General features: G+C 48.2%; 38 protein-coding genes, 2 pseudogenes and 1 riboswitch (1 of these 41 cut by a window edge). Of the genes and pseudogenes, 14 read left to right on the top strand and 26 right to left on the bottom strand.

Translation table 11 applies throughout. The annotated features are described in order from the left end of the window. The 3 genes and pseudogenes from GCU44_RS11710 to GCU44_RS11700 all read right to left on the bottom strand — a co-directional run. A protein-coding gene (locus tag GCU44_RS11710) for a FecR family protein (RefSeq protein WP_154856561.1) crosses the window boundary here: on the bottom strand, positions 1 to 782 show its 5' portion. Its footprint begins 256 nt before the window's first position; only the first 782 of its 1,038 coding nucleotides appear in the window; its start codon is at positions 780 to 782; the stop codon falls past the left edge of the window. A 295-nt stretch (positions 783 to 1,077) separates the two neighbouring features. Further along, positions 1,078 to 1,686, bottom strand: a complete 609-nt coding sequence (locus GCU44_RS11705) for an RNA polymerase sigma factor (protein ID WP_154856560.1) — start codon at positions 1,684 to 1,686, stop codon at positions 1,078 to 1,080. Between the two features lie 324 nt (positions 1,687 to 2,010). Continuing rightward, positions 2,011 to 3,142 (bottom strand): annotated as a pseudogene (locus tag GCU44_RS11700) (IS630 family transposase). A 277-nt stretch (positions 3,143 to 3,419) separates the two neighbouring features. Here GCU44_RS11700 and GCU44_RS11695 point away from each other — a divergent pair. From GCU44_RS11695 to GCU44_RS11685, 3 genes and pseudogenes are all read left to right on the top strand, one after another. Continuing rightward, entirely contained in the window at positions 3,420 to 4,706 is a 1,287-nt protein-coding gene (locus GCU44_RS11695; protein WP_154856559.1) for an IS4 family transposase, read from the top strand. Positions 4,707 to 4,812: 106 nt separating this feature from the next. Then, positions 4,813 to 5,235, top strand: a pseudogene (locus tag GCU44_RS11690) (outer membrane protein assembly factor BamB family protein); the annotation flags it as partial. A gap of 30 nt (positions 5,236 to 5,265) precedes the next feature. Continuing rightward, positions 5,266 to 5,832, top strand: a complete 567-nt coding sequence (locus tag GCU44_RS11685; RefSeq protein ID WP_154856557.1) for an outer membrane beta-barrel protein — start codon at positions 5,266 to 5,268, stop codon at positions 5,830 to 5,832. Between the two features lie 155 nt (positions 5,833 to 5,987). On the opposite strand, the gene GCU44_RS11680 is transcribed toward GCU44_RS11685, so the two are convergent. From GCU44_RS11680 to GCU44_RS11625, 12 genes are all read right to left on the bottom strand, one after another. Next, positions 5,988 to 7,325 (bottom strand): ADP-ribosylglycohydrolase family protein, encoded by a 1,338-nt coding sequence (locus GCU44_RS11680; protein ID WP_241684921.1) that lies wholly within the window; start codon positions 7,323 to 7,325, stop codon positions 5,988 to 5,990. Positions 7,326 to 7,461: 136 nt separating this feature from the next. Then, complete coding sequence (locus tag GCU44_RS11675; RefSeq protein WP_161993930.1) at positions 7,462 to 9,504, bottom strand: sialate O-acetylesterase; 2,043 nt, start codon at positions 9,502 to 9,504, stop codon at positions 7,462 to 7,464. A 12-nt stretch (positions 9,505 to 9,516) separates the two neighbouring features. Beyond that, on the bottom strand, positions 9,517 to 10,410 hold the full coding sequence (locus GCU44_RS11670; protein ID WP_154856555.1) for a beta-xylosidase family glycoside hydrolase: 894 nt from the start codon (positions 10,408 to 10,410) through the stop codon (positions 9,517 to 9,519). Further along, positions 10,380 to 11,288, bottom strand: a complete 909-nt coding sequence (locus GCU44_RS11665) for a glycoside hydrolase family 43 protein (protein WP_154856554.1) — start codon at positions 11,286 to 11,288, stop codon at positions 10,380 to 10,382. Before GCU44_RS11665 ends, GCU44_RS11670 begins: the two co-directional genes overlap by 31 nt. A gap of 9 nt (positions 11,289 to 11,297) precedes the next feature. Then, the gene (locus tag GCU44_RS11660; protein ID WP_154856553.1) at positions 11,298 to 13,139 is read right to left on the bottom strand and encodes a glycoside hydrolase family 13 protein; all 1,842 of its coding nucleotides are present in this window, start codon (positions 13,137 to 13,139) and stop codon (positions 11,298 to 11,300) included. A gap of 281 nt (positions 13,140 to 13,420) precedes the next feature. Further along, positions 13,421 to 14,779 (bottom strand): RagB/SusD family nutrient uptake outer membrane protein, encoded by a 1,359-nt coding sequence (locus tag GCU44_RS11655; RefSeq protein WP_154856552.1) that lies wholly within the window; start codon positions 14,777 to 14,779, stop codon positions 13,421 to 13,423. A gap of 27 nt (positions 14,780 to 14,806) precedes the next feature. Beyond that, complete coding sequence (locus GCU44_RS11650) at positions 14,807 to 18,193, bottom strand: SusC/RagA family TonB-linked outer membrane protein (protein ID WP_154856551.1); 3,387 nt, start codon at positions 18,191 to 18,193, stop codon at positions 14,807 to 14,809. A gap of 154 nt (positions 18,194 to 18,347) precedes the next feature. Continuing rightward, on the bottom strand, positions 18,348 to 19,394 hold the full coding sequence (locus GCU44_RS11645; protein WP_241684920.1) for a FecR family protein: 1,047 nt from the start codon (positions 19,392 to 19,394) through the stop codon (positions 18,348 to 18,350). A 75-nt stretch (positions 19,395 to 19,469) separates the two neighbouring features. After that, positions 19,470 to 20,081, bottom strand: a complete 612-nt coding sequence (locus GCU44_RS11640; RefSeq protein ID WP_154856549.1) for an RNA polymerase sigma factor — start codon at positions 20,079 to 20,081, stop codon at positions 19,470 to 19,472. Positions 20,082 to 20,669: 588 nt separating this feature from the next. Continuing rightward, complete coding sequence (locus GCU44_RS11635) at positions 20,670 to 23,381, bottom strand: glycoside hydrolase family 78 protein (RefSeq protein WP_154856548.1); 2,712 nt, start codon at positions 23,379 to 23,381, stop codon at positions 20,670 to 20,672. Then, on the bottom strand, positions 23,378 to 25,594 hold the full coding sequence (locus tag GCU44_RS11630; protein WP_154856547.1) for a metallophosphoesterase family protein: 2,217 nt from the start codon (positions 25,592 to 25,594) through the stop codon (positions 23,378 to 23,380). Before GCU44_RS11630 ends, GCU44_RS11635 begins: the two co-directional genes overlap by 4 nt. 3 nt (positions 25,595 to 25,597) lie before the next feature. After that, complete coding sequence (locus tag GCU44_RS11625) at positions 25,598 to 27,472, bottom strand: sulfatase-like hydrolase/transferase (protein ID WP_154856546.1); 1,875 nt, start codon at positions 27,470 to 27,472, stop codon at positions 25,598 to 25,600. Positions 27,473 to 27,723: 251 nt separating this feature from the next. On the opposite strand from GCU44_RS11625, the gene GCU44_RS11620 reads away from it, so the two are divergent. From GCU44_RS11620 to GCU44_RS11610, 3 genes are read left to right on the top strand one after another with little or no spacing between them, the layout of a single operon-like run. Beyond that, complete coding sequence (locus tag GCU44_RS11620; RefSeq protein ID WP_154856545.1) at positions 27,724 to 29,043, top strand: peroxidase; 1,320 nt, start codon at positions 27,724 to 27,726, stop codon at positions 29,041 to 29,043. Next, entirely contained in the window at positions 29,043 to 30,458 is a 1,416-nt protein-coding gene (locus tag GCU44_RS11615) for a Dyp-type peroxidase (protein WP_241684919.1), read from the top strand. Before GCU44_RS11620 ends, GCU44_RS11615 begins: the two co-directional genes overlap by 1 nt. Then, positions 30,451 to 31,407 (top strand): catalase family protein, encoded by a 957-nt coding sequence (locus GCU44_RS11610; RefSeq protein ID WP_154856544.1) that lies wholly within the window; start codon positions 30,451 to 30,453, stop codon positions 31,405 to 31,407. The genes GCU44_RS11615 and GCU44_RS11610 overlap by 8 nt, the downstream gene beginning before the upstream one ends. A 1,020-nt stretch (positions 31,408 to 32,427) precedes the next feature. On the opposite strand, the gene GCU44_RS11605 is transcribed toward GCU44_RS11610, so the two are convergent. Further along, the gene (locus tag GCU44_RS11605) at positions 32,428 to 34,347 is read right to left on the bottom strand and encodes a D-arabinono-1,4-lactone oxidase (RefSeq protein WP_154856543.1); all 1,920 of its coding nucleotides are present in this window, start codon (positions 34,345 to 34,347) and stop codon (positions 32,428 to 32,430) included. Positions 34,348 to 34,500: 153 nt separating this feature from the next. Then, a riboswitch (TPP riboswitch) is annotated at positions 34,501 to 34,596 on the top strand. Positions 34,597 to 34,673: 77 nt separating this feature from the next. Between GCU44_RS11605 and GCU44_RS11600 the strand changes: the two genes are divergently transcribed. The 5 genes from GCU44_RS11600 to GCU44_RS11580 all read left to right on the top strand — a co-directional run bounded on the left by GCU44_RS11600 (position 34,674) and on the right by GCU44_RS11580 (position 39,672). Further along, a complete protein-coding gene (locus tag GCU44_RS11600; RefSeq protein ID WP_394366491.1) occupies positions 34,674 to 35,399 on the top strand; it encodes a class I SAM-dependent methyltransferase in 726 nt (241 codons plus the stop codon). Further along, the gene (locus GCU44_RS11595) at positions 35,400 to 36,452 is read left to right on the top strand and encodes an AIR synthase-related protein (RefSeq protein WP_154856541.1); all 1,053 of its coding nucleotides are present in this window, start codon (positions 35,400 to 35,402) and stop codon (positions 36,450 to 36,452) included. Further along, a complete protein-coding gene (locus GCU44_RS11590) occupies positions 36,449 to 37,114 on the top strand; it encodes a thiamine phosphate synthase (protein ID WP_154856540.1) in 666 nt (221 codons plus the stop codon). Before GCU44_RS11595 ends, GCU44_RS11590 begins: the two co-directional genes overlap by 4 nt. Beyond that, positions 37,095 to 37,382, top strand: coding sequence for a Trm112 family protein (locus GCU44_RS11585; protein ID WP_154856539.1), 288 nt, complete (start codon positions 37,095 to 37,097; stop codon positions 37,380 to 37,382). Before GCU44_RS11590 ends, GCU44_RS11585 begins: the two co-directional genes overlap by 20 nt. A gap of 322 nt (positions 37,383 to 37,704) precedes the next feature. Next, positions 37,705 to 39,672 (top strand): CASTOR/POLLUX-related putative ion channel, encoded by a 1,968-nt coding sequence (locus GCU44_RS11580; RefSeq protein WP_154856538.1) that lies wholly within the window; start codon positions 37,705 to 37,707, stop codon positions 39,670 to 39,672. Here the strand turns inward: GCU44_RS11580 and GCU44_RS11575 are convergent. The 5 genes from GCU44_RS11575 to GCU44_RS11555 all read right to left on the bottom strand — a co-directional run bounded on the left by GCU44_RS11575 (position 39,655) and on the right by GCU44_RS11555 (position 46,364). Continuing rightward, on the bottom strand, positions 39,655 to 39,894 hold the full coding sequence (locus GCU44_RS11575) for a hypothetical protein (RefSeq protein WP_154856537.1): 240 nt from the start codon (positions 39,892 to 39,894) through the stop codon (positions 39,655 to 39,657). The two genes, GCU44_RS11580 and GCU44_RS11575, sit on opposite strands and share 18 nt — an antisense overlap. Before the next feature lie 582 nt (positions 39,895 to 40,476). Then, entirely contained in the window at positions 40,477 to 41,193 is a 717-nt protein-coding gene (locus GCU44_RS11570; RefSeq protein ID WP_154856536.1) for an enoyl-CoA hydratase/isomerase family protein, read from the bottom strand. Beyond that, on the bottom strand, positions 41,190 to 42,749 hold the full coding sequence (locus GCU44_RS11565) for an acyl CoA:acetate/3-ketoacid CoA transferase (protein ID WP_154856535.1): 1,560 nt from the start codon (positions 42,747 to 42,749) through the stop codon (positions 41,190 to 41,192). The genes GCU44_RS11570 and GCU44_RS11565 overlap by 4 nt, the downstream gene beginning before the upstream one ends. 117 nt (positions 42,750 to 42,866) lie before the next feature. Next, positions 42,867 to 44,261 carry an MATE family efflux transporter gene (locus GCU44_RS11560; RefSeq protein WP_154856534.1) on the bottom strand — a complete coding sequence of 465 codons (1,395 nt, stop codon included), beginning with the start codon at positions 44,259 to 44,261 and terminating at the stop codon, positions 42,867 to 42,869. Between the two features lie 33 nt (positions 44,262 to 44,294). Then, the gene (locus GCU44_RS11555; protein ID WP_317175336.1) at positions 44,295 to 46,364 is read right to left on the bottom strand and encodes a heparinase II/III domain-containing protein; all 2,070 of its coding nucleotides are present in this window, start codon (positions 46,362 to 46,364) and stop codon (positions 44,295 to 44,297) included. A gap of 136 nt (positions 46,365 to 46,500) precedes the next feature. Here GCU44_RS11555 and GCU44_RS11550 point away from each other — a divergent pair, with 136 nt between their 5' ends. Both GCU44_RS11550 and GCU44_RS11545 read left to right on the top strand, forming a co-directional pair. Next, positions 46,501 to 47,556, top strand: a complete 1,056-nt coding sequence (locus GCU44_RS11550; RefSeq protein ID WP_206670832.1) for a c-type cytochrome — start codon at positions 46,501 to 46,503, stop codon at positions 47,554 to 47,556. Next, positions 47,553 to 48,914, top strand: a complete 1,362-nt coding sequence (locus GCU44_RS11545) for a hypothetical protein (RefSeq protein ID WP_154856533.1) — start codon at positions 47,553 to 47,555, stop codon at positions 48,912 to 48,914. Before GCU44_RS11550 ends, GCU44_RS11545 begins: the two co-directional genes overlap by 4 nt. Before the next feature lie 232 nt (positions 48,915 to 49,146). On the opposite strand, the gene cysQ is transcribed toward GCU44_RS11545, so the two are convergent. The 5 genes from cysQ to GCU44_RS11520 form a co-directional block, all read right to left on the bottom strand. Beyond that, positions 49,147 to 49,905, bottom strand: coding sequence for a 3'(2'),5'-bisphosphate nucleotidase CysQ (gene cysQ / locus GCU44_RS11540; RefSeq protein WP_174238250.1), 759 nt, complete (start codon positions 49,903 to 49,905; stop codon positions 49,147 to 49,149). An 86-nt stretch (positions 49,906 to 49,991) separates the two neighbouring features. Further along, positions 49,992 to 51,251, bottom strand: a complete 1,260-nt coding sequence (cysN, locus tag GCU44_RS11535; RefSeq protein WP_092175862.1) for a sulfate adenylyltransferase subunit CysN — start codon at positions 51,249 to 51,251, stop codon at positions 49,992 to 49,994. A gap of 308 nt (positions 51,252 to 51,559) precedes the next feature. Further along, positions 51,560 to 52,465, bottom strand: a complete 906-nt coding sequence (gene cysD / locus GCU44_RS11530) for a sulfate adenylyltransferase subunit CysD (protein ID WP_154856532.1) — start codon at positions 52,463 to 52,465, stop codon at positions 51,560 to 51,562. A 2-nt stretch (positions 52,466 to 52,467) separates the two neighbouring features. Then, complete coding sequence (gene cysC / locus GCU44_RS11525) at positions 52,468 to 53,061, bottom strand: adenylyl-sulfate kinase (protein ID WP_092175856.1); 594 nt, start codon at positions 53,059 to 53,061, stop codon at positions 52,468 to 52,470. Positions 53,062 to 53,095: 34 nt separating this feature from the next. Further along, complete coding sequence (locus tag GCU44_RS11520; RefSeq protein ID WP_154856531.1) at positions 53,096 to 54,853, bottom strand: SLC13 family permease; 1,758 nt, start codon at positions 54,851 to 54,853, stop codon at positions 53,096 to 53,098. Between the two features lie 605 nt (positions 54,854 to 55,458). Here GCU44_RS11520 and GCU44_RS11515 point away from each other — a divergent pair. Beyond that, complete coding sequence (locus tag GCU44_RS11515) at positions 55,459 to 56,577, top strand: metallophosphoesterase (RefSeq protein ID WP_241684918.1); 1,119 nt, start codon at positions 55,459 to 55,461, stop codon at positions 56,575 to 56,577. Positions 56,578 to 57,671 lie beyond the last annotated feature (1,094 nt).

Genomic DNA, 57,671 nt, shown 5'->3' with positions numbered 1-57,671 from the left:
CTTACGCGTTGCTTTCCTGAAACGGCGTCGTGGTGCAGGGCCTCTCCCGGCTTGAGCCAAACCGGGTCGGTTGCGGTTTTCTCCCTTACCTTCACGGCACCGGACACCAGAGAAATAGCGATTGCCGATCCTTCCCGGTTGGCGATATTGAAGGTAGTGCCCAATACCGTGGTCACCAACCCATTGGTTTCTACATGAAAGGGCCGTAAACTGTCTTTTTCTACCTCAAAGTAGGCCTCACCTTCCAGCCGTACGCTGCGCTCCAATGAGTCAAACTTCTCCGGAAAGTAGAGTTTGCTGTTGGCATTCAACCAAATCCGACTGCCGTCCCCTAGGGTCAACAGCAATTTCTCGCCCGGTTGGGTAACCTTTTCGATCCAGGAAATCTCCTCTGCCAGCGTACCCGAAGAAATGGGCGCAGATGGGGGCGAAAGCCACCAGCCCAAACCAAAAGATAGGAGCAGAATCGCGGCAATGCGGTAAACTTGCCCGACAGCTTTCCAACCAAACGTTAGGACCCTTTTTCCCGCAGCTTTTTCAGGTTGCTCCTGGGGCTCCGGTTCCCGAAGCAATTGCTGCAGGATGTCCTCCCGGACTCTTTTGGGTGCCGGGTATTCTGAATACCGAACCCGGAGTAGGATTTCCCTGGCTAGTTTCAACTCCCCCACCTGACCGGGATTGGCCGCCATCCAGTTGGACCAATAGCGATCCAACTGCTCGTTGGGATGCTTTACCCAAGCAATAAATTCTGGATCAGCCAGAAAATCCTCTTTGGTCTTCATGCGAGTTGTCTTCCTTCTTTCCAGTAAATGCGGACTGTATGCAAAACAACACCCAAAAAATTTACTTTTTTTTATAAAAAATGCTGGTAAAAAAAAATCTGCCGTATTCCAAAAAATTTTGATATAAAGATTTAGAGACTGGGGACTTAGGGACTGGGAGAGGAGGTGATGGGGATTGAAAGAGATTGATTGAGATTGAAGCAGGTTGAGGGAGATTGATGGGGATTGATGGGGATTGGTTGATGTTGTGAATGTGGGCGAAGATATGGGAGCTGGGAGGCTTGGTCCATACGGATCACCCCAGGGCTTTTCGCAAAAAGGCCAGCGCCTTGTACATCAGGTTGCGGGTGGTATGGTCACTATCCAATCCCATTAATTCCCGAATCTCCGCATAGGAAAGGTCCTCGTAAAAAAAATAATAAATGATTTCCTTCTTCCTGGGACTTAGTTCGGCAATGGCCCGGTTCAGCTGCTCGATACGCTCCCCATCCAGCTGCTGGTCTATCAGGATTTGTTCGTGGGATAACTCAAACCCAAAACCCTCCCGCTCCGCCAGGTCCACGCGACGCTGTTCCCATCCGTCCCTTAGTCGAAACAACTTTCGTTTCAGGCATTTTAGCAAATAAAACCGGATATGGTTCGTAGGCCCCAGCTTCTTGCGGAGTCGTTTTAAATCGAAAAAAACCTCCTGTATCCCATCCTGGGTCAGGGATTCATCCCGGGTCAACCGCATCCCATACGCATACAGCCGGTCAAAATTCTGTTCGTATACCTGTATAAGCGCCGCATCACTTCCACTCCGGAACTGATCCCAAAGGGCTGCATCCGGGATTTTATCCACCGACCGGGCGTTCTTTTTTTCGATAAGAAACCGTTTCGAAACGGTAAAATGAGAAACAGGCATGTAGGGTTTTGTTGGTATTTATTAGATAAATTTACCAACAAATCGGACATATCCTACTCTTTACAAACGAATATATCTAATTTCCCAAATTCTAAACTGCCGAATTTTGTCGTCGGGTAGGTCGGCTTGTATGCAAACAGCTTCCGCTTCCCCGAAAATTCCCAAAAAAATCTCCTTTCCTACCGTAGCCAGACAAACCGTCCCTTTTTCTGCGACTTTTAGTTGCTTCCTCAAGCAGCCTTTCCCCAATACCATCCCATCGCAAAACCGCACCCGGGAAGGCAGCCATCAAAACTCCAGCACATGCCCGCCACTGGTGTCATGTCACACATTGATTGACGGATAAAGTTTTAGAAGTTTTATCCTTGCGTCTTGGCAGGTAAATTGCCATTTTATTTTACTTTCTTTATTGTTTTGATGTATCTGCCATGCTTTTACTTCCCTCTTCATTGTTTCAATGTTATCTATCCTCCGGTTCAGGCACTGCGCGGTCAAAACATTTAATTCTATTTCTGCCATGTTCAGCCAGCTGCCATGTTTAGGGGTATAAATAAAATCAAACCGGTCCCATATCCTTTTTGCCTCCTCTGGCTCAAACAACTCATATAAAGCCCCCGGTTTATGGGTCCCCAAATTATCCATTACTAGGGTTATTTTTGTTGCGTCTCTATACCATTCATCCGCTATTTGTTTTATAAACCTTGCCCAGTCAACTTTCGTCTTTCTTTCGGTTATTTCCACAAACCTTTTGCCCGTTAATGGCTCCGATGCCAAAAATACATTGGCTACACCGCAACGTTCATATTAAAAATCCTCCCTGGCCTCCTGGCCAGGTCTCATTGCGATTGCCAACCGGGTCTCTTTGATAAGCTGTTTCGGGGATTCATCCATACAAATCACAGGAAAATCTTTGTTAAATGGCCTTTTATAGACATCCAGCACACACTCCATATTGGCCACAAATTCACCGTTCTGTTTTGGGGGGATTATCCAGCCCGTTACTTTCCAGGGTTTAAGTTCGTTTTTTTTAAAACCCGCCTTACGGTTTCATAGGAAATTTCGTCCACATAATTCAACTCCACCATTTTGTCGGCCAAGAGCCGCAAAGACCATCTGGAATAGCCTTCCGGAGCCTCGCTGCAACTCAGGGCAATTAAATGGGCTTCCACTTCTCCGTCTGCTTTCCGGTCATAGACCCTGCTGGTGGGCCTGTTCTCCAATGCTGCCTCAAAGCCCTCTTCCACAAATCTTTTTTTTACCCTGTCTATAGTCCTCACTCCGATCTTTAGGACTTTGGCCACTTCTTCGTTTTTTACCTTATCTGAAAATTCCCCTTCATCACAATTAAGGAGAATCAACGCATGAATTACTTTTTTGGATGAATGCTGCCTCCTTTGGTCAGGGAAATCAGTTCATCTCTCTCTTCTTGACTTAATGTTACCTTGTATTTTACCATTTCTATCTTTGGGTTTTTCCAAAGATAGTGAATTTATACGTCAAAGTATATATGACATGACACTAGTCACCTTTAGTCCGGTGTAAGCTCCGGTGGTATTGACCAGGTCCGATGCAGCTACCGGCCTTCCATTTAGTCGGAGGTCATCTACTACCCAATGCTATTAAGTTAAGAAAAAAATGGCCTCAGGAGACAAAATAAGCCGGTTTTCCTTATGAAAACCGGCCTACTTTAGGTAAATTGTGTTGTCTTAAACATATAGCTACGAAGGTACAAAATACCAACCAAAACACGATGGATATATCTTGCGATTGTCCGAAAAAAAATCTTTGAAAAAATACAATCACCTGAAAATCAGGTTACTTACTGCTCGGACCCCGCTCATTTTTCCAGGTCTTCCCCTCTCGACTTCCAAACTGTAGTACTTTCAGTGCTCCAACTGTTCAAAGAATCCGCCAATTCTGATACTGAAGGCGTCCTTTCCAAGCTGGGGAAGCGAGAAGTCACCGGAAGTGCTTTCTCACAGGGGCGCTATAAAATTGAATGGCAATTTTTCTCTGATCTCTGTGCTATTAGTTCAGAAGATTATGACAGGTTCACTACGGCCAGATGGAAGGGGTACAGGGTTTTTGGTGGTGATGGAAGTACCCTAAATCTACCAGCATCCAAACAGATAAGGGGATATTTTGGAGTTCAATCCAGTAGTTCAAAGACCTCACTAGCCAGGATACTTCTTGTCTATGAGGTACTTACCGGCCTTACGCTACAGGCAAGACTCGGAAGAATGAGTACGGGCGAATCCGCCTTACTCGGTGACTGCCTGTTTGAAATTCCACCCAAGCCGGATGACCTGCTGGTGCTGGACAGGAACTTTGGCCACTTCCACATGGCGCACAGAATGACTAGTGAAGGAAGACCCTTCTGCATCCGGATGTCTACCGGGATATCCAATTTTGCAAAAGAGGTAATGGCTGACAGCAGGATGGATTTTATCACCGAATGGGTACCCAGCAAATCAGAGAGGGGAACGGCCAAAACCTCGGATCCTGTACGGGTTAGGGTAACCAAAGCCGTTCTGGAAACGGGTGAAACGGAACTCCTGGTAAGCAGCCTACAGGATATGGAATCATTTAAAATTGAAGATCTTGTGGAACTTTATGACATGAGATGGGGCGTTGAGGAAGGCATCAAAAACCTTAAGCCAAAAATAAAAGTGGAGCAGTTCGGATGTAGAAAGCCGCAGGGAATCTATCAGGAATTTTATGCCCATATCCTGGCCATGAACATGGTAGCACTTGCTGGAGTAGCTGCTACTGAGCAGATTGAAAAGAAAAGTAGGTCCAGGAAAAAGAAACGGAAATTGACGTACAAATACAACTGGAAAAATGCTTTTCTACAACTCAGAAAAAGAATTGTGGAGTTGTTCAGCCGCGAAAGTGTGGAAAAAATACTGGAAACCCTGGTCAACAAGATAGCCCGAAAGCTGGTAGCAGTAAAAAAGGGAAGAAAATTTTCCAGAAAGGGTCTGGGAAAACCGGCAAGGACCAACCAATACTATAAATAGCAAAAAAGGAAAAGAAAGAGAAGAAAATACAACATATCGCACCAAAAATTGACACCTGCTTCAGGAGTAAAGAACCCTATGCCCTAAACCTGATAAAAAGCTAGCCTGCCATGACCTACGCACCGGGCAGCAGTACTGGCGAAAGAAGTTTAGCAGGGAGATCTTCTTCTCCAACTTCCTGATCGAAGAAGATATGGTTATCGTGAACAATGAGGATCAATACGTCTATGCCCTTGACCCCATGACCGGCAATCAGCTCTGGAAGGTCCGGGACTCAGGTACAAGCAGCAAAATGAGGTATATGAATGGGGTGGTCTATTTCAACGGGGGAGCAAGCGGCAGGCTCCATGCAATAGATATCCGAGAGGGAAAGACCGTATGGAAGATCGACCCCCAACTGATAGGGGAATTTCCCGATGAAGCCTTTAGGGGAACGGCCATCTATACCCTCGCCGGAGAAAATGGAAAGAAGGGAAAAGTGATATCCCTGACGGGTAATAATGCGTATTGCTTTGAAGCGTATAGGTAGGTAGATGATCAAAACTTAATTAATTACAAAATGAAGAAAATTTGGATTATACTTCTTCTTAACCTTTTTGCTTTTGGAGCAATGGCCCAAACAGAAAAAGGTACTAAGCTGTTGGGAGTTAGGACTACTCTCGGAATGGGTCAGAGTGATGGACTGATGGGATTAGCTTTCAATCGCTCCACCTTGGAGCTAGCTGATGGAAGTGAACTGGAAGACCGCATGACTTCTTTCTTTATTTCCTCCAAGGGAGGGTATTTTTTTGCGGATGGCTTTGCAGCCGGATTGGAGGTGGCTATATCTACGAGTAGTGGCACTACAGAGACAGATGGAATAGAATTGGAGTCCAACTTCTCCTTTCTGGGCGTTGGACCTTTTGCCCGGTATTATTTTCCATCGGGAAAGCTCCTGCCTTTTGCAGAAATCAACTCTCTTTTTGGAACGAGAAGCCAAGAAACCTTAGGTTCAGGACTTATTGCAGATACTAAATTTTCAGTAGCCAATTTTGGTTGGGGATTTGGACTAGCCTTTCTTTTGGGTGAAAGAAGTTCGCTTGATCTGATGGCCAGTTATTTCAGGGTAAGACAACTTCAGGATTAGTTGGAAATCCTGCAGGTCAGGCATTTCCAAAAGAGGTACGAGATACAATCTCGCGTCAGCGGGGGAACATATATATACTGCTAACAATTAATAAATTATATAACATCTTTAAAAGATAACGCATCCCTGCTAATGCCAATCATACATTTAAAAAATTATATATCGCTATTAATTAAATAATATATCTGGCCATTCTGAGTAATCTTTTGTCCGCCGTTTTTCAAAATAGCATTCTCTGTAATAACCATAATTCTATTTACTATATCGCTTATTTTTGTGACATTAGGCAACCCATCTCGCGTAAAATTTAGGTAAGTATCATTGAAGGGTTGTTTCCAGATTGGCTCATCTGATAATCCCAAAGTTAATCTGGAAGGAATTACAGATGCACCATGCATTACTCCAATCAAACCAGCACAAGTTGCAGCTTGATTATCACAGTCTAATCCGGCTGAAACAGCAATTCCGGTAGTTTTTTCAAAATCTCCCTCTCCATATAAAATAGCCATAATTCCAAATAGTCCGTTAGATAAGGAAGATACAATAGAAACAGGTGCTTCATAAGATCCTCTTTTGTATCTGTGATATTTATTAAAAATCATTTTTCTGGTTATGCGCCAATCCTCATTTTGCTTATGCCATGCAATTACATCGTTCATTCCTTCATAAAATGGGCTGCTTTCAGGAATAAATTTTAATGCCAAATCAACAAGGTTATTCACATCTTTTTCAAAAAATGCAGCACTATACATAACTGAATAGGCAATTGTGGGGTGAGTACCCCAGTCATCGTTTGTTATTCTAGCTCCCCAGTCAGCTCTTTCAACACTTTTCTGAATCATTCCGGGGTAAAAGACTCTCCATATTTCATTAACCAATTGGGCATCAATTTGAAACCAATCATTATTATTTTCTTTACTGCCAGTATCCGGTGGGATGAATCCTTCCGACATTAGGTCTCTGGCTGTACGGTTAGCTACCCATATTTTACGGTTGATATGTTTTTTCCACATTTCTGTTATTTCCGCATAATTAATATCTAATCCGTATTTTTCAACTGCATGTAAGGTCACAAATTCAATATCGGTATCATCATCAGAAAATGCACCTTCTATCCAACTTGTAACAATCGCACTATATCCCCTCATATCATTTCTATTGATAATCAAGGAACTATCGTCATCAAATTGATAATATCGATCAATCAAAATAGGAATAGGTTCTTCTATGTAACAATTTTCAAAGGGAAATCCCATGAAGTTCCCTACCAGTTGTCCAATCCAATAACCAGATATTTTCTCTCTTAAATCCTTCTGAGATATTTTATTTTGGCTTTGTGAATACCCATTTAGACTATAAAATAGGCAAAACGATATAATTACCAAAAGCACTTTCAAGTTGAAGCCTATTCGTAAAAAAATATTTTTTTTAGACGTAATTCCTCTCATATAATTCATTATAATTTTGTTTGTATTTTTTTTAAATTTCGACATAATGGATTTATTTAATAATTAATAAATTGTTGTAATAAAAATCGACTCATATATTTTAAACTTCATAGTTAAGAGTAAATAACATAGGTAGTCAATTTTTATAAATATCGATTTTTAAAGGCTTCCTGTAATTAAGTCATTCGATCCCGGTTCCGGTTTCTTTACCAGTCCTGAAAGGCGAAGCAGGCAATCCCACTTTATTGAACAGGTTGGGCATGGCAATATCACTCCATGCAAACCGCACAAATTTGGGAGCAGGCACTATCTCTGATTTTACAACCACATTGTTACCTTCAACAACTGCATGAGCGTTATAAAAAACCAAATCCTTACCGGCTATTTCAAAATCACGTACGTTCTCATCCGGACAATACAATCCGCTGCCAACATGGTCGAAAGAAACAACGGCCTTCCCATCACTAAACTCCACACTTTTGTATAACGGACCGGAATAAACCAGACTGTCTTTCCCATAATCCTTTGCCAAGGCCCACAAAGCCAATCTTTTACCCACACCCTGTTTATTGGGGGGATGTATGGTGATAGGACTACCAATATCCATGGTAACAGCCATACCCACGTTTTTTTCATTGAGTATTTCTAGTTGTGCTTCACGCAATTCTGCCACTTTATCGCTACCATAGTCAAAAGAAGCCAACTGCACATAATAAAACGGAAAATCGCCAATGTCCCACTCATTGCGCCAACTGTTAATTACAGCCGGGAATAATGTCCGATACTGTTTTGACTTGCTAATATTGGATTCTCCCTGATACCAGATAACACCCTTAATCGAGTAAGGAATTAAAGGCGCAATCATGGCATTGTAGAGCGCGGTAGGTGTATGCGAATTCAGGGATAAAAGATCGGATTCGGGTTTTACCCTATTTTCAAATCCATGTTTTAAAACAAAGAAATATTCATTCAAAAGAATGGCTGATGGTAAATATCTCCAGCTATTGCTCAAAGCTTGAACTTCCTTCCCTCCTTTAGTTTGAATAGAGGGTTGACTTAACAGCCCCCCTCTTCCCCATACATCGATAACACGGACGGCAAGGATGTTTTTTCCTTTATTTAACAAGCTTACCGGAATCGGGTAGATTTGGTCACCATCTTTTCCTCCCCAATTCTCCTTACGACCTACCATTGTCCCATTTATAAAAACAGTATTCAAATCATCAACTATTCCAACGTTAATTTGCAGATTATCAGTGTGGACATCCTCATTCCAGGTAAAATTTTGGCGAAACCATACCATTCCATTAAAATCATTAAGTTGAAACACCTTATCCATTGATGAAGTGCTTACTGTATCCCAAGCTGAATCATCGAAGTCAGTTTTCATTATGCCGTGAAAACTATTATCAACCAGGTTAAATTTTTCGTTCTGAATAAACTCATATTGTGACTTTCGTTTCATCGAAAATAGCCATTGGTTGTAGGGGGAGGATTTATCAGTGGCTCTGGCAATTTGTTGCTTAATACCTTGATAGCCGTCAACATGTTCTATAAAATCGGCTTCCACCCAACTTTCTGCAGGAGAGCCGCTCCAACTGGAATGAATGAGTCCAACAGGTACATTCAATTCTTTGTGTAATTCCCTTCCGAAGAAATAAGCGGTTGCGGAAAATTCCGGGACATTTTCAGGATTGCAAACACGCCAGGTACCTTCGCATGTTTCCAGTGGAGTAAACGATTTATTACGCTTTACGGTAAACATACGAATAGCCGGATAATTTGCTTCATTAATCTCCTTTTCAGAATTATAAAGCGTGTCGTTGGGTAGCCAGCCACTAACCGGCATTTCCATATTCGATTGCCCGGAACACAGCCAGACTTCGCCAAGCAATACATTGTTTAAAATAATGCTGGTATCTGATGAAGAAACAATCAAAGATTGAATATTTCCATCAGTTTCCGGAGTTTGTAGATTCAGTTTCCACTTCCCCTCAGATGAAGTAATGGCGGAAGCATTAGCTCCCCAGGAGGTTTTGACTTTGATTTCGCTTCCTGGTGAAGCCCAGCCCCAAATTGGTGTAGTGCTGTTGTGCTGAAGAACCATATTGTTGGAAAACAGCTCAGGCAGTGTAATATTTGATTCTTGGGCACTACAAGATGTGACTACTAGAATCATAGCCCCAAGGATTAATCCCAAAATATGTAATAACTGTTTCTTCATAACCCACATATTTTAATAGCGGGGATACCCTTTGTAACTTACCCAGTCAAAATCAGCATATTCTTTTGTAGGTTTGCCATTACTTGTGGCATATATACCGACATAGGTTCCTATGTATCCTTTGCATAAAACAATATTGCTTTGAGTTTCAGCAAAAAGTCTGAAGGTATTTCCCCCATCAAGAGAATATAAGTATTGATAAGTATTGTTTTTAGCACTCAGTTTGAATATTATTTCGCCCTGGTATTTATCAATAATTTCTTCTTTTAACACTTCCAATTCTTTTTCACGCTCTTTTACCGTCAGCTTTAAGTTCACTCCCTTTCCTTTTTTCACAACTGTGAAATTCACATAGTTATCATCTTGCTGAAAGATGCTGATACCAGCTTCTTCATTTTCTTTGTTAGGTTCAAAGTGCATCTTTGCGCTATAATCAAAATCGCTCTCCTTTTGGCGGATGCCCATTAAACTGTAGCGGCCAAGTAACTTGAAGGTTTCAGGCTTCAGGTGTAGCCTTAAAAATCCTTTGAAAGCAGATAAAGAATATGTTCCAGGCAGAGGTACACGTCTGAAATTCCATTCATGGCCCAATTCTTCTGCATCAAAATTGTCAGTAAAAGCATCATTAAAATATTGCGGATTTTCAGGAAATGGAAGTGAAGTGTAACGTTCAACTTTCCCTGTTTCCGGTGAAGCAACCGGCCATAAATATTCCACTGGCTGCCAGTTTCCTTTGCTTACTTCTTCCCATCGAACAGTTGACGGTTCCCAGGCTACCGGCACCAAATGAGTTTCCCTTCCCATATTTGAAGTTCCCTCTTCATCATTCCGGATACCCAAAAAAACCATATACCACCTTCCGTCTTTCAATTCAACTAAATCGGCATGTCCGGTACATGTACCCAATTATTCTTTGTCAAATGCCGGGAAGTAAGAATCGGATTACGTGGATTTGAATCAAAAGGGCCGAAAACACTATCACTGGCAGAAATCATAACTGCATGATTATAACTGGTCCCTCCTTCAGCTACCATAAGGTAATACTTGCCATTTATTTTATACATATGTGGACCTTCAACGCAACAACCATCACATGCCCCACGCCATACCGAGTAACGTTCTCCCACAAGTTCCCATTGATTCAGATCCAGTTCTTGAACCCATATTTCGCCAATACCGTTTTCATTTGGCTTTCCAACAGCATGAGTTCCCACAAAATATACCTTTCCGTCATCATCGAAAAACAAATCAGGATCAATGCCTGGTGCACCTTCTATCACATGAGGTTCTGACCATGGACCTGCAGGATTTTCAGCAGTGATGATAAAATTAACCATTTGTCCAGGGCCTCCTGCTGGTGGAGAATATACATTGGTTACAATAATGTAAAATGTACCGTTATTATAACGTATAGTTGGCGCATGTATGCCTCCGTTTTGCTGCACATCAACTAAATTTACTGCACCCGTACACTGATCCTCCCGATGCAGTCCATAACCAATTAATTCCCAATTAACCAAATCCTTACTGTGATGAATAGGCAATCCTGGGAAATATTCAAAACTGGAGTTAACAATATAATAATCATCCCCTACCCTGCAAATTGATGGATCTGGATGACCACCCGGAATGATGGGATTAATAAACCCGGTTTTTTGAGCAACGACATGAGATGAGATAATCAACATCAAATAAATTAATCTAATTTTCATTTCTATATAATTTTTAAAGATTGACCGTTGTTTTTTGAAACTATAAACAAGTTTCTTTATATTTTTATTCATTAACCCTATTTACTGGAAAACAAATATTAAGGGCTGTCTGGCTTTTATATTTAAAACATCATTTAAAAAATACTTATCTTCAGTTATAATATCTCTTGCAACAGTTCCAGAGACAGCCATCTCTGAAAATTGTGACAAGTCTATATGCTTATCTTTATCTGTTTTATTTATTACCACCATAATCTTCTGGTCGGCATTATACCTGAAATAAACATATACTCCATCGTTTGGAACAAAATGCATCAGTTTCCCCGTATGAATGGCTGGTGCTGTTTTTCGCCAGTTAAGTAGTTTTTTTACAAAATCCTGGGCTTCCTTTTGCTCGCTGGATAGGCCTTCTCCTGAAAAAGCATTAACCTCATCACCTTTCCACCCTCCCGGGAAATCGCTGCGAATATTCCCATGGCTGTCATCTCCAGTATTCGACATCAAAATCTCGGTTCCGTAATAAAACTGTGGTGTACCCCTCATTGTGGCAAAATATACCATGGCCAGTTTAAATAGACGATAGTCTTCGTTAAGTTGTGAATAAATACGGCTCATATCATGGTTGTCCGGAAAAATGACATGCACAAAAGGATCGGCATACAGAAAGTCATTAGAAAGCATTTCGTACAAATCAATCATACCTGCATCCCATTTTTCATTATTAGTCAATGCTTCAACCAACGCATTCTGCATAGGAAAATCTAATAGTCCGGGAAGACAGGAAGTATATCCATCGGAATTAACCTTTCCCCTTTGCCAATAAGCTAATACAGCAGGATTCAAGCTCCATTCTTCACCACTGATATTAAAATTAGGGTATTCTCTCATAATGGAGCATGTCCAGTCGCTCATGAAATCTTTATCGGAATAGGAATAGGTGTCCATCCGTATTCCAGCCAGATTAAGATATTCAATCCACCAGATTGTATTTTGAATTAGGTAATCGATAACCAGCGGATTTCTTTGATTCAAATCAGGCATAGTAGGTACAAACCATCCATCTGTAAACTGTTCTAAATCATAATACGAAGCATACGGATCCCGTAGAGTAGTTCTGCGATGGGTGGTCATAAAATAATTATTTGTATTATTTAGCCAATCAGTTGAGGGCAAATCGTTCATCCACCAATGACCTGAACCACAATGATTCATTATCATATCCATGATAATTTTTATGCCTTTTTGATTGGCAGTTTCAGAGAGTTTTTTATACTCCGCATTGCTTCCGAACCGTGGGTCTACTTTGTAATAATCGGTGGTAGAATAACCATGGTATGAATACTGTTCCTGGTTATTTTCAAGGACCGGATTAAGCCAGATTGAAGTGAACCCCATCTCATGCAGATATTCCAAACTATTTATGATTCCTTCTATATCTCCGCCGTGTCTTCCTCCTTTGTTTTCACGATCAGGCAATTCAAGCATTCCTTCCACAGCATCATTATCTGGATTCCCATTGGCAAATCGATCGGGGGTAATCAGGTACATGACATCTGAATTGTCATATCCTTTCCGTTGACTGGAACCATCCTCACGCTTAAGCAATTCGTAGTTATAAAGACAACGAACTTTCCCTTCTTCATTTTTAAGTATTAAGTCAAAATTACCGGGTTTTGTATCTTTAGAGATATCCATATAAACAAACAAGTAGTTGCTATTTTCTACGGCTACAGTTCTTTTTATTGCTACTCCTTCATAATCAATTTCCGGTTTTAAGAAACCAATATTTTCACCATATAACATCAACTGAAGTTCCGTACTTTCCATCGAAATCCACCAGAATGGTGGTTCGGCACGGTCAATGTTTTGAGAGAAAGCATAAAACGGAACCAAGAAGGCTAATAAAGCTTTGATTGTTTTCATAAAGAAATAGAAAGGAAATTTAATTAGCGATAATAAAATATAAATACAGAAAAATATGATATATTGAAGCATAAATTATTTAATAATATTTTACTTAAAATATTATTAATCCTATAATTTAAACCAAATAATATGTAGTATATATACCATTTTTCAATTAATATACCTATTCATTCTTGACTAATTTAAATTAAGAAGCAAGAAGGAAAAAATCATAAATATTCAGATTAATTCCTTTCTTGCTTCCAACATAAAAAAGGGGAATAAGTATATATTTAAGATTACGGCTTTCGGTTTAATCCATGAATCTGAATCTCATTCAACGGAAAAGGGAAAGCTAGTAAATCAGCATACTCACTATATGGTTTTATTCCGACCCCTTCTTGATCAGTCTTAATTATTCCTTTTTGAAGTCGTCTAGTGTTTAGGTAATGATCTCCAAGCTCAATAGCTAACTCCTTCGTCCTATCGTTATATAAGGTATCGAGAGCTGCATTTTTTTCAGGAATAAAAGTAAGGATTGTTGAAGGATTAGCCCTAAACCTTAATATATTTATATCATCAACATCCTGTTGGCTAACACTATTGTTATTCATTATATTGGACTCTGCACGGATCAAATACATTTCAGCCAATCTTATATAAATCATGTCCATTTGATCACTGGAATATTTACCGTCTATATAAGTAATATTAGGTTGGACAGTGTAAAAACTCCAACGGTTATCCTGGAGATCAGCATTCATTAATCTGGACAAAACACCATTCGGATTTAGACTGAGACTGCCTGTTGTCTCATTTGGCTGGTAGGCATTTCGTAAACTTGTCGTGGGCCGTGGGTTGGCATTGTCACCTGGATTAAATTTGAATGAAAAAATATTTTCACGAGAAGTCCCGAGTGGATTGAATGGTGCCTTTACATCTGATTCAATGATAAAATCACCCGTTTTGATTACCTCGTCCGCCATTTCATAAGCTTTGTCATATTTTTTATGAAAAAAGTAAATTCTGGCAGCCAAGGCAGTGGCAGCTTGGTAATTTGCAACCCCACTGAGATTATTCTGAAAATTGAACCTCGCCTGCTCAATATCTTCTTCTATAGCGTTTCTTACCTCTCCAGTCTTACTGCTGCTAATCGTTTCATCCACACCAAGTGGTTTGAGCAATAGGGGAACGGAATACCCTGTAGAAGAAAGCTCGAAATAATTGTTCAAATCAAAATAAATCAGTGCCCTCAAGAAATGCATGTCGCCTAAAATAGCTTTCTTTTGGTCGTCGGTTCCCTCCATGATGGACAAATCCTTAACTGCTATGGTATTTAGCGTGTTTAATATTCGATATCCCCTTACAAAATAACCTAAATCATTTGCTAGAAGATGATCGAAAAATTGAGGATAATTGTTATTATTCCTTACCACCACATCACGAACCATTGTCGTTCCATACAAAGAGGATTCTCCGCAAAAAGGTACTCCTTGGTTTCCTCTTGTAAGACTATAGGCACCATTGATTAAGGCTCTCATTGCAGTAAGATCTACCAATTTATCGTCAGTGAGACCGGTTGCCGGTGGAATATCAAGGAAGTCATCACTGCACGAAATAAATGTTAGAATTAGTAAACTTAATATTATATTTTTCATAAAACTTAATTTAAAGATAAGATTTAGTTAAAAGTCCCAGGACACACTCAACATATAAGTTTTCGCCTGGGGCGCGCCTTTATCTGCACCCAAAGCAGAACTATTGTTAAAATTTACACCGGTAAATTCGGGATCCCAAAAGAAATCAGGTGCCTTGGTAAAGGTTAAAAGATTTGAAAATCTCATGGACATCCTTAACCCATTCAAAATAGAATTCTGACTCCCGCTAAAAGTGTAGCCAATATTAACGTCTTTTAAGCGCAAAAAATCAGTTCGAAATAAATGCTCTGTAGTATTACCCCATTGTATATTTTGAGTAGTTACCTGAGAAACATTGGTTATATCGCCTGGATTTTGCCATCTGTCCAACAAATGGGTTGGTGGATTAACTTTGTAACCCCCAAATGGATCCAAGTATCTCTTAACATCACCAAAAACATATTCCTGCCCCACTGCCCAAGTAAACAGAAAGCTTAAATCCCAGTTTTTCCGGCTAAATCCATTCCAAAGCCCTCCTGTGTTCCTAGGCCAAGGATTACCTGTGAAAATGAAGTTTTCATTCCAAAAATTATTGAAATTTCCATAATTGGTATTTATTTCACCTGTGGTTAAAATATTACCTGTCTCTTGTTCAAGATATGTATCCTGACCTGTTGCCGAATCAACACCTTTCCATACGACCATTTGTGAAATACCCACTGGTAAACCTGGTTGGAGTGTAGTGGATCCTAACCAAGTATTAAGTGTCACACCTTCTGCTCGGCCTGGCAAAACCTCTACAATATTATTTTCGTTGAAATTTATGTTGAATTTTGTTTCCCATGCAAAATTCGCCTTTCTGACGTTGACCGAATTTAGTGAGATATCAACACCCCTATTAGTAAGTATACCTACATTTGTCGTGATATTATCCACTCCAGTTAAAGCTGAAACAGGATAACCTAATAGTAGATCGTCGGTACGTTTGTAATAGTAATCAATCTCTCCTGTGATTCTATCATTTAAAGCCCCCCAAGTAAGCCCAATATCCAATTGCGCGGTCTTTTCCCATCCCAGTCTATTATCTCCCAGATTACTCATAAAAATTCCAACATTACCATTATAAGTGGCTGTATTATAATTGGTGGTAAATGTATTGTTTCCAATCCCGGCATTTCCAACAACGCCGTAACTAGCCCTTAATTTTAAAAAATTTAAGGTGTTCCCTAAAGACCTGAAATACTCCTCCTCACTAATAATATATCCAATAGATGCGGCGGGGAAATAACCCCATCGGCTATTTACCGCAAAGCGGGACGAACCATCAGTCCTCAAGCTCGTAGAAAAAAGATACTTACCTTTAAAGTCATAATTTATCCGGCTTACATAGGAATTGAAGGAGTATCCACTTTGCGAATAGCCGAGTATTTTAATAGCAGCATCCTGTGGATAAATAGTTGCAGAATTGAAGAAACCTTCTCCTAATGCTGTATTTTCTGTCCGAATGGATTTCTGAGCTTCGGTAGCTAATAAAATATCTAAATTATGACCTTTAAATTGCTTCTGATAATTCAGGCTATTATTCCAGTTCCAGGAAACATTGTTTCCAATAAGTGTTGCGGCCGAAGATCTTCCAGTCCATAGAGTAATTCCGTCTCTAAAATGATAATCGTCATTATTCAGGAAATTAAGACCATACTCTGATCGAAACATAAGACCTTCTGCGATTCTAGCCCTTACATACCAAGTTCCATAAAATTGGTTACTTTTGAAATTCATATCCCGAAGGTTGATTTGGGCTACAGGATTATTTCGTGGCCGGAAATAGGAGCCATCGCTATTATAAACTGGCCAAATGGGTAACAACTCGTTAACATGACCGACACCACCTGCCCAACTTGTTGGAACCTGGTTGTTATTAACGTGACCCATAGACATATTTGCCCCAAATGAGAAAATATTATTTGCCGTGTGTTCAAGGTTTAAACGAAATCCATAACTCCTATAATCATTTCCTTGGAGAATAGATTTTTGATTTTTTAAATTAGCACTGATGAAATAGATGGTTTTTTCTGTGCCACCGGACATTGAAAAATTGTGATCCAGGAGATAACCTGTCCTTAATGTTTCATCGACCCAATTTGTATTGGTTTCCTTTGCCTCAGCTTCCGTTAAACCATTCTGTAACACCCCACTTCGAGACCAAAAGTCCACTAGATTATTCCCTGAATTTACCCAAGCCTCCTGTGCCAATTCTATATATTGCTGACTGTTTAAAAGTGGGATTTTACGTGTTGGTTCAGAAATAGCGAAAGTTGAAGAAACATTGATCTTGGGTTTTCCGACAGTCCCTTTTTTTGTTGTAATTAAAACCACACCATTTGAGCCCCTTGAGCCATAAATAGCAGCAGAAGCTGCATCTTTGAGTATTTCAATTGATTCGATATCGTTTGGATTTAAACTTGCCAATACGTTAGTATTTGCGGCTGTTTGAAGATTCCAGTTATTTGCGGCCTGCCCCGGGTTTGAACCACCTATCGCTCCAGCTTCTACCGGTATTCCATCTATAACATACAATGGCTCACTACTTGCTACTACCGAAGAACTACCACGAATCCTAATATTTACAGCTGAACCCGCCAATGCGCTACTTTGTGTGACCTGAACCCCAGCTGCCATTCCTTGTAGTGCCGCTTCAAAAGAATTGACACCCAAGAAATTAACATTTTCAACATCCACTTTAGAAGTAGAGCTGGAAAGGTTCTTTCTAAGTTGAGTCCCATATCCAATAACAACATATTCATCCAACGAGGTCTGATCTTCGATCAACATGACATTAACCGTACTTTGTGCGCCTACCATAACGGTTTTGGACGCATACCCTATATAGGAAAATACTAAAGTGGAACCCTCTGGAATAGTAATTGAATAATTACCATCAATGTCAGTTACTGTACCACTGCTACTACCCAATACTGTTATAGTAGTGCCCGGCAAAGGTTCTCTTTTTTCATCAAACACCTTTCCACTTATGGTAATTGGATCGATCACTGTCACCCCCACATCACTTTCCTTCTTTTTCACCACATCAATCCCATGATTTACCTGCCGAAAAGACAGTTGGCTTTGCTGTGCGGCCTCCCTTAAAAAATCAATAACAGGGCCTTCCTTTTTAGCAAAGGTTACAGATTGCTGTCTATCCACATCCCGGTACTCATAGGAAAACTTAAAGGGGGTCTGCCGCTGCACCTCCCTAAAAAACTGATTCAGACTTAACTGTTCTGCCGATAATGTGACCCTGACCTCCTCTATATTTTTATATTGCCCATTCGCATTCAGGGCAAACACCAAATTTAGCATCAGGGTCTGCAAAACTAACCCGTATAGAAAGCATTTGGACAACATAATGATTGTCTTTTGTAATTTATTTTTCATATTTACATACGTTTATTGAATTATCGATTTCGGTAAACCAAACCTGCCATGGTGCCATTCCCCAATGATTGCCATGCACAGGTTTCCTCAAAAGCCGGCTGGGAGATTTCTCCTCTCCGGCTTTTTCTATGATGTGTCTCTATTGTTCATGATCTTAGAAAGTTAGCGTTACTGTCTTGTCATTTATTTGGTAGTCAAAATCCTTGATATAGGACATACTCTCAAGCACCTCTTCCAGCATCTGCTGCGGATATTCCCCCGAGAACTGCCAATGTATGCCCCGTGCATTTTTTAGATTGATTTCTACCCCATACCAGTCCTCAAGCCCTTCCTTCACGTCCCGGAGAGAAGCCCTATGAAAACGAAGTACCCCATCTTTCCAACCCAACACCTGCGAAACATCAAATCCGCTGACATAAAAGGAGGCGCTGATATTGTCATAGTTCAGCATTTCGCCTGGTGCCAAAGAAACTTGGCCACTTCTGGATGATACGTTGACTTTTCCGCTTACAAGAGAAATTTTGGTTCTCCCGGACTCCTTGGTATTGACATTAAAGCTGGTACCCAAAACTGTAGTCATCAAATCATCGGTCTGGACGATAAAGGGCCGTAAGCTGTCATGCACCACATCGAAATACGCCTCCCCCTTAAGCTTGACCAGGCGCCGTTCCCCTGCAAATTTCTCAGGAAAATACACTTCGCTGGAGGAGTTAAGCCATACCTTGGTGCCATCGCCTAAGGTTAACTGCATTTTCTCTCCTCTTTCCGTGTTTTTCTGAACGTTTATTTCTTCAACCTGGACCAGTTGGAGCTCTCGGTTTACCTGAAAAACTGGTACTAAAATCCATCCAAAAACCAAACTCACTGTCAGAATCGCCGCAACACGGGTCATTTGCCCCAAGCCATACCAAAAAAAGCCTGTCCGGTTTGAACCTTCTATTTCTGCTAGTTTTAGCCCCCCGCGCCTTCCTTTCCTCCTTTCCTTCAAAATTTCCTGCAGCACCTCCTCTTTTGTATCCGCTGGTGGTTCTTCGTGATCAAACGCTGCACGCAGCAAAATCTCCCTGGCAAGTAGCATGTGGGGGAGTTGTTTGGGATTAGCCTTTCGCCATTGATCCCAATAGGCCTCCAGTTCCTTATCCGGCTGCTTTACCCATCGGATAAACTCCGGATGGATCAAAAAATCTTCTATTTTTTTCATTTCTTTCACAGGCAAGCTGATAATATTGATGATGCATTTATATTCATTTTTCCGAAAGCGAGTATCTTGATCTGATTAAATCATTTTCCGTAAATATCGGATGGCTTTATACATTAGATTTCTCGTAGTTTGTTGATTTTCCAACCCCATAATCTCCTGAATTTGTGCATACGTAAGCCCCTCATAAAAGCTGTAGTAGATTATTTCTCTTTTGCGTGGACTTAATCGGGCAATGGCTGCGTTCAGCTTGACTATCTTTTCCTTGGTAAGTTGCTGATCTATCAATTGAGTTTCATGGGAAAGAGAAAAATGGATCCCTTCCGGAATCGCCTCCAAACCTTCCTTTTTTCCCTGCCAGGCAGAAAAATCCCTGATCAGACGTCTTTTGAGGCATTTAAATAGGTAAAACTTTATATCTTCCGTATCTCCAAGATACCGCCTCCGCTCCCGTAGGTCGATAAACATGTCCTGAAGAGCATCCTTGACCACCGAAGAATCCGCGACGATCCTAAAGCCATAGGCATACAACACCCGGAAATATCGCTCATAAATATAGATAAAGGCGGACTCATTGCCCTGCCGAAAGGCTTTCCAGGCCGATGCATCCGCGGAGAATGCAACGGGTTCTTCGCCAGGTGGGGACTTATCCGGTTTAAAATCAGAGGGTAAAGGTTTATTCACAGGCATTTTGGGCTTTTGCTTCTTTTTCCTTGGCCATTTGGTCACGAGGGAGCTTTATTTAAACTGTCTATTTCGTGATTCTACCCATCAGACAAATAAGAATTGGTATTCACTTTGAAAAGCAAATTCTTTTGGAAATGTAACCCATACTATTTAAAAAACTTCATTGTATATTAGTAATATTCTTATATTCAGCTAGTTAATTTTTTTGAACGATCTCAAATTCACCATTATCGGCTCCAGGATTAAAAAAATGTAACCTCATCCGTTCATAGTAGCATCCGAAATCCCCACTCCTACCGACAAAAATTTAATTGAACTCCTAAAATTAGAAACTCCCTCACCTTCTTTCGATGATTCCTTTGATGATAATTTCCAATTAGCGAATCTTGCCGGTAACACCCGGTAGCCGTACAAATCTTAATTCGTGCAAAGGAATAAATGGCTATCCTACCGTTCGTTCGCCCGAAAAAAGATCGCCTTTCTTACGCTGACTCGGCAATCCGTCCCCTTCTCGCAATTTTTTGCTGCTTCAGGAAAGCCATCCCTCCCAAATCAACTTCCAAAGCGAGCATGATCGGTCGCAGGTACCGATCAAAACTCTAGGACTTGCATGCCGTTACCAACAACCATCCCCGTATAGGGGCCGGCGGCATCGGTATTCCGGAACAATTCGGCAGCAGGTACCTGCTTTCCATTCAACCGCAAATACTCTCCCAGGCCCTCAGGCAAACGGATTTCGGCCGATGAATTGCCCGGCACCTCTACTTCCCAACGGATGCGCTCCCCTTCTCGCTTCCAATGGGATCGGATCCAGCCATAGGGCGAACGATGACCGGCCTCTACCCAGTCCAGGTCATCGGGAAAAGATGGCTTTAATAGTATCTGCTTGAATCCTGCTGCTTCCTCCACCGGCTGAATGCCTCCAAGCCCCTGAAAAAAGAAATCCCCAATGGACCCAAACATGATGTGATTTCTGGATTGGGATCCGTCCCAATTCTGAAAAAGCGTGGTGGCTCCCAATTCGTCTACCCAGTATCCCCAACCGGGAAAGGTTCGCTTATTGGCCAAGGCATAGAGGACCTCCTGCTGCCCGTACCGCATCAACACCTGTAGCAGGGCCTTGGTACCCACTACCCCGGCATCGATATGCCCTCCCTTTTCCTGAATGGCTTCCAACAGCTTTGCCAGAACCTCCGTTTTCTGATCGTCTTCCACCAGGCCCACAAACAAGGGCACGGCCTGAGCGGCCTGCCCGCCGTGATCGTAGGTACCACCCTGCGGATCAAAATACCGGTCATTGAACGCCTCCCGGATCCTGTCGGCAAGATTGGCATAGGTTTGCTGGTCCTGGGTCTCTCCTACAATTGCTGCCATTCGGGAGAGCCTATCGCTGAAATAATAGAAAAAGGCGGATGCCAGGAAAGGCCCCTGGGTCTTGTTTTCCAGCTGCTTGTGGTCGTCAATGCCGAAATTCAGGAGGTACCCATCGGCATGTGCTTCAAGGTAATCCACGTAGCGCTTCAGGGCCGGATAATACTTGCGGACAAGGGAGGTATCTCCCGTAAACCGGTACAGTTGCCAGGGAACTTCGAGAAAGGCGCCTTCCCACTGGGGGCCGTAGCCGCGTTCCGGATCTGCACTTTGTTTGTAGGTATAACCCCAGCCACTGGTAGGGATGATTCCCGGCAGGTCACCGCTGTCCCGTTGTTCGTCCACAAAGTCGTCCAGCCATTTCCGATAGGCTGCGGTCAGGTCGAAATTGTACATTCCCGTCTGGGCCACCAACAGGGCATCTCCGGTCCAGCCCATTTTTTCGCGGTGGGGACAATCCGTGGGATAGCCATGGTAATTGCCCAGAAACGACCAGCGCAGGTTTTCCTGAAGCCGATTGAATAGTTCGTTGGAGCTTCGAAAATAGCCGTTATCGGCCAGATCGGTATGGACCACATCGGCCTGTATTTCCAATAGTTCCACCTCAGGATCACTGCGTGTCACTTCCACATACTGAAATCCCTGGTAGGTAAAGATCGGATGCCAGGATTCCTCTCCCCGACCTTTCAGGTAATACCGGTCGGTTTGGGTATCCCCAGTCCAAATAAAACGGCTGAGTTCCTCCACATCCAGCGTGCTATCTGGATAGATGCGTTCGCCATACCGCAACTTAACACGTGAACCCGCTGGCCCTGCTACCCGGATAGTGGCCCAGCCGGTAAGATTCTGACCAAAATCCATCATGACGGTGCTGTCATTGACCACCCAAGTGCTTTCCGGCGCCCGGCTGCCGGTCACCCGGATGGGCGGCATTACCTGGGCGGATGGTTTGCCTTCCGGGCCGGAAATTTCAATGGCAGGCTGCCAGTAGTCGTCGGCAAATCCAGGAGCAGCCCAACCCGGCATTTCCTTGCGGGCGTCATAGGTTTCCCCATTGTGTACCCCGTCAAAAATAATTGGTCCTTCCAGACTGAATTTCCACTCTTTGTCTGAAACGATCCAATGGTCCACTCCGTCCGTATCCGTCACCCTTACTTGCAACCGGAGCGCCGGGGAATCCCTCCAGGGTGCCTGGTCGAAGTCCCAGGCTTCACGCGTGTGTTGGTTGTACCAGCCATTACCCAAAACAACTCCAAGGACATTCTCGCCCTGTTGCAGCAAGGAGCTTACATCGTGAACCAGGTACTTGACCCGTTTGTCGTACCGTGTCATGGCCGGATCCAGTTCATGGTCTCCCACTTTCTGCCCATTGATGACCGCTTCGTGGTAACCCACACCGGCGATGTACAGCCTGGCGGATTGAATGGGCCCGGGTAGGTCAAAGGTCTTTCGAAAATAAGGAGCCGCGGTTAGGGGGGGAACATCGGTATCCTCCCCCAGGTGTGAAATCCAACTGGCTTTCCAATTCTCTTCCCGCAACAAGCCCATTTCAAACCAGGAAGGCTTGCTAACAGCCGTCCGGCCGGCCTGATCCCAAACCTGCACCTGCCAATACAGCCGCTCTCCTTCTCCGGGCAATGCTCCCGGATAGGCCAGGCCCTGAGATTGACTGGAGAACACTTTCCCGGAATCCCACCTACTTGACTTCCCGGATCCCAGGCTATCTGGATGGGTACCAAGCAAAAGTCGGTAGGCTTCCTGACTGAAACCGTTTGCTGCCTGGATTTGCCAGCCAAAGATCGGGTTTTCTTCCAGGCCCAGGGGGCGGTCCATGTGGTTGGTGGTTAGCGAATGGACCGCAACTTCGGGTTGCTGGCTGCATGCAAACCCGATACTAACGAACAGGGATAAAAGAAGCGAACTGATTTTCATGGATCGGTTTGTTGGGTAGATCGAATGTACCGGTGCTCCCCGGCTATGTGTACAAAGGGTTCGTATTTATTCATCCGCCACAAGGCCTCGTCAGGCATGGGCTGAACCCCGATTCCTTCCACTACCGAAGGACCGGAACCCGATAGGCGCTTCAGGTTGGTAACATAGAACCCAAATCCGGGGCTGTTTCCATCGTTGATGTGCCAGGTGCCCAGGTTGATTACCAAACGATCCAGACCCGATAGGTCCAGGCCCACCGCTTGGTAATCCTGTAACCAATTGAGTTGGGTACTTCGCCATTGCTCATCGGGAGTCGGCAGCTGGTAATGCAGGAGTGGAACGTCCGCACTATCGGAAAAACGGTCCGATAGCTGGCTGTAGCCCGTCCCCAACCAATAGGCCAGGTTAAGCAGTTTGACGCTACCCTGAAAGCCCTCCAGCCAAACAAACCCACCTGCCCAACCATCCCTTTGCCTGGCGGTTTCCTTTTCGAGGCAATAATCGAACTGAATCAAAAATGGAGTCTCGCCTACATGCAGGGCCTGACACAGGTGGTTGATGGTCTGGGGAAGCCGGTCTTGTCCGGGAATGTGGTATTTTCGTTTGGAAGAGAACAGGTAAAGCGCCCGGTATCCCCGAAAATCCCGGACTTCCATGCGGTTGGATGGGTTGTCGTCTTCCCGGTACACATACCGGGTATTCCAGGATTCCAGGCCCTGGGAAAAATCTCCGTTTTTAATAGCTGAAGACGCCTCCAGCTGCCATTTGTAGTTGAGCCATAGCGGATAGTTTTGCGCATCAAATGCCGGCAGGTTTTCCGGGTAGGCATATACTTCCTCCGTGACGGTTTTAAAAGAAACTCCGCACTTCTTCCCATCGATAGCTACCACCAAAATACCCTGGGAAGGTCCTCCGTGCATTTCTTCTTCTCCAAACCCCCGGGGACGGTAGCCGGCAGCGGGTAAATTGATCATTCGCATCCCCTTATACTCGGTAGCCGTTTTGAAAGAGGCCCGGATGGGAATGTGTACATGACCGCTAAAGATGTACCGGACATTGCCCTGTCGGGCCAGGGTATCGAGTAGCAACTGCTTTACCGCCACCGACTCGGCATAATTGATCAGTGGATCGATGCCTATCGGGTGGGCGGGTACGTGTTGAAAAAACAGGGTAGGCCTCTCCTTGTTTCGTTCCAGATCCCGCTCCAGCCAGTCAAAATAATGGGGATGGGTCTCAAAAAAATCACTGCGCAGCGGATCCGGCCACACAATAAAATGCCAATCGCCCAGGTCAAAACTATAGAGCAGCCATTCCATTCCATTCATGGCTTTTTGTGCACCAAAATAGGCATCAAACTCGTCCATCCTATAGCCGGGTGTAAAGGTTGCCTGGTAGCGGGTTTCGTGATTCCCTATGGCGTAAAGAACGGGTGTTTGGATGTCTTTAAGGTAGGCATGCATGGCCTCAAAATGAGACACCTCCCCCTGATTGTCCACGATATCGCCCAAGACCAAGGAAAAGGCGGGTTTAGGAGTCAACTCATTGACGCGGTTCACGCTGTCCCAAATAAAGGCATTGTGGATTTTCATTCGGGTGGGATGCGCCCTGGGGGTCGCTGGATCTCCCCCTTGCGGATCTGCCATGACCACAAAGGAAAACTTTTGCCGATCCGGCACCCTGCCCAGGGTAGCCGGATCCAAGACGCCGATTTCCTTATCCAAGAGGTAATTGCAGCGAAGTTGCAGCCCCTGATCCTCCGTAAAGGACAGCTGCTGCTCCTGAACCAGGGTTTCCAGGGTAAATTCACAGCTTTTGCCATTCAGCAGCAGGTGAACCTTCGTACCGGGTTCCGGGCGATCGATCCAGGCGGCAAAAATAAATGGAAACGCTTTCCCTACGGAAAAGCGAAAGCTGCGCTTGTCTGCCCCACTGGTTGCTGGCTTGTTTGCAAATGGATAGGCGTTAACCCGGTTCAATTGGGCTCCGGGCTTTTTTACCTCCAGAAGCACCAATAGCGGGGCTACCTGTTCCACCGAGCGAATCTCCAGCCGCAATTGGAACTGCCCCTGCTGGTTTAGCACCTCGGAAAAACCGAAGGGCTGAGGGTAGGAAAAGGGAGGTACCACAGGGCCTCGCTCTTTTTCGACGGCGGATCCCAACAGAAACAGCGAGGAACTGGCACCCAGCCGGGAAATAAATTTCCTTCGTTTCATGACTTACCAATCCATATCGTAGCCATGGTCCTGGGGATCCACCCCCCATTTTGTCAGGAGACCTTTGGCTGCCCGAAGATCGTAATGACTCCGGTTAAACTCACCCACCCTACCGATCATGTCCAGCACCGCCTGCTGGGTGGAAGGAGCGCTGTCTTCGATGCAGTCAATGGCATTCAATGCATGGGTACGGGCAAATGAATTGGGGGTTTCCAGCACCTCGTAAAGGGCCTGTAGTCCCTGTTCGGTATTTCCCAGCCGGTACATGGCTTCGGCGGCCACCACCTTTACATTCGGAGACGCATCTGCCAGGGCGGTCCACAACGCCTCTTCGGCTTCTTTCGCCTCGGTCCCAAGTATCAATAACCCCGTTGCCCCCCAATACCGGATGGCAGGCTCTTCGCTGGCCACCATCTCCTGCAAAAAAGGAATGTCTCCTTTCCTTGGGTTCGAGGCCAGATTGGCACCGTCAACCAGTTCATTCAGATCAATGCCGGAGGTTCTCATGTAGTCGTACGCAGTTGTTTCGGCGGTACGGTCAATCAGTTCTGCCTCCGGAATAAAGCCCGTATCGTTGATTTCCAGCATCCAGTCGCGGGTAGCGGACCGCATGCGCTCCAACACCTCGGCGTACTGCGGATCCGCTGCCAGATTATTCACTTCCCAGGGATCGTTTTCGGTATCGTAGAGTTCTTCTGCCGGTTTGGTATTCCAGAACCTGGATTGTACTTCATTGCATTCTCCGGCCTCGTAGGCGGCTTCCCAGGACCGAATGGAGGGAGCGCGCCAAAGGTATTCCAAAAACTGGCCGTATACCCGGTAAGGCATGTAATTTCGAATGTAGCGGTATTTGCTATCCCGGGCGGATCGGCTCATGTCGTACCGCTCGTCCATCCTGCCCCGAAACATAAAGGCGTATTCCGGATCATCCGTTTTTTGTTCTCCCAAAAAGGCGTTTCCTTGTAAATATTCCGGTATTTCCTGGCCGGTTAGGCTCAGCAAAGTGGGCACGAGATCCACAAAACTGATCAGCCGGTCCACCTCGGAACCCGGTTTTTCTGCAGGATACAGGTGTTTGTACTTTTCAGGTATACGTACGATAAAGGGCACGCGGGTACCGGATTCGTACACGTAGCGTTTGCTTCGAGCCAACACCCCCCCATGGTCTCCGTAATAAAATACAATGGTATTTTCTGCTTCACCACTTTCCTCCAGTTCCTGCAGCAACTCGCCGATCACCTGGTCCATGTCTTCGATTTTGTCGTAATACTGGGCCCAATCGTGCCGCATTTCGGGGGTATCTGGATGGTAAGGCGGCAAGGTCACGTCCTCGGGCTTGTGCCGCAGCTCGTCCGAAGGGATGGACTTGTGAATGGAGCTTTCGTGCGAAATGGTCGAATTGAAAACCGCAAAAAAGGGCTTTCCTTCCGGCCGGTTGCGGTAGTGGGCCGTACGGCTGGACTCGTCCCAGATGTCCGCATTTTGCTCCGGGTTGATGTTGTAGTCTTCTTTGGAATTATTGGTGCAGTAGTACCCCGCCTCCCGAAGCATTCGGGGATAAAAGCCCACCACCTCGGATTTATCGTAATAGCTACGCATGTGTTGGTGTCCACCCGAATTGGCATAAACGCCGGTTAAAATGGTATTTCGGGTGGGTGCACAGACCGGCGCATTCGCATAGGCATGGGTGTATAAAAATCCCGATGCGGCCAACGCGTCCATGTTTGGTGTGGTCGCAAACGTATCCCCGTAACAACCAGCAAAGGGACTGTTGTCCTCGCTCGTAATCCATAGAATATTCGGGGGAGGCAGGTCTTTCTTGGCAGACTGGCAGGAAACCAAGTACAGAAAAAAGAGACAATAGGTAAAGTGTTTCATTTTGGGTCGGTTTAACGTTTACTGGGAATTTCATAAAATAAATCAAATTATTCGATTTTTGATAGCAATGGACGAAAAAGCAAGCAGATGAGCCTCATTCTCTACACCGGAAAAACAACCGCTTACCGGTAATCGTCGGCTGGCAAAAAATATTCTTTGAAAAAACAGGTGTTTTACATAGAAAATAAGTACAAATGGTTTCATTTCATAAATCATAATGAATATATTGTGTAAAAATAGATGCTTTTTCTATGTCTACTGTCCACAAAGGCCTGACCGTTACCGTTAGATTGGATGAAAAAAACATCCCCTACGTGAACGGGCTGCTGTCGGAGTACCGTAAAGACCTTAAGATCTATCAGGAAACCTACCGAAAGTCCCTTTCCACTACTTTTTTTATCAGTTGGCTGACGCTTCCGGAACAGCAATATGCTGGAAAAGAACGTCTTCCCGCACGGATTCTGTTACTGAGTAGCTATGTGGGAAGCAAAGCGGCCCATCTCAGAGAGCTGGTGGCGTTTCTGGGACCTCAGCTACGACAGGTTTTTAGCCAAAGTCCGGAATTTCCTACGGGTGAAACCGACGAACAGGAATTGATTCGGTTTTTACAGAGAAAAAGCATTCCCAATACGTTTTACTCCGGGTTCAAATTCATTACCACCCGGGAAGCAGACAGAGAGGCAGCATTGAAAGCTGCCGTATTGGACTACCTGCAGGCTGCTCCGGATATCAATTCCGACTCCAACCCCTCCGAGGTGAAGGAAAAGATAGAGCGGTACGTTAAAAACCACCCGAAGCTCCATTGGGCGTCGCGGGGGATCCCGTTTTCCTTTCGAAATAAACTGCAGATGCTGGCTCCATTGGTTGTCTTTTCCCTCGTGATGATTGCCTCCATCGGCTCGCTTATCGCCTTGTTTTTTTCAGATGCCGCGGTATTTCAGTGGCTTGCCTGGATTTTCCCGGCATTTGTACTCACCTTGCTCCTGCTTTTTTTACTCCTGCGCCTGAACGAAAATAATCCCCACGAACCTTCCGATCCCCTACCGGACGAGAAGGTACGTGAGATCGTTGCGTTGGAGACGAATCCGGTAATCAATGAAATGACCGTGATTGCCCCCTTGAAGAAGGGATGGATCCGCCGGGTATTTTTGGCGGTAACCCTAAAACTGGTGGGGCTGGTGGCCTATTTTGCCTACATCCCCACCGTCCATACGGCCCGATGGCTGCAAATGGACCGGGGAAAGCGCCTGGTTTTTATCGCCAATTTTGACAATTTATCCGAAGCCTACGCCCATGATTTTGTCGACAGTGAGCGAAGGTCCATGAACATGGCCGTTATTTTCAGCCATGCCTTTGGCTTCCCTGCCACCCGCTGGCTCGTACACAAGCTATACAACCACCGCAGCGAATACATGAAGGGCGTTCGTGCCCACCAGAAAATTACCCAGTTTTGGTATAGTTACAACCGGGACTTGAGCGTGGAAAACCTGAAACGAAACCGGGCTTTTCGGGAAGGCCTTTTTAAAGAAATGGACACTAGCGCCATCCGGGAATGGCTATTACGTATTTGATGATGAAGAAACTGGAAAAAGAAGACATTCAGGGATTGTTGGTTCGGGGCTACGGCAACCTGCCTACTGCCCGGTACCTCCTCTACACCGGTACCGAGCCGGAAATGACCCTGGGATTTCTCCGTACCATCCTTCCAAAAATCACTCCCGCTTCGGAAAAACCGGAATCGGTAGCCTTTCAGGTAGCGTTTACGCATCCGGGACTGGCGTTTCTGCAGCTTCCCGAAGTAGTGTTGGATTCCTTTTCCAGGGAATTTAAAGAGGGCATGAACGACATCCACCGACAGTTAATCCTGGGGGACACCGGTGAACATGCCGCTCACCATTGGAACTGGGGAAATGAACCGGTACATTTCCTCCTTTTAGTGTATGCAAAAGACGAGCAGCAATTGGAAGAAAGGATCTCCTGGCTTAAGTCCTTGGCTCAGACCCATGCAGTACAGCTGAAACAGGCGTTGCCAACCGGCTTGCTGTATGGAAAAAAAGAGCATTTCGGCTTTCGTGATGACATTTCCCGCCCCATCATTCGCGAGTTGGCGGATAGCCCCGAGTTGGACCCGGAGACCAGCTTTCCTGCGGGGGAGTTTATCATGGGCTACAAAAACCTGTACGACGAGTTTGCCCCCGCACCCACTGTGCCCAAGGAACTGGATCCCGAAAACAAACTCCCACCCCACCCGGATGAGCAGGAGCAACGCGACCTGGGCAAGAATGGATGCTACCTGGTGTTCCGGCAAATGGAACAACGGGTTTCCGATTTTTGGCAGTACATGAAAACCAAAGCAGGAGATGCGGATGCAGCCATCGCATTGGCAAGTAAAATGGTCGGCAGGTGGCCCGACGGCTCGCCCCTGACGCGCTGTCCCGTGAAACCCGACCCTTCCCTTTCCGATGCCAACGATTTTGGTTTCTGGGAGGAAGACAAAGCAGGTTTAAAGTGTCCCATCGGTGCGCATATCCGGCGAACCAATCCCCGGGACCACCTGGTGACAGAACGAACGCAAAAGGATTCCCGGGAGATGGCAGCCAAACACCGCATGTTACGAAAAGGAAGACCCTATGGACCTCCCCTAAGCCCGGAACTGGATCCCCATACCCTGCTGCAACGCACGGAGGACGGGGAAGAGCGGGGCTTGCATTTTATTTGCCTGGTCACCGATATCCGACGGCAATTTGAATTTGTCCAAAACAACTGGGTGAACTTCCATAAATTCGGTGGACTGGAAAACGATTCCGATCCCATTATCGGCAACCATTACCAAAACGAGCGGAGAAAAACCGATTCCTTTAGCATCCCGGAGTATCCGGTACGAAAGGTACTTACCGACCTACCTAATTTTACACGACTTAAAGGCGGGGCCTATTTCTTCTTTCCTGGAATCCGGGCCCTGCACTACTTGTTAGCCAATGGATGATTTGTTTACAGAAGCGGAAGAAAGAGACATACAGGAACTGATTCAGGAGATGAAGACGTTTCTGAAAGCGACCTACCCCGAAGGTACCGTGCTGAGAAACTTCCACCCCAAAATGCATGGATTGCTGAAAGGAACGCTTCAGGTGCTTCCGGACATTCCGCCCGAATTACGACAGGGTATGTTTAAAGAACCGAAAAGCTACGAAGTCTGGGTTCGACTGTCCAATGCCCCGCCCAAGGTGCAATCCGATAAACCTGCTTCCGGCAGGGGGCTGGCCATCAAGGTACTGGATGTGGAAGGAGAAATGCTGGAAGCGGATCCAATCGGCGTTCCCAGCCAAAACTTCTTACTGACGACCAGTCCCATCCTTTCTGCCTGGAACATCCGCCTGTATAAAAAAGCCATCCGGGCTGTTTTGTTTGGTTTCTGGGCACAACTAACCTTCGCCCTGAACCCCTGGCACTGGCGAAGTATTTTCCTTACGCTGACCTATTCCGCCAAACACGACAACTTGCTATCCCAAACCTATTTTTCGGGAGGTGCATTTCGATTCGGGCCCGATCGGTTCGTTAAATTCGTGCTCCATCCTCAGGATGCTTCGCTGGGCTACACCCTGGACAAACCCAAGTCGGACTCCTTTCTGAAAGAACAATTGGTTCAGGATATGGAAAAAAGCGCTCGTTCCTTTACGCTTTCCGCCCAACTCCACGAAAATGAGTCCAAACATCCCCTGGAAAACACCTCAAAAGTATGGAAAGCGGCGACGGTTCCATTGGCCACCCTAACGCTCCCCATTCAGAAATTTGACCTTCCCGAACGCATCGCCCTGGGTGAAGAAATGGAGTTTTCGCCCTGGATCGGACTGGTGGATCACACGCCCGTAGGCGGAATCAACCGGGCGCGAAGAAGGGTATACAAAGAGTTGGCAGCCTTTCGGAAAACACAGTAAATCCGAACCTGCACTGATCCCTCTCCCGTGCAGGAAACTATCGCACCCCTCCAGCACTTAACGATACAATCATTGCTATGGCGACAATGGGCTGCAACCATCGCTGGGGGATGACGCACATTCAATGCTGAAAATTGGTACGATGCGTTGGAAGCCAGACCCAATCGATAATAGGATGTCCAACGGTTGAGTAGCAACGAATATAAACCTATAGCCATCAAAGCGCACAACCCTACAATCCAAGCGCGGAAGGCGCGAAATAAAGGCGTCAATCCAAACGCCAATTGCAGGAAGAGATCCGCCCTTGCCTATAATTCGGAAACCTGTATGACGACCAAGAACCGATCGATTGATGAACCCTGATCGTTAACGAACCATTTATACCGGTTAATCATTTTTTTGAACCATAGAAGGCATATAAGAGATGTCGAGTGTGCTTCTATTCCTTCTTAAATCGTTGAGCGCCGTCTGTCTGGTCGCTTATGTCATTCTGTTAGTACCCCTTCTATGTACTTTTATGTCCGTATAAGGTTCCAATTATTTTTATTAAACCACGTAAGGGTCTTGCATTCCTGGCGCTGAAAGCGCAAAATACCGCACCACAGGGTGTAGCCTTGGATAACACTACGGATCGCAGTATCCCAAGCGCTGAAGGCGCGAGATACCAACGTCAATCAAAAAAGAACCATCCCCGTCAAAAACCAACTTATATGTCCTTATATGGTTCCAACCCTTTTTTTGAACCATAGAAGGCATAAACGGAAATAGAAGCAGCTTGAATTTGGTAGATTGAAGGTTGGTATTTTTACCAAGTGCCTGGACGAAAAAAAAGAACCTTCCCAAGCGAAGTCGAACTTATATGTAGGCACATAACCTTATTATGATTCCAATAAAAAAAGCCTTCGAGTTCCCAAAGACCTCACCGGTTGGATACGAATCCAGGCGCTGAGAGCTCGAAATACCACAGCACCGGAAGAAGCCCTGTGATCGATCGTCAGACTTTCGGATCCGAGACTATGCTCACGATTGTTTGATTCGATCCAAAAACGCATTGCGGAAGGTATCTCCGCCAAAAAACTCCTGCTCCTTTTCCCAATCCGAAAACCGGGGGAAGGCCTTTTCTACCATTTCCCTGTACCAGGGTTCCACGGAAAGGCCCCAATGTGGCACGGCGCCTATGGCCAGCAATTCCCGCTCCAGGCGCATAAACAAGGGCAGGCTGCCGGTCACACCCTTGACACTCACCAATTCGATCATGCACATATCCCCTTGCTGCATCATCGATAAATGCGCCGGACACTGCTTCACAAAGCGTAGGGAAAAAGGGGCCGCTAATAGTTGGTTGTACCGTTGGGATTCCTCGCAAACCGCAATGATCCGGTCCACAGCCTCAAACACCCGGTCGATCGGAAATCCGAATTCAATGGCGTACCCGTAGAATTTCAATTCACCCAGGCCCTGGTCCAATACGTTTCGGGCCAGGTCCTCGTACCCTCCCCCTTCGTCACCTTTGTGGTCCACCAGCCGTTTGATGGAATTATTCGTCATCCGGGGAATGGAAAGGTGGTTTTTGTTAAACACCCAGGGCGACAGTTTACCGGAAATGGCAATGCCGGAAATGAAAGTAGAAATGTAATTACGCTCCCTACCCGCATGGTGTTTTTCATGTTGCTGCTGGCTGTAATTACGCGTGGTCACCAGGCATTTACGCTGTTGCTCCGCCTCCGTCGCCGCATCCAAATCTCGATAGGGATTGATCAGTACTTCAAAATGCCGGTGCGAATTGATGTAGGCATAGAGGTCCCCCTGTTGCATTTCCACCTTTACATCTTCCCAGTTGCGCATGATGCGCTCTTCCTGTAGGCGGTACTCCGGCTGTGCTTCCAGGATCATGGAAAAAACAATACCCACGGACCCTATCCCTACCATAACGGCATTGAACTTTTCGTCATCCTGAATCAGGGTAATCCCGTGTTTTTGCACCATCTCGTCCTTTTCAAACCAATCCGGATCCGTAATGCCATCGGTAGGTTCTACCCGATACACCTTGCCGCCCTTGCCCACCAGCGTCATGGAACGCACAAAGGCAGAAACGGGCCCGATGTTTATACCCGACCCGTGGGTCGAGGTGGCGATGGCCCCGGAAATCGACTGAATACTTGATCCTCCCTGATTGATCAGGGCATACCCATGGTGCGTCAGCGCCTGAATCAGGTGCCGGATTTTGGTTCCTCCCCCGGTTTCAAAGAGGTAGTGCATTTCGGTCCCTGGTTCGTTGCAATAATTGACCGCTACCGTAAATCCATCCACATAGGCTGCCTTGATGCAATCACGGGCCGGTCGCTGGGTCTGGTTTAAGTGTTGGGTGCAGACCAGGTAGTCCTCGCATTGCGCCACCTCGGTCAGCGCATGTCCGGATCCTACCGCCCGTATCTTCTTTCCGTTCTTTTCTGCCTCCTTTACCAAATCCACTACCTCTACCAATCCCTCATAATCGTAGGTACTGCAGGACTCCGCCTCCGGTGAAAAATCCTCGTAGGCACCGTTGCCGGGAACAAAAAACTGCAGGGGTTCGGAAAAATGGTTGCCGTACCAATTCCCCCACTTTTGCCGAAAAGTTTTGTCTTTGGAAAAAACATCCTCCTGCTTCAGTTCCTTGTCCAGTGAAAGGAAGACCCGCTCGTGCTTGGCCATGCCTTTGTTCAGGCGATTTTCGATCAGTCTACGAACAAAACGGGGACCAACCAGGAAATTAATTGTATTTACCCATCGGTTTCGCTTTTGCCGGGAGCAGTGGTTCGTAAGGGTATCGTCCAATAATTCGATGTGCCGGGGCACGTTCTCCCGATGAAACAATACCTGAATCAGCAGGCGAAAAAGCACCCAGGAGACCAGGGTATTTCCTTTTTTCCAGGTTAGAAAGTTCGATACAGCACTCATGGGGTAATGGGTTTTGTTTCAGTGTATTGCCTAGGACTCGTAACTGTTAAATATACTAAAAAATGTTTGCGAATGTCCGGGAGCGGGGAAAAACGTTACCGGAAAGAACCCAACCAATTGGATGCACGAATAAATTTCCGTATGTTTGATCCAAATAAATGCACGGGGTGCTTGGCGGAGGCCAGGCTGAGATCAGACCCGAAACCTGATTTGGATAATGCCAACGTAGGGATGCAAGCCAACCAATTCACGATCTGTTAGTTGTCGCTCCATTCCTTTGGTCTTTCCAATCGAATGGAATTTTTATTTTCAGGCAAATGAAAGACATGGAAATCAACCCTTCAGGCACCACCGGCCTGCTACCTCAACACCAACAAAACTGGCAGAACCGGCCGGAATGGTTCTTCAACAGAAAACATACGGATACCTACGAGCTCTGGTACGAAGGCCGGTACAAACGGGCGGAAGTCTGGCAAAAAAAGGTGATGGAGCAACTGGTCTCCAAGGACAGCCGGATCCAAACCCTATTGGAATTTGGCTGTGGCACCACACGTTTTACCCGATGGTGGCAAGAAATTGGCATCGAAGCTTCTGGTGGAGATATTTCTCCGCTGATGTTATCTCAGGCGATTCATCTTTTTGAGGGCGATCTGGTCATGGCCGATTCCCACCACATGCCCTTTAAAGACCACACCTTTGATGCGCTGGCATTCATTACCACCTTTGAGTACTACAAGGATCCCGTTCGAGTCATTCGGGAAGCCGCGCGGGTGGCCCGGTATGGCATCGCCATGGGCATGATGAACCGCAATTCTCCCAAGGTACTGCGAAGACGGGTGCAACAACTCTTTGGTAAAAATCCTTTTTACGTGACAGCTACCTTCTACACGCCCGATCGATTGATCCAAATCATTCAGGAAGCGCTCAAGGGACGAGACTACACAATCGAATGGTCCTGCACCGGCCTACCGAAATGGTTTCCCGTGCAGCAATGGCGGTTGCCATACGGAGATTTTTTCGGCTTGTATGTCAAACTATTGGATGAACGCTAAATGAGTAAATCAGTTGGAAAAATAGACGAAGCTTTCCTCGAGAATTTTATCGCCAATCGCTGCGGACAAGATCGTCCGGAAGTAGTGGTAAAGCCGGGATTCGGACGAGACGTGTCGCTGGTGTCCCTGCCGGGAAAGCAGGTGCTGGCACTGACCAGTGACCCCCTTTCCCTTATCCCTGGACTGGGATTGGAGGAGTCTGCCTGGCTGTCGGTGCACCTGATGGCCAATGACATGGCAACCACCGGCTTTGCCCCCCAATACGGGCAGTTTGTGCTGAACCTCCCGGAGGGTTTTTCCAGGGAAGATTTTAATCGGTACTGGGAATACATCCATTCCTTTTGTCAGAAAATAGGGCTGGCCATTACCGGAGGACATACGGGATTTGTCGAAGGGCAGCATTCTACCATCGCTGGGGGAGGAACGTTTATCAGCATTCTACCGGAAGACCGGGCGCTCACCGCAAACAAAGCTCAGGCTGGCGATGTATTGCTGGTCAGCAAATCCGCCGCCATTTCCTCCGCAGCGATTCTGGCAATGAGCTTCCCTGAAACGACGCAAAACAATCTTGGAAAGGAAATCTATCGGCATGCCTGCGCTTCCTTTTACGACACCTCTTCCCTGCAAGATGCCTTGCTGGCGGTGGGGGAAAACGGCAATACTTCGGTTACGGCCATGCACGACGTGACCGAAGGCGGCTTGCTGGGTGGCATCTACGAGTTAACCAAAGCAGCCGGGTGCGGGGTATTGCTCGAAAAAGAGCAACTTCCCGTGGGACCGGTGCAGGCAGCGGTATGCGGGCTTTTTGAGCTGGACCCCTTGCGGAGCATCGGCGCCGGCTCCATGATCATCGCCTGCAAGGAGTCGGGCGCAGCGGCGGTTCAACGCCGGCTGGAAAGCGCAGGGATCCCCTGCACCCAGGTGGGCAAACTCACCACAGCCGGGGAAGGCGCCTACCTGCAAGATGGAGAAACCAAGGAGCCGCTGCGCTACCAGCAAACGGATCCGTACTGGGCCGCTTACCTAAACGCGTACAAACAGGGAAAGAAATGAAACCACTTCATCTATCAGCCGAAAAAGGAATCTATCTGGTAGTAGATCCCTCCTCAAAACCCGAAATAGAGCTGTTTCAAACATTGGAGCGGGTCTTTCGGCAGCCCTTGGTCGCCTTGCAAATCTGGGACAATTTTTTCGATGACCAACACAAACGGCGCTTTATAGAAAAGCTGTGTTCGCTGGCGGCTCCTTACCCCTTTCCGGTACTGATCAACAACGGCTGGGAATGGGTAGCGAGGACCAACCTGGACGGGGTGCATTTTGACGAAATTCCCGAAAACTTCGCAGAAATCTCAAGCCAACTACCCGAAAATGCCCTTCTGGGACTGACCTGCACCAACGATCTCTCCTCCATGCGCTGGGCGGAGAAAAACGGATTCGATTACATTTCCTTCTGCTCGGTGTTCCCCTCTCCCAGTGCAGGGGCCTGCGAGCTGGTTAGCGCGGAAACGCTTACCGTTGCATCAACGGAAAGCCAATTGCCCTTTTTTCTGGCCGGGGGAATACGAACCGATAACCTGCATCGCCTGGCAGGCATCCCCTACCGGGGCCTGGCACTGATTTCCGGAATCTTGGCGCAGCCCGACCCGGAAGCGGCCCTGACTGAATTTATTGATCTACTACAAACGAACCAACAAAATGAAACCAACGACAATTGAAAAACTATGTTGTCCCTTCGACCGGTCGGACCTGGAACTGACCCGAATTACCGAAGACCTGAATGGAAAAATTGAAGAAGGCTGGCTGCATTGCGGCCAATGCAAACGCATCTACCCGATCGTAAAAGGAATTCCCATCATGAACCCGGATGAATACCGGGAACCCAGCCTGGAACAACCCCTGCTCGACCGTTGGCAAAAGCAATTGAAAGGCCGGCAGGTGAAAGCATTTCGTTTACTCGATAGCGGGCAGACAGAAGATACGTGAATCCGAAACTCCCGGTAGCCTACCTCCGGAGAAAACAGCTGCTCCCCGGTCAATTTCTATTCAGTGGCAATCGAATCGTTCGAATTTATTGGAAAGAGACAAGCGGAATACTATCGGGCATTTTTTACCTAATCGGTTGGAGGCCTCTGGTGCCAACGGAGCTTTCTTCGGCAAGACACGGGTAGCACGGCGCTCGCTTCCCTGCCCTTTGATGGAGATTGGAAAATCGCAGGAATCAAAAATGACGGGACCGTTCGTTTAGTTAATCTGATGAAATGCCTATATTGGAGGGGATACAACCACCGCTTTCGTCTTTCCCTGTATGCGCTTTACAAAACTCCGTATTCGGCAAAAAATCCTATTTACCTTAGAAAGGCAATTGGTCAAAGGTGCACACTACCAACTATTGCTGGTGGCCGCACTTATCGGCATCCTATCCCTCGTTGGTGGACTGCTGGTCATGCCCTCCGGTCCGCCTACCTCCCGGTTGGGCGAGTCGGTATGGTGGGCCTTTTTGCGACTTTCCGACCCGGGCTATCTGGGCGATGACCAGGGAGGTTGGCGCAGGTTGATCTCCACCCTCATTACCGTCGCCGGCTACGTCGTTTTTTTGGGATCACTGGTGGCCATTATCACCACCTGGATGAACCGAAAAATTCGGGATCTGGAACAGGGGTTAACGCATGTGACGGCAAATAACCACTTGCTGATATTGGGCTGGTCCAACCGAACCATTCACATTGCTGCCGAAATCTTTCAATCGGTGGGCCGAATCAAACGATTTCTGCTGCGCTTTGGGACCAGTAAATTACAGGTAATCATTTTATCCGAAGAGGTGGGTCCCTTTCAAATGCAGGAACTCAAGGACCATCCCATGATTGGAAGCCGCGCCAGTGAAATTGTGTTGCGAACCGGATCGGCCATCGACCGGGAGCACCTGCGTCGGGTGGATAGTCTGAATGCCTCTGCCATCATTGTGCCCAGCCTGGCATACGGTAGGCGGGAACTGATCAATCCCGATATAGAAACCATTAAATGCCTGCTGTCCCTGAATGCAGAAGCCAGCCGATACCCCGGCCACAAGTTACCCTATGTCGTAGCCGAAATTCAAGACGAATTCAAAGTAGCGGCCGCCTATCGATCCTATAGCGGTCCCTTGGAGGTAGTGGGAAGCAATACCATTCTGAGCAGACTCATGGCTCAAAATATCCGCCATCCAGGTCTCTCGGAGGTGTACAACGAGATCCTGTCGCAAATCGTCAACAACAACCTGTTTTGTCAACAGTTTCCCGAACTGGTCGGCTTTACCATCGGAAGTCTGAAAAAAGCATTTACCAAGGCGGTCATTCTCGGTGTGGTACGTAACCCGAAGGGAGAGAGTACCCGGGTCCCCGATTTAAATTTGCCGGAAAACCACCTCCTGGCATCCGAGGAGCGCCTGGTAGTTTTGGCAAAGAGTTCCGCCGATCTGGTCTGGAATTCGGACCTGCTGTCCAGGGAACCGATTGACTCGCTGACCCAGACCCCACTCCCTGTGGAAGAGCCCGCTGAAACCATTCGGGTATTGATCCTGGGCTGGAACGAACACGTACCTTCCCTGATCAAAGAGCTCTGTTCCTACGAAGAGGAAAGCTATTTCGTACGACTGGTGGCTCTGAGGCCCCTGAACGAACGGGAGAAAGAACTTCAATTCCTCAACGAGCCCCAAAAACGCGTAACGCTGGAACACGTGATAGCCGATTACATTCGGGAATCCGAGATTCTACGAACGGAAGCGGGAAGTTTCGACCACATCGTCATGGTCAGTAGCGACCGCATGGAAGAAGAGGAGGAAGCAGACGCCCGGACCATGGTGGGCTATGTGCTGCTCGAAGAAGTGCTGGACAAGGCACCCAAACGGCCCTCCGTATTGTTGGAATTGGCCGACCCCAGCAACGAATCGCTGATCCGGCGGTTTCAGGCCGAGGTTATCATCAGCCCGATGGTATTGAGCCACCTGCTGGCGGGTATTGCCCTGCAACGAGATCTAAACAGCATTTACAACGAACTCTTTACAGTCGGAGGCGCAGAGATCATTTTTAGAGAGCCGGCGGCTTACGGAATCTCACCCGGAGAAATCTCTTTTCAGGAAATTGAGTCCCTGGCCGCCGTACATGGCGAGACGGTCCTTGGACTGGCGCTTGATCCCCTGCTGCATCGGACAAACTCTCTGCTGCTCAATCCAGAAAAAAAACAAAAACGTCCGCTCACCGAAAACGACCGCCTGGTGGTCTTAACCACCGTCTACTGAGGCATACTGCTTACTTGAATTTCCACAGCACAAGGTCCCATCCCAATTTCTGTCTACACAAACCTTCGGATCCTTTGTGTATCGAAATTCTTTATACAAACAGGCGATGGACAGGCCAGTGATCAGAGGTGCGGGGAATTGTTGCATGGGCAACACGAAGGACAACTCTCCCCTGCCCGTAGAATAATCTCCACCCTTGGTTATCTCATTCCAACGAAGCATGGATGGAATTACTTTCCAAAAGCCTCATTTACTACCCCTGCCGGTATTTCAAATTTTGGGAAAACTGATCTATCTGAGGACTCATCGAAACGTTCTGGAAAAGCCGGCTTTCCGATCAATAGTCGTCTTTTTTCTTACCAATGAAACATTTTGTACCCCATATTGATACAAATGACTACCCCTATTTCCATTCTTTGTCGATACTTTTGTCATTCCAACGTGATACACGTAATGGCATTATTACTTATCAAATCCTATGTACCTAACCTCACTACCGGTCTGCTGAATGTCCGGTAGTTTTCTTTTACCCCTCCCCGACTAGTCCAAAGGCTTGCAGATATGACTACATTCGTAGATGCTGACCGTTCTTCCTGCCTTCCCGCTTACGGGAAACCCTGACTAGCCCAGCTCGTACGGTTCACCCGAGATATTTCGAATTTCTAAGAGGTCGAAAGTACCTGAACCTCGCTTACGAAGGCTTACTGGTTTTCTACCAACAAACCGGTAATTCAAAAGCCTCGTTGTTTGCTTTATAGAAACGGAGGGCTGTATAAAAAATGCCACAGCCAGGGAAAACCTTTTTCAGCTCGCCCGTAGGCGAAGGGTACTTTGTACGTCTTTTTCTATGGCCGAAGCATCCGTTTGACTCTTATTGGAAAATGCCTCCTTGGCCATTTTGAATGCCTCCGGATCCGCCCGGGCGAGTTTTTCCAGCCAGGCGTCGCATTCGGCTTCCCAATCTGCGCTCCCAAACACCCGGTGTACCAGGCCAAGTCGCAAGGCCTCCGCCGCACCCAGGTTATCCGATAAAAACACCAGCTCCCGTGCCGCAGGATCACCTACCATCTGCTGCAACCGGTGCATGCCTCCCCAACCCGGCAGCCAGCCGTGCCGCAGCTCCGGGCAGCCCAACAATGCCGTGTCGCTGGCCAGACGAAAGTCGCAAGCCAGCGCCAGTTCCAGCCCCCCACCCAAAACGTATCCTTGCAACAAAGCGACCGTTGGCTTGGGAAATCGGGCCAGGTAATTGAATACCGCGTGCCCTTTCCGAATCCAGTCTGCTATGCCTTGATCGTCCAATGCCTTAAATTCTCCCAGGTTGGCTCCCGTGGAAAAAGCCTTCTCCCCTTTGCCCTGAAACGCCACGGTCCGGATTTCCGAATCCGTTTCCGCTTCCATCAGTAGCTGCTCCACGGCTTCCAGTTCCAACATACCAAAACAGTTGTACTTTTCGGGACGATTGAGTACGATAAACAGGGTTGTTCCCTCGGTGTAGTGTTCAATATAGGCCTCACTCATTGCTTAAAATTGGCTAAGTAGGGTTTTGCCGCAGCAAAAACCCCGGCATCCATGGTTTTTAATTGACTGGAAATGCGGGGACGAAAATCCATCGAATCCAGTATATCCGTCTGCAGGTCGGCCCCCGGGGCGATTTCTATCAGTTCCAGGCCTCCGGCCGTCAGGGTAAAGAGTGCCCTTTCGGTCAGGTATAGGATTTCCTGGCCTTTCTCCAGGGCATAGCTGCCACTAAAGGTCACCTGTTCCACCCGGGAAACAAACTTTTTGAATGAGCCAGGATCCGTGATACGAATTCCCTGTTCTCCGGTTTCCACCACCGACCGGGCGGCAAAACCGCCGCAAAAAACGACTTTCTTGCTGTGCTGAGAGATGTCGATAAAGCCACCGCAACCGGTAAGCTTGCCCCCAAATTTGCTGGAATTCACGTTTCCGTACTGATCCACCTGGGCAAATCCCAAAAAAGCCAGGTCCAGTCCCCCTCCATGAAAAAAGTCAAATTGGTAGCCATCGTCGAGGATGGCATCCGGCTGATGCATGGCACCAAAATTTAAACCCGTGGTGGGAATGCCTCCCAGCGGGCCCTGCTCAATCAAAAAGGTCAACTGCCCAAATACACCGGCCTGCCTGGCCACAATGGGAACGCCGTCGGACATGCCGTAGCCCAAGTTCACAAAGGCCCCGGGAAACAACTCCAGGGCTGCCCTTCTGCTGATGATGCGCTTGATGCCGGAAAGCTGCAGCTGCTCTTCCGATGCAATGGCCCCCTCTTTGGAAATAAGCGAGGCATCGTAGGGGGTAAGGTAGGTCATGGGCTGCTCCGGTTCCACGACCACGTAATCGATCAGGGCTCCCGGCACTTTTACCTGGATGGCGGGGGTACATCGATCAGGCCGGAGGGCCTGCACCTGTGCAATTACAATGCCCCCGTTGACCCTGGCCGCCTGGGCTTCCGAGAGCATGGCAAAACTGGCCACCTCCCCTTCCATGGACAGGTTGCCGTGCTTGTCCAAGCTGGTTCCACGAATCAAGGCCACGTCCACCGGATGGGTTTTGAAAAAAAGATGGGGTTCTCCAAGGATATCCACCCGGCTGACCAGGTCTTCCACAGCCTTTTCGTTAACCTTCCCACCCTCCAGGTGGGGATCCACAAAGGTATGCAGACCGGTTTTGGTGAGCAGGCCCTTTTCTCCACCGGCAGTGGCTCGCATCAGGTGACTGAGCACCCCCTGCGGAAAATTGTAGGCTTCGATCTGATTGGCTTGGGTCAAGGCCACCATTTTGGGGGCATTTCCAAAAAATCCACCAATAACCCGCCGGGCCAACCCCGGCTGTGCCAGGTGGTTGAGTCCGAGTTGGTCCGAGTCCCCCAACCCGCAGGGATGCAATATAGTCAGTCCGGCGGGGCTTTGCTCCCGGGCATAGCGCTCCCCAATGGCCTTCAGCAACGCGTCGGGAATGGCATGTCCCGCTCCGCCTCCACCAATACAAAGCGTCTGTCCATTGTTGACGAGTGCCGCTGCCTCGCCGGCTGTGATCTGTTGGGGGTACCGATTCATTCGATTGATGCAAATGTTGGCGCCAAGTTAAGGCATCCTCGGGTTCAATTTCAAGGAAAATACTGGATTAATCCTTTTTTTCTTGACCATTTTCCCAAATCGGGCTGGGTACGGCCCTCAGGCCTTTGCAAATTTCCACCGCCCCTTTCGAAAAAACCAGAGGGCAATCAGGGCATGCAGGGAATGGCAAAAGGCGATCGTACTAAAAATCCCCAACGTTTCCAGGTCGAAAGTGACCGCCAGGACATAGGCCATGGGTATTTCCAGCAACCAAAACACCCCCACGTTGATGTAAGCGGGTGTGCGGGTGTCACCGGCCCCATTAAACGCCTGTACCATCACCATACCCACCGCATAAAAGATATAGCCCAAAACGGTTACTTTCAGCCCGGTGGCTGCGATTGTTCGCACTTCTTCCCCCTGTACAAATATGCCCGCCAGGCTATCGGCAAAAAGTAGGTAAATAAGGGTGACGGAGGCCAGAAAAATGAAATTGTACCGGGCCGTCAGGTAAGTAGAAAGTTCCGCCCGAAACGCCTTCCCGGCACCGAGATTTTGCCCCACCAATGTGGCTGCGGCAGCCGAAAGGCCCCATGCCGGCATCAGGCTAAATAGCAAAATGCGAAAGGCAATGGTATAGCCCGCCACGGCAGCGCTCCCAAATTCTGCCGCAATACGGGTGAGCACAATCCATGCGGCCGAGTCCACCAGAAACTGCCCCATACCGCCAATGGATATGCGAATAATTTTTTTCAGGGTAAGCCAGCGAACCTTCAGGTTTTGCCGACCGATTACCAGGCGGTGCTTGCCGTTGACCAGGTGGTAAACCTGATACAGCACGCCCACGCTTCTGCCGATGGTGGTAGCCCAGGCGGCTCCGACCAGTCCCAGCCCCTCGAAGGAGCCCACACCAAAAATCAGCAGCGGGTCCAGGAGAATATTCAGACCATTGGAAATCCAAAGTGCCCGCATGGCCAGGTGGGGAGCACCCGCACCCCGGAAGATCCCGTTGATTAAAAACAGCAGCATGATGGCCGTATTGCCGGCAAAAATGATCTCCGTATACGAGGTACCCTGTTCCAATACACCGGTTTCCGCTCCCATTAGGCCCAGGATTTCCCGGGAATACAGAAAACCTCCCAGGCCCAAAGCCAGCGAGGCTAACAGGCCAACCAGCAGCAATTGGAAGGCAACGGTACCCGCCCGTTGGTAGTTTTTTTCACCAAAGCGGCGGGCCACCATGGCCGTACCTGCCATGCTGATGCCCACACCCAGGGAATAAATGATGGTAAGAACAGCCTCGGTCAGGCCCACGGTGGCGACGGCATCTTCGCCTAGCCGGCCCACAAAAAAAATATCCACCACGGCAAAGAGGGATTCCATGATCATTTCCAGGATCATCGGAACCGCCAAAAGTACAATCCCCGTTTTGATCGGAATACGGGTATAGTCCTGCTCCTCTCCCCGAATGGACGCCCCAATCAATTTCCAAAGTGGCATTCGTTTTTTCATTGGAAAAATTCCTTCATAGGTACCGCCACCGGACTATTCCCGGTAGAGCTCAAACCTGGATTCTCCGCGTTCACCAGGCGTAGTATGGACAAAATTGATGCGGTAAATCCGGTCGCCCCATTTCTGCCCCACCCCTCTATCTTCCGGCTCGGTGAGGGCGATTTTTTCCACGGTCACCTCCATTTTGTCCGGATCGTAGGCAAGTACGAAGGGTTGGATTTCGCCGGACGCAAGCTGAAACGGAATGCGCACCTCTCCCGGGCGAACAACCTGCGCCGGAAACACGGTCATCAGGTGCTGGGTAATCGTGGACCCTTCCGCTAACTCGTAGCGATCGCTGATGCGAACCTTCTTTCCCCGATCCAAACGCAGCGTACGTTGCCAGGATTGGATACCTGCATCCTCCGGATAGGCACCAGCCAGGTCCATGCGAAGGGTACTGTGATTGTTTCCGGTCCGGTAGTCCAGCTCCTTAGCGCGGTACCGGCTTCCGGGCAACTGCGTCAGGCCGTTGACGGTGGGTAAATTGTGGTAATCGGAGCGGTTGTACCAAATGGTATAACGCTCACCGCTAAACGTTTTCCGCGTGTAAGTACCCCTTCCTACATCGATCAAGAGCGGGAGGCCGTCGTAGTAGACTACGTAATTTCCGATATCGTTGTGGTTGTGGCTCTCGTCGTTATGGCCTCCCTTGGCGGCAAAAAAGAACCCCTCTGTGCTTCCCTCCTGGTCCCTGGCCACCATCACCTGGGTATCCGGAAGCCAAACATCTTTTGGAAGCGGAAGCCCTGTTTCGGCCTGGCGAAACTCCTCCTGCATGAAAAGCTCGAAGAACTTCCTAAAATAATGAAACCGCGGCAATGAGGCCGCTTCTTTCTCCCGGTAATAGGCTCCAAACCGCATCATGTCCGGGTCGTTTATGGCCTTACCGTAGCGGTAAATCATGGAGGCAGCCATGCTGGGCTGGGGATCGGCATCGGCAAAATTGAGGAAATAGTCGGGGCTAATCTGAGCGCGGTAAATGAACTTCCCCATGTTTTTCACCTTTTCGTCGGCATATACGTACTGAAACGCCCCTTCCGTGGCCAGATCCAGCAGGGAAATCGTGTCAAAAAGGGAGGCTGCAGCCGCTCCCCAGTAGCTGGGCCCCTCGTCACAGCCTCCATCTGCCGGGTAGGGACCGAGAAATTCGTCCACTACCTGCATGGCTTTAAAGATCAATTTTGCCCGCTGATTTTCGTCTTCCTCCAGGAGGAGTGCGGCATTGATCCAGTTGGAGCAAATCCAGGGGTTCCAGTTATTGGGCGGACGGCCGTTTTCGTTGGCACGCATCCAGCCGTGGTGCTGATTCATCAGGGGCTCAAAGATCCGCTTGTTGGTTTCGTAGCGGATGCGCTTGCGAATTTGCGGCGAAATCTCATCAAACTTCTCCCCAAGAAAATAATCCGCCCAAGCCAGGTAGGTGGCGGTTTCGGCAGCAAATAAATCCACAAAGGGTTTGGACACGTCCATCAATCCCGAGTACTCCTCGGTCTTTGGCAAGTGGGCGGGTACTCCCCAAAAGGACTCCTCACAGATGGACCAGATGCCATTGACGATGGGATCGATAAAACGGCCTTTGTTTTCGGCAATCTCTGCCAAAATCATGCTACCAAGGATTCGCCGCTTTTCGAAGGTAACGGCCTGGTACTCGTCCCGGTCTCCCGTCCGATCGATCAGCAAGGATTTGGTGGCAGGTATATAGGGCCACTGGTAATCCAGGTTTTCTTCGGCATAGTCCAGGTATTGTTGCAAAAGGGCGCGATCGGCCTGTTCCCAGGCAGACCGGTCGTCCAGCCTGGGGAAGGGCTGCCATTCGGAAAGGGGAATCAGTAATTCGGATAGATCGTCTTCGGTGTAGGTTCCGCTGACCAGCCGTTGGGCCTTGGCATACAAGGTGATTCCCAGGGCCAGCAGGGTAATCCAATACGTTTTTGCAGAAATCTTCATCGGGGCTTTTTTTTGTTGGTCAATTGGGTTGTTGCCATACCGCCTATCGGAAGGCCTATTCCCGTTGCACCAGGTCCAGAAATTAGCAGCCACGACCAGGTGTCCGGCAGCCATTTTTGGTGTGTTTACGGGGTTTATTTTCTGGGAAAGATACGCATTTCTTTGGTATCGCTGTACCTATTATGTGATACAAATCACTTTTTTCGGGTACCGATAGGGCTAGCTTTGTACAGATAAAATTTACTGTAGTGTGAAAAAATCATCCCAAACCATATTGCCCTTGATCCGGGGACTTTTCGGCTTGTTGCTAGTCGTATTCTTGCTCACCTTGTTTGTTGCCGGCCTGGTCCTCAGTCAGTGGACCCAATCCGGCACTCCAGGCACTGCATCCATGCAACTCAGCCAACCAACAGCCCCTGCGGCACCGGATCCTTCCTTGATTTCAGCGGAAGGAATTTGGCAGGCACCTGACTGGAGCAGGGTGGCCGAAGCCCCCAATGCAGCCCAAATCGAATACGGCAGGGAGTTGGTGGCGCATACGGCCGAGTACCTGGGACCGGAGGGGAAGGTGCTGCGCATTTCCAACGGCATGAATTGCCAAAACTGCCATTTGGAGGCGGGCACGGCTCCGTTGGGAAATAATTTTGGTGCGGTAGCGGCCACCTATCCCAAGGTGCGAAACCGCTCGGGACGCTCCGAAGACATCCCCAAGCGGATCAATGATTGTTTTGAACGGAGTCTAAACGGGCGCGGATTGGAAACGGATAGCAAAGAAATGCAGGCCATGGTGGCTTATATGGAATGGTTGGGACAAGACGTACCTAAAGGGCAAAAGCTTCCCGGAGTAGGTATCTACGAGGTCCCCCTGCTGGACCGGGCCGCTGATCCGGTGAAGGGAAAGACGGTATACGATCGCCAATGTGTGAGTTGCCACGGGGCAGATGGCCTGGGCATGAAAACCCCTTCTGGAACGGCCTACCTGTACCCACCCCTCTGGGGACCTGCCAGCTACAATCAGGGCGCCGGCTTGTTTCGATTGTCTCGCTTTGCCGGGTACGTAAAAGCCAATATGCCGCTGGGTGCCACCTACAAACGCCCCTTGCTCAGCGACGAAGAGGCCTGGGATCTGGCCGCTTACGTGAATTCCATGGAACGCCCCGCCAAAGACCTTTCCGGAGATTGGCCGGATATCTCCAAAAAACCAATGGACCATCCGTTTGGTCCGTATTCAGACCCTTTTTCCGAAGAACAGCACAAGTACGGCCCCTTTCAACCCATTTTGGCGGCAAAAAATGAAACCAAATGAAGAAAATCTGTTTTTCGCTGGTAGCGCTGCTGTGGTGGCTACCCGGCTTCGGTCAGGAAGATTCCACGCGCTGGAAACCGGAGCTGGGCGTCAGTCTGCGGTCCTATTTTATGAGTACTTCCTATTGGGAGGATTTTAAGGACGATTACGCCTGGGGGCAGATGGCACGGGTATCCCTGGGGAGCCGCCTTCCTCTGGGCTTTCAGCTAAAGGCCGATTACCTGGGATTTTTTCGGCTGGCCAGTTCCGATCTGACCCAACTGGATCCCCGCGTCCCCAATCTAAACCGATACGAGGTAGGTTTATTTGACGTAAATCACCTGGACCGGGCTGTTTTTGGGAAAATCGGTAATTTGTACCTGGATTACCGGCATGCCCGATTTCAGGCCCGATTGGGCCGAATGGAGATCAACACCCCCTTTATCAACGCACAGGATGGGCGCTTAAGCCCCACCTTTGTGGAAGGTTTTCGCTGGGAGTTGCAGGCGCATCCGAAATTGGCGGTAAGGCATCAGCTAATTTGGGGCATTTCTCCCCGGTCCACCGGACACTGGTTTGGTTTGGGCGAAAGCATCGGTATGTACCCCGTGGCCCGGGACGAATTTGGGCAGCCCTCTGCTTATTTTGGCAATACGCAGGCGGACCTTGCCCAGGTGCTGGAGCTGGACCTACAGCTACAACCGGGATCCTCCCTGCTACTAAACCATACCCTGGTGCAAAACATTTACAGTACCTACCTGGCACAGTGGGACCAAACCTGGGAATTGCCCCTTCCACAGGTGCAGGGAATCACGGGACTGCAAGCCACCGTACAGCACGGCATTGGGGAGGGAGGAAACGAGGAAATAGCCCTCCGTTACAAAAATCCGGAGGATGCCAATTGGATACTAAGCGGAAGGATCGGACTCAAATCCAAAAAAACACAATGGCACCTCAACTACACCAAAATGCAGGGTAATGGGCGGTATTTGAGCCCCAGGGAATGGGGAAAAGATCCGTTTTACACGTTTATTCCGCGGGAACGAAACGAAGGAATGGAACAGGTAGATGCCGTTAGTACCTATTTTCAACAGGCTTTTCCGGAAAAATCCCTGCAACTATACAGCTACCTGGGCCTGTATTTCCTACCCGACCCGGCGGATGCAAAACGAAACAAATACGCTGTGCCTTCCTACGGGCAGGCAAACCTGGGGCTGCGGTATGCCCCAAAAACCTGGATAAAAGGGCTCAACCTGCATTTAATTTTGATGAGCAAGGTAGCATTGGATCAGGAAGACCTTCGACCTGCCTGGGTATACAACAAAGTCAACCTGTTTCATACCAACCTGATTCTTAATTACACGCTGCCGGGAAATTGATCTTCCGGGAAATCGTTTAGCCGGACGGATACGGGCAGCAAACGTAGCTGCGCAGCCTCTGGGGTAAGCAGCGTCCCCTTTGGGAAATAAAAAAACCGTTGAATCCACCACAGGTCTCAACGGTTTTTTTTCGGGTATTCTACCTAATTCTTTCTCCTCTTACAGCAGGCAGGCATTGCCTCCCTACAAAAAATTCCGATCAACCAGCATTAAGACCGGTGTGCAGGTCTACTTAGCTGGAGCAGATAAACCAGGGATTGAGCAGGTTTTCTTTGTTGTACAAAAGGGGGCTCTCTTCGTCCGTTTTTTTGACGGTATAGCCAAGCGGCAGCAATACGCCGTGCGCCGCCGCCGTGTCCCATTCCATGGTCGGAGCAAAGCGGGGATAGAGTTGGGCTTTTCCTTCGGCCAGAAGCATAAATTTAAGGGAAGAGCCCATGCTGATCACTTCGGCGTCGGGATACCGGTCGATTACCTCCTGGGTTTCCGGACTCAGGTGAGAGCGGCTGGCCACGATGGAGCGCACCGTTTGGTCCGCCGGTGCTTGCAAAGACCGCGCCTCAGCCTGCCCCTCCTGCTTCCAGGAACCTTCCTGGGCATTGCCCCAGTACATCCAATCCAACACGGGCGCATAGACCACGCCCAATACAGGCGTATCCCGATGAATTAAGGCGATATTGACGGTAAACTCCCCGTTTTTCTTGATAAACTCTTTGGTGCCATCCAAGGGGTCCACCATCCAAAAATAGGTCCAGTTTTTTCGCTCGGTATAGGGAATATCCCTACCTTCCTCCGAAAGAACCGGATAGGGGGTTTCCTTGAGGTGTTGCATGATTACCTCGTGAGCAGCCTTATCGGCGCGGGTCAGGGGAGAATCGTCGCTTTTCATTTCCACCCCAAAATCCGCCGAATGGTATATCTTCAGGATTTCCGCTCCTGCCTCCCTCGAAGCTTCGACGGCAAGTTGCGTTAATTTTGTAAGGTCGATCATCTGTTTCTGTTCAAAAATTTTTGCTGAATGGGCACTGTTTTCAGGTGCCGGCTACGCTCTCATAAGCCCGGCGCGTACCCTTCGTCTTAAATCACCATTCCAGCAGCGACGGTTTCGTTGGTATTGGGATCGATCAGGATGATGGAGCCGGTTTGTCGGTTGCGGCGGTAAGGGTCAAAAAACAAGGGTTGGGCCGTACGAATACTGATTCTGGCAATGTCGTTCATTCCAATTTCGCCTACCCCTTCTTCCCGGTGCAGGGTGTTTACGTTTACCCGGTACAGGATCTGTTTCACCATCACCTGGCACTCTTTGGTGGTATGTCGCAGCAGCAATTTGCTCCTCCCTGCCAGCTTTTGCTGGCTCATCCAGCATATCATCACATCCAGGTCCTGCCCGACGGTGGGTACGTTATTGGGCCGCACCAGCATGTCGCCCCGGCTGATGTCCAATTCGTCCTCCAACGTCATGGTGACGGACATGGGCGAAAAGGCCTCGGCGATGGGTTGTCCATTCAGCTCGATGGTTTTTATTTTGGAGGTAAATCCGGATGGCAATACCTTCACTTCGTCGCCGGGTTTAAAGATTCCGCCTTCAATCCGTCCGGCATATCCACGAAAGTCCCGGTGCTCGTGTGTATGGGGTCGAATGACCATCTGTACCGGGAAACGGCAGTCGATGTGATTCAGGTCGGAAGCGATGTGTACGTTTTCCAGCAGGTAAAGCAGGGTAGGCCCTTCGTACCAGTCCATGTTTTTGGAACGATCCACCACATTGTCTCCCTTTAATGCGGAGATGGGTACGAAGTGTACGTCCTTGATTTCCATTTTGCTCGCAAAGGCCTTGTAATCCTTGATAATGGTTTCAAACACGGTTTCATCGTAATCCACCAGATCCATTTTGTTTACGCAAACGATGACATGGGGAATCTTCAACAAGGATGCGATAAAGGAATGGCGATACGTTTGCTCGAGCAGGCCTTTTCTGGCGTCGATCAGGATAATGGCCAGGTTGGCCGTAGAAGCGCCGGTGACCATGTTGCGCGTATACTGTATGTGTCCCGGTGTATCGGCGATGATGAATTTCCGCTTGGGCGTGGCAAAATACCGGTAGGCCACGTCAATGGTGATGCCCTGCTCCCGCTCCGATTTCAGCCCATCGGTGAGTAGGGAAAGATCCACGTAGTCAAAGCCTTTCTTCTCACTGGAAGTTTTAACGGCCGCAATCTGGTCTTCAAAAATGGACTTGGAATCAAATAAAAGCCTTCCGATCAGGGTACTTTTCCCATCGTCCACCGATCCGGCAGTGGTAAATCGTAAGAGTTGATTGGTTTCTTGTATGTTCATGCGCGTTGAGTTAGTTCCGCGATCCGCATCGGAACCGATGCGATGTTCGTGGTTGTACGTATCTGGTTGGTATCACTTTCTACAGGTAGCTGAGGCATCCGCTGTTTGTATTTCCGTTTGTTTGTATGCGCGGAAGGATTGTAAGTACTTCTGCGGCCTTTCGGCGACTCCTGCCCGAATGAAGCAACGTCTGGTGTCAGTAGGCCATTTTCTCCAAATCGGGAAAAAGGTTTTCGAACCGCTCCTTTTTTTGAACGTCTAAATCCTTTTCTGCGAAGGGGGCGCTTCTTCCCTGGCTCGACGAAATGCTAAAAGTAGCCGCTTTTCTTGCGGTCTTCCATGGCCGTTTCCCCCCTCTTATCGTCGGCCCGGGTACCGCGTTCGGTGGTTCGGGTGGTGGCGACTTCCGCGATGATTTTTTCCAGGGTATCGGCCCCGGATTCCACCGCTCCCGTAATGGGCATGTCGCCGCAGGTACGGTAGCGAACGGTCATGGTACGTATTTCCTCTTCGGGTTTCAGTTGGATAAATTCCGATCGGGCCAGGATCACCCCGTCTCGGACCACACAGTCCCGTTGGTGGGAAAAGTACAGGGAGGGCAGGTCGATGTTTTGGTACTGTATGTACTGCCAGACGTCCATTTCGGTCCAGTTAGAAATTGGGAACACCCGAAAATGCTCGCCCATGTGTTTTTTGCCATTGAATAGGTTCCACAGCTCGGGCCGTTGATTTTTGGGATCCCACTGCCCAAACTCATCCCGGTGGGAGAAAAACCGTTCCTTCGCCCGGGCTTTTTCCTCGTCTCTTCTGGCCCCACCCATGGCGGCATCGATCTTGTACTCTTCCAGCGTATCCAGCAGGGTTACCGTTTGCAAGGCATTTCTGCTGGCGTTGGCACCGGTTTCTTCCCGTACCTTGCCGTCGTCGATACTTTTTTGCACGGATCCTACGATCAGCTGTACCCCCAATTTTTCTACCAGTTCATCCCGAAATGCAATGGTTTCGGGAAAATTGTGCCCGGTATCGATATGGATCAGGGGAAAAGGGATTCTGGAAGGATAAAACGCTTTTCGGGAAAGATGCGCCAGCACGATGCTGTCCTTACCGCCGGAAAACAAAAGGGCCGGTTTTTCAAATTGGGAGACCACCTCCCGGATAACAAAAATTGCCTCCGCTTCCAGTTCTTCCAGGTGGGATAAATAGTAATGTGCCATAATCAACGTTTGAGTTTTTTATCTAATGCTTCTACCAGTTGGTGTACCGCCAAATCCAGGGGGACTTCGGCGGTTTTAATGACTCTAAAGGGGGATTCCGGTGTTTCGTAGGGCGAATCAATGCCTGTAAAATCCTTGATCAGCCCTTTGCGGGCTTTTTGATACAATCCTTTCACGTCCCGTTCCTCGCAGATTTTAAGGGGGCAATCCACGTGGATTTCCAAAAACCGGCCGGATCCGACCAGTTCACGGATCATTTCCCGATCGGAGCGAAAGGGAGAAATAAAGGCCGAAAGCACGATCAACCCGGCGTCCATCATCAAGTGGGCCACCTCGGCGATCCTGCGGATATTTTCCACCCGGTCTTCCTTGCTGAAGTTCAGGTCCCGGTTTAGACCGGTACGTACATTGTCACCATCCAGCAGGTAGGTGTGGTACCCCTGTCCATGCAGTGCCTGCTCGGTCGCATTGGCCAGGGTGGACTTGCCGGAACCGGACAATCCGGTGAACCAGATCAGCGCCGGATTTTGCCCCAACGCCTGTTGGCGGAGCTCCTGGGTAATCTTAAATTTCGACGGATGAATGTTTTCCTGCATGGACTTTCGCTTGTTGGAAGCGCTTTTGAATCGGTTACAAATAATACCATTGAATAAATACCATCACCACGGTACCGTAGATCAGGGTCAGGGGAAACCCAATGGCAAAATAATCCCTGAACTTGTAATTTCCCGGCCCCATGACCATCAAATTGGTTTGATACCCAATCGGCGTCATAAAGTCTCCGGAAGCCGCAAAAGCGATGGCCACAAAGAAAGGCGTTAAGGGCTGCCCCAATTGCTGCCCCAGCTCCATGGCAATGGGGAACATGATGGACACGGCCGCCGCATTGGTAATCAGACTGGTCAAAACCAGGGTCACCACAAAGAGCAAGGTCAAGGCCCAAACCGGTGCCGCCCCCTGCGTCAGAAAGAGCAATCCCGATGCCAGCATGGTGGCCGCGCCGGAATTGTTCAAGGCCACTCCCAGGGAAAGGGAACATACCAGTATTAGCAGCAAGTCCAGGTCCACGGCTTTCCGTAAAGTCTGCAAATTTAATACTTTAAATAGATACAGGGTAAGAATTCCGGCAAAAGCTGCCATAAAAAGATCCACCCAGCCGACAATTCCCGTAAACAATAAAGTCAATGCAAGTAGGGAAGGCAACCGCCGAAACCGTCCGTTTTCGGCGTTGATTTCCCCGCGAAGGGTAATGACAATCAGGTCTTTGAGGTAATCGTTGCGGTTATGGTCCTTGCCGGTTAGCATCAGAAACAGATCTCCGGCCTGCACTTTGGTTTCCCCGATATTTCCCTTTAGTTGCGTTCCGTTCCGGTGTATGGAGATAATCGAGGCCTGGTACCGATTCCGAAAATCACTGTCCTTTATCTTTTCTCCGATCAGCGAGGAACTGGCAGGCACCACGGCTTCGGTAAGTTGAAAAAATCCGTAGTTGGACACGTGCCCCTCCTCCGGAAGGCTCAAACCGTTTTCTTCCTGAATCAGCTGCAGAATGGCATCCGTATTGCCAGTAAAAAAAAGCTTGTCTCCCTCCTGCAGCAGCTCGTTGGGGCCAACGGGAGAAATCTCCTGATTGCCCCGCTTGATCTCGGCCAGAAAGATTTCCCGCAACTTGCGTAGGCCCGCCTCTTTAACCGTTTTTCCGTGCATTTTTGAACCCAGGGGAAGATGGGTTTCTACCAGGTACTCGTTCAGGTGGTCGATGATTTCGCTTTTGTTTTCCTCTCGATCCGGAAGCAAGCGGTTGGAAGCAATGCTGAGGTAAAGTATTCCCGAGAACGCTACCAGCAATCCCAGGTACAAAAAATCCTCGAAACCCAGCAGCGGCAGCCCGTACTGACTAATCAGTCCATTCAATACCAGGTTGGTGGAAGTACCCACCACGGTGATCATTCCGCCCAGGATCGTGGAAAAGGAGAGCGGAATCAGGAATTTCGAAGCGGGAACCTGATTGGTCTTGGTCCATTCCTTTACATACGGAATCATAAATGCCACGACGGGGGTGTTGTTCAGTACCGCCGACAAACTTCCCACGAGCAACATCATGCGCGCCCGGAATATCCCCGGCCGGAGTTTCTGACTGAAAATCCGGAAAAAGAACCCCGTGCCGATATTCTGCTGTATGCCTGCCGTGAGTCCGATCAGGAGGAATATGACCACGATCTGTTTGTTGGCCAGACCCATCAAAAATTCCTCCGGCTGAATGATCTGCAGAAGCAACAATAAAAAAACCGCCCCCAAAAATGCAAAGGACGGTCGCAGCAGGTCCCGGTAAAGTACCAGTACCAATCCCGCTACTATATACAAGGTAATCAGGCTGGGGCTAAACATAACCAGGGTTAAGGACGAAACACAGCTTCGCCCGGTGAGTCCCGAAAAAGACCGAATTTATTCGCCAATCCGGAGCCGGGGGCAAAAAGCGGGCTCCTGAACAATCCATTCTCCGGACGAAGCCAACTTGTTGCGTTTACCCGGGGATTTTTACCGATTGGGTTGCCGGTATCCTGCAGGGTGAAGAACGATCTGCAAGTCACGGCTTTTCAAACGCTCAAAAGTAGTCGGGCAGGCATTTATTTCAAAATTTTCGAGCCAATTATACCGGGGCCTGCCAGCCCCTTCCAGCGATAATCCCAAACAGATTTGAAGGGGTTAATTTTTTAAATACCTAATTTCGTATTTTATAGTAAATTAACTGTTGTTAGAAAAATTTTTTGCAATCCGATCCATTTTCAGCAACACTCATTTTTTTTCCTGCTTTCCCTATGGGTTAGGTCGAGAATATGCGGAATTTGGCTTTTTATTTAGCAAAATCAACTCCTTCGATTTACATTCGTACCTGCTGCAATAGCCTCCGTGGTTACCAACCGCAGCCCGGGTGGCGCAGTGCTTCCCGGAGCCTTGCAGCAACGCTTTCGATCCTGACAACTACTCAAGAGATGTGTGAACAAAAACCACCTGCCCACCTCGTGGAGGAGGCCCAAACGTACTGGCCATTTTCTCCTGCTTCCCCCAACCGGATTTCCAGGAGCCCGCTTTCGAAGTCCACCACCCTGCCGGCCTCCATCGGCCAACAGTTCCCGAGAGGTGTAGCCGGTTTTTCGCAGACAACCCGGTATCGCCAGGGGGCCCTGGTCCTGCTCCTTATTGGTTGCCTCCTTGCTGCCTGCGCGCCTGAGGAGCAAAAAATAGTGCGATTTATGGCGATGGGAGACGTTCCCTACCACCTTCCCGAAGATTTCGTGCGGTTTGAGCGGATGATTGGAGCCATCAATGCGGCGGCACCGGATTTTTCCCTGCACGTGGGTGATATCAAATCCGGCGGAACGCCCTGTTCGGATGCCTATTTTGAAACCATCAAAAACTATTTCGATGCATTTGAGCAGCCGCTGATTTACACGCCGGGAGACAACGAATGGACGGATTGCCACCGGGAGGCCTGCGGTGGTTACGAGCCGGAGGAACGCCTGGACAAACTCCGGCAGCTTTTTTTTGCCGGGGAGCAAAGTCAGGGCAAACAGCCCATGCCGCTGCAGCGGCAAAACAGCTGGGAGGGGTTTGAGAAATTTCCCGAAAATGCACGCTGGCAACAGGGAGGAGTGACCTTTGGTACCTTGCATGTAATTGGCTCCAATAATAATTTTAAATTGGATTCAGGTGCGCTAAACGATGAATTCTACGAGCGGGAACTGGCCAATAACTTTTGGCTGGAGCAACTATTTGCGCAGGCAAGGGAAGCACAAAGTAAGGGTCTGGTCCTGGTGCTACACGCCGGTCTGAATTACCAAACCCGGGACGAGCGCAACGGGCATGCGAGCTTTGTAACCATCCTCCGCAAGGAAGTACTGGATTTTGGGAAGCCGGTCTTGCTGCTCTACGGGGACCGGCACCGATTTATGGTGGACCAGCCGCTTCGGGACAGCAGTGGCCGCACGATGACGAATTTTACGGCCGTACAGGTATTTGGCGATCGGGACATGCACGCGGTACAGGTAGAAATCGACCCGGATAACCCCAACTTATTCTCCATCGATCCTTTTTACGTGGCTGGCAATTAGTCCATATCCGCGCGCTTCCCAGACAGGCGCGAGGAAGTACGGGAGCGAAGGAGGGCTGGAACGAAGGAAGGCCCTTGGGGTTTATCGGTCTAAACCCAATCGCAGACGAAAGCCTGGTGCTCGAATAACACCAAGCGCTGAAAGCGCGAAACACCACAGCACAGGGTGGAGCCCTGTGCTAGTAAAAAGGGTATACCCGGACCTTTGGCGTTTATTGAGCGAATCCCGAATGTGTATGAAAAAAAGTTGCACAAAATAAACCTTCGAGGTCTGGAAGACCTCAAAGCTGATGACCTTTTGGGCGTGCAGGTCTTAGCGGAACGTGCGTGAAAGAAACGTGCACAAAATATGCCCATATAGGGTTCAACACGTCTTGTTCTGCCGCTTTTTTGAACCATTTAAGGCATATAAGAGATCCCGAACCCGCTCCAATACCGTTCCCAATTTTTTAACCCCGCCTGGCAGATCGGTTATGCCATTTCGTTCGTACCCCCCTTCTACGCCCTTAGATGGTTCCGATTTTTGTAACCATACAAGGCGATGACCATTTCCAGCGCTGAAGGCGCCAAACACCAAAGCACAGGGTGTAGCCCTATGATAGATCGTCTCGATCCCAGCATCCCAAGCCCTGCAGGGGCGAAATATACCCGTCAATCCACCGCATCTGGAAAAAGTCTTCCGATTTACAAACGCCTACGTACAGCTACAGACTGCCTCAGGCGCTGGAACGTATACTAATATCCGAATGCCTCAAGTTGACTTACGCGTTGGCTGAGCCTGCCGAAGCCCACGCTTACGAACACGTCCCCCGTGGGCTGAGCCTGTCGAAGTCCGCGCTTACGAACACGTCCCCCGTGTGCTGAGCCTGCCGAAGTCCACGCTTACGAACACGTCCCCGTGGCCGCCTCCGCCTTCGACAAGCTCAGGCATCGGCCAGGACGGATACTTACGCGTGGACTGAGCTTGTCGAAGTCCACGCTTACGAACACATCCCCGTGGGCTGAGCCTGTCGAAGTCCGCGCTTACGAACACGTCCCCCGTGTGCTGAGCCTGCCGAAGTCCACGCTTACGAACACGTCCCCGTGGCCGCCTCC

This window comes from Cyclobacterium xiamenense (assembly GCF_009467825.1).
Lineage (GTDB): Bacteria > Bacteroidota > Bacteroidia > Cytophagales > Cyclobacteriaceae > Cyclobacterium > Cyclobacterium xiamenense.
This window is presented reverse-complemented; position numbering and strand designations above follow the sequence as displayed.

Excerpts from the sequence above, each read along its gene's own strand:
- GCU44_RS11705 (WP_154856560.1), bottom strand. The coding sequence starts at position 1,686 with ATGCCTGTTTCTCATTTTACCGTTTCGAAACGGTTTCTTATCGAAAAA.
- GCU44_RS11685 (WP_154856557.1), top strand. The coding sequence starts at position 5,266 with ATGAAGAAAATTTGGATTATACTTCTTCTTAACCTTTTTGCTTTTGGA.
- GCU44_RS11680 (WP_241684921.1), bottom strand. The coding sequence starts at position 7,325 with ATGTCGAAATTTAAAAAAAATACAAACAAAATTATAATGAATTATATG.
- GCU44_RS11675 (WP_161993930.1), bottom strand. The coding sequence starts at position 9,504 with ATGAAGAAACAGTTATTACATATTTTGGGATTAATCCTTGGGGCTATG.
- GCU44_RS11665 (WP_154856554.1), bottom strand. The coding sequence starts at position 11,288 with ATGAATAAAAATATAAAGAAACTTGTTTATAGTTTCAAAAAACAACGG.
- GCU44_RS11660 (WP_154856553.1), bottom strand. The coding sequence starts at position 13,139 with ATGAAAACAATCAAAGCTTTATTAGCCTTCTTGGTTCCGTTTTATGCT.
- GCU44_RS11655 (WP_154856552.1), bottom strand. The coding sequence starts at position 14,779 with ATGAAAAATATAATATTAAGTTTACTAATTCTAACATTTATTTCGTGC.
- GCU44_RS11650 (WP_154856551.1), bottom strand. The coding sequence starts at position 18,193 with ATGAAAAATAAATTACAAAAGACAATCATTATGTTGTCCAAATGCTTT.
- GCU44_RS11645 (WP_241684920.1), bottom strand. The coding sequence starts at position 19,394 with ATGAAAAAAATAGAAGATTTTTTGATCCATCCGGAGTTTATCCGATGG.
- GCU44_RS11640 (WP_154856549.1), bottom strand. The coding sequence starts at position 20,081 with ATGCCTGTGAATAAACCTTTACCCTCTGATTTTAAACCGGATAAGTCC.
- GCU44_RS11635 (WP_154856548.1), bottom strand. The coding sequence starts at position 23,381 with ATGAAAATCAGTTCGCTTCTTTTATCCCTGTTCGTTAGTATCGGGTTT.
- GCU44_RS11630 (WP_154856547.1), bottom strand. The coding sequence starts at position 25,594 with ATGAAACGAAGGAAATTTATTTCCCGGCTGGGTGCCAGTTCCTCGCTG.
- GCU44_RS11625 (WP_154856546.1), bottom strand. The coding sequence starts at position 27,472 with ATGAAACACTTTACCTATTGTCTCTTTTTTCTGTACTTGGTTTCCTGC.
- GCU44_RS11620 (WP_154856545.1), top strand. The coding sequence starts at position 27,724 with ATGTCTACTGTCCACAAAGGCCTGACCGTTACCGTTAGATTGGATGAA.
- GCU44_RS11615 (WP_241684919.1), top strand. The coding sequence starts at position 29,043 with ATGATGAAGAAACTGGAAAAAGAAGACATTCAGGGATTGTTGGTTCGG.
- GCU44_RS11610 (WP_154856544.1), top strand. The coding sequence starts at position 30,451 with ATGGATGATTTGTTTACAGAAGCGGAAGAAAGAGACATACAGGAACTG.
- GCU44_RS11605 (WP_154856543.1), bottom strand. The coding sequence starts at position 34,347 with ATGAGTGCTGTATCGAACTTTCTAACCTGGAAAAAAGGAAATACCCTG.
- GCU44_RS11600 (WP_394366491.1), top strand. The coding sequence starts at position 34,674 with ATGGAAATCAACCCTTCAGGCACCACCGGCCTGCTACCTCAACACCAA.
- GCU44_RS11595 (WP_154856541.1), top strand. The coding sequence starts at position 35,400 with ATGAGTAAATCAGTTGGAAAAATAGACGAAGCTTTCCTCGAGAATTTT.
- GCU44_RS11590 (WP_154856540.1), top strand. The coding sequence starts at position 36,449 with ATGAAACCACTTCATCTATCAGCCGAAAAAGGAATCTATCTGGTAGTA.
- GCU44_RS11585 (WP_154856539.1), top strand. The coding sequence starts at position 37,095 with ATGAAACCAACGACAATTGAAAAACTATGTTGTCCCTTCGACCGGTCG.
- GCU44_RS11580 (WP_154856538.1), top strand. The coding sequence starts at position 37,705 with ATGCGCTTTACAAAACTCCGTATTCGGCAAAAAATCCTATTTACCTTA.
- GCU44_RS11575 (WP_154856537.1), bottom strand. The coding sequence starts at position 39,894 with ATGCTTCGTTGGAATGAGATAACCAAGGGTGGAGATTATTCTACGGGC.
- GCU44_RS11570 (WP_154856536.1), bottom strand. The coding sequence starts at position 41,193 with ATGAGTGAGGCCTATATTGAACACTACACCGAGGGAACAACCCTGTTT.
- GCU44_RS11565 (WP_154856535.1), bottom strand. The coding sequence starts at position 42,749 with ATGAATCGGTACCCCCAACAGATCACAGCCGGCGAGGCAGCGGCACTC.
- GCU44_RS11560 (WP_154856534.1), bottom strand. The coding sequence starts at position 44,261 with ATGAAAAAACGAATGCCACTTTGGAAATTGATTGGGGCGTCCATTCGG.
- GCU44_RS11555 (WP_317175336.1), bottom strand. The coding sequence starts at position 46,364 with ATGGCTGCCGGACACCTGGTCGTGGCTGCTAATTTCTGGACCTGGTGC.
- GCU44_RS11545 (WP_154856533.1), top strand. The coding sequence starts at position 47,553 with ATGAAGAAAATCTGTTTTTCGCTGGTAGCGCTGCTGTGGTGGCTACCC.
- cysQ (WP_174238250.1), bottom strand. The coding sequence starts at position 49,905 with ATGATCGACCTTACAAAATTAACGCAACTTGCCGTCGAAGCTTCGAGG.
- cysN (WP_092175862.1), bottom strand. The coding sequence starts at position 51,251 with ATGAACATACAAGAAACCAATCAACTCTTACGATTTACCACTGCCGGA.
- cysD (WP_154856532.1), bottom strand. The coding sequence starts at position 52,465 with ATGGCACATTACTATTTATCCCACCTGGAAGAACTGGAAGCGGAGGCA.
- cysC (WP_092175856.1), bottom strand. The coding sequence starts at position 53,061 with ATGCAGGAAAACATTCATCCGTCGAAATTTAAGATTACCCAGGAGCTC.
- GCU44_RS11520 (WP_154856531.1), bottom strand. The coding sequence starts at position 54,853 with ATGTTTAGCCCCAGCCTGATTACCTTGTATATAGTAGCGGGATTGGTA.
- GCU44_RS11515 (WP_241684918.1), top strand. The coding sequence starts at position 55,459 with ATGTGTGAACAAAAACCACCTGCCCACCTCGTGGAGGAGGCCCAAACG.